At 56.2% G+C, this 57,671-nt stretch carries 55 protein-coding genes and 1 other RNA gene (2 of these 56 only partly in view); 51 read left to right on the forward strand and 5 right to left on the reverse strand.

Translation table 11 applies throughout. The annotated features are described in order from the left end of the window. Both FLT43_RS25960 and rnpB read left to right on the forward strand, forming a co-directional pair. On the forward strand, window positions 1–274 hold the 3' end of the coding sequence (locus FLT43_RS25960) for a Nif3-like dinuclear metal center hexameric protein (protein WP_087442126.1). The gene continues 842 nt to the left of window position 1, outside the view; 274 of the gene's 1,116 nt are visible here — the last part of the coding sequence; the start codon falls outside the window, past its left edge; it ends in the stop codon at window positions 272–274. Between the two features lie 54 nt (window positions 275–328). Further along, window positions 329–734: RNase P RNA component class A (gene rnpB / locus FLT43_RS25965), an RNA gene on the forward strand. Between the two features lie 68 nt (window positions 735–802). Here the strand turns inward: rnpB and FLT43_RS25970 are convergent. Further along, the gene (locus tag FLT43_RS25970) at window positions 803–2,710 is read right to left on the reverse strand and encodes a S8 family peptidase (protein WP_087442127.1); all 1,908 of its coding nucleotides are present in this window, start codon (window positions 2,708–2,710) and stop codon (window positions 803–805) included. Between the two features lie 259 nt (window positions 2,711–2,969). Here FLT43_RS25970 and FLT43_RS25975 point away from each other — a divergent pair, with 259 nt between their 5' ends. From FLT43_RS25975 to FLT43_RS29505, 12 genes are all read left to right on the forward strand, one after another. After that, window positions 2,970–3,470 carry a DUF3907 family protein gene (locus FLT43_RS25975; RefSeq protein WP_087442128.1) on the forward strand — a complete coding sequence of 167 codons (501 nt, stop codon included), beginning with the start codon at window positions 2,970–2,972 and terminating at the stop codon, window positions 3,468–3,470. A gap of 160 nt (window positions 3,471–3,630) precedes the next feature. Then, complete coding sequence (locus tag FLT43_RS25980) at window positions 3,631–3,837, forward strand: DUF1540 domain-containing protein (RefSeq protein ID WP_087442129.1); 207 nt, start codon at window positions 3,631–3,633, stop codon at window positions 3,835–3,837. A gap of 25 nt (window positions 3,838–3,862) precedes the next feature. After that, window positions 3,863–4,207, forward strand: coding sequence for a hypothetical protein (locus FLT43_RS25985; protein ID WP_087442130.1), 345 nt, complete (start codon window positions 3,863–3,865; stop codon window positions 4,205–4,207). A gap of 230 nt (window positions 4,208–4,437) precedes the next feature. Then, window positions 4,438–5,595 (forward strand): cysteine desulfurase family protein, encoded by a 1,158-nt coding sequence (locus FLT43_RS25990; protein ID WP_164776218.1) that lies wholly within the window; start codon window positions 4,438–4,440, stop codon window positions 5,593–5,595. Window positions 5,596–5,619: 24 nt separating this feature from the next. After that, a complete protein-coding gene (gene thiI / locus FLT43_RS25995; RefSeq protein WP_087442132.1) occupies window positions 5,620–6,909 on the forward strand; it encodes a tRNA uracil 4-sulfurtransferase ThiI in 1,290 nt (429 codons plus the stop codon). 95 nt (window positions 6,910–7,004) lie between these two features. Continuing rightward, window positions 7,005–7,673, forward strand: coding sequence for a TerC family protein (locus FLT43_RS26000; RefSeq protein ID WP_087442133.1), 669 nt, complete (start codon window positions 7,005–7,007; stop codon window positions 7,671–7,673). A 213-nt stretch (window positions 7,674–7,886) separates the two neighbouring features. Continuing rightward, on the forward strand, window positions 7,887–8,372 hold the full coding sequence (locus FLT43_RS26005) for a glutamate synthase (RefSeq protein WP_087442134.1): 486 nt from the start codon (window positions 7,887–7,889) through the stop codon (window positions 8,370–8,372). A gap of 153 nt (window positions 8,373–8,525) precedes the next feature. Next, a complete protein-coding gene (typA, locus tag FLT43_RS26010) occupies window positions 8,526–10,367 on the forward strand; it encodes a translational GTPase TypA (protein ID WP_087442135.1) in 1,842 nt (613 codons plus the stop codon). A gap of 37 nt (window positions 10,368–10,404) precedes the next feature. Beyond that, on the forward strand, window positions 10,405–10,695 hold the full coding sequence (locus tag FLT43_RS26015) for a YlaH-like family protein (protein WP_006675609.1): 291 nt from the start codon (window positions 10,405–10,407) through the stop codon (window positions 10,693–10,695). A 60-nt stretch (window positions 10,696–10,755) separates the two neighbouring features. Continuing rightward, window positions 10,756–11,037: a hypothetical protein gene (locus tag FLT43_RS26020; protein ID WP_087442136.1), complete on the forward strand. Its 282-nt coding sequence runs from the start codon at window positions 10,756–10,758 to the stop codon at window positions 11,035–11,037. 23 nt (window positions 11,038–11,060) lie between these two features. After that, complete coding sequence (locus tag FLT43_RS26025) at window positions 11,061–12,176, forward strand: LCP family protein (protein WP_087442137.1); 1,116 nt, start codon at window positions 11,061–11,063, stop codon at window positions 12,174–12,176. An 82-nt stretch (window positions 12,177–12,258) separates the two neighbouring features. Then, on the forward strand, window positions 12,259–12,429 hold the full coding sequence (locus FLT43_RS29505) for a hypothetical protein (RefSeq protein ID WP_164776211.1): 171 nt from the start codon (window positions 12,259–12,261) through the stop codon (window positions 12,427–12,429). Between the two features lie 101 nt (window positions 12,430–12,530). Here the strand turns inward: FLT43_RS29505 and FLT43_RS26030 are convergent, their stop codons facing one another. Beyond that, on the reverse strand, window positions 12,531–13,073 hold the full coding sequence (locus FLT43_RS26030; RefSeq protein WP_087442138.1) for a YhcN/YlaJ family sporulation lipoprotein: 543 nt from the start codon (window positions 13,071–13,073) through the stop codon (window positions 12,531–12,533). A gap of 150 nt (window positions 13,074–13,223) precedes the next feature. Between FLT43_RS26030 and FLT43_RS26035 the strand changes: the two genes are divergently transcribed. Next, on the forward strand, window positions 13,224–14,552 hold the full coding sequence (locus FLT43_RS26035) for a PhoH family protein (protein ID WP_087442139.1): 1,329 nt from the start codon (window positions 13,224–13,226) through the stop codon (window positions 14,550–14,552). Between the two features lie 171 nt (window positions 14,553–14,723). Further along, window positions 14,724–16,142, forward strand: coding sequence for an extracellular solute-binding protein (locus tag FLT43_RS26040; protein WP_087442140.1), 1,419 nt, complete (start codon window positions 14,724–14,726; stop codon window positions 16,140–16,142). A gap of 29 nt (window positions 16,143–16,171) precedes the next feature. Here the strand turns inward: FLT43_RS26040 and FLT43_RS26045 are convergent, their stop codons facing one another. Continuing rightward, window positions 16,172–17,284: a hypothetical protein gene (locus FLT43_RS26045; RefSeq protein ID WP_087442141.1), complete on the reverse strand. Its 1,113-nt coding sequence runs from the start codon at window positions 17,282–17,284 to the stop codon at window positions 16,172–16,174. 224 nt (window positions 17,285–17,508) lie between these two features. On the opposite strand from FLT43_RS26045, the gene FLT43_RS26050 reads away from it, so the two are divergent. Continuing rightward, a complete protein-coding gene (locus FLT43_RS26050; protein WP_087442142.1) occupies window positions 17,509–18,627 on the forward strand; it encodes a class I SAM-dependent methyltransferase in 1,119 nt (372 codons plus the stop codon). Between the two features lie 129 nt (window positions 18,628–18,756). Here FLT43_RS26050 and FLT43_RS26055 read toward each other — a convergent pair whose 3' ends face one another. After that, window positions 18,757–18,993, reverse strand: coding sequence for a DUF2626 domain-containing protein (locus FLT43_RS26055; protein ID WP_040730274.1), 237 nt, complete (start codon window positions 18,991–18,993; stop codon window positions 18,757–18,759). A 339-nt stretch (window positions 18,994–19,332) separates the two neighbouring features. On the opposite strand from FLT43_RS26055, the gene FLT43_RS26060 reads away from it, so the two are divergent. The 34 genes from FLT43_RS26060 (at window position 19,333) to FLT43_RS26225 (ending at window position 57,213) form a co-directional block, all read left to right on the forward strand. Further along, on the forward strand, window positions 19,333–19,977 hold the full coding sequence (locus tag FLT43_RS26060) for an RsfA family transcriptional regulator (RefSeq protein ID WP_087442143.1): 645 nt from the start codon (window positions 19,333–19,335) through the stop codon (window positions 19,975–19,977). 193 nt (window positions 19,978–20,170) lie between these two features. Continuing rightward, window positions 20,171–21,145 (forward strand): ketopantoate reductase family protein, encoded by a 975-nt coding sequence (locus FLT43_RS26065; protein ID WP_087442144.1) that lies wholly within the window; start codon window positions 20,171–20,173, stop codon window positions 21,143–21,145. A 40-nt stretch (window positions 21,146–21,185) separates the two neighbouring features. Beyond that, on the forward strand, window positions 21,186–21,560 hold the full coding sequence (locus FLT43_RS26070; protein WP_087442145.1) for a DUF3397 domain-containing protein: 375 nt from the start codon (window positions 21,186–21,188) through the stop codon (window positions 21,558–21,560). Window positions 21,561–21,654: 94 nt separating this feature from the next. Further along, the gene (gene bshC / locus FLT43_RS26075; RefSeq protein WP_087442146.1) at window positions 21,655–23,283 is read left to right on the forward strand and encodes a bacillithiol biosynthesis cysteine-adding enzyme BshC; all 1,629 of its coding nucleotides are present in this window, start codon (window positions 21,655–21,657) and stop codon (window positions 23,281–23,283) included. Window positions 23,284–23,358: 75 nt separating this feature from the next. After that, window positions 23,359–24,630, forward strand: coding sequence for an adenosylhomocysteinase (locus FLT43_RS26080; RefSeq protein ID WP_087442147.1), 1,272 nt, complete (start codon window positions 23,359–23,361; stop codon window positions 24,628–24,630). 204 nt (window positions 24,631–24,834) lie between these two features. Beyond that, entirely contained in the window at window positions 24,835–26,013 is a 1,179-nt protein-coding gene (locus FLT43_RS26085; protein WP_087442148.1) for a DUF4349 domain-containing protein, read from the forward strand. A 115-nt stretch (window positions 26,014–26,128) separates the two neighbouring features. Continuing rightward, window positions 26,129–26,560: a division/cell wall cluster transcriptional repressor MraZ gene (gene mraZ, locus FLT43_RS26090; RefSeq protein WP_087442149.1), complete on the forward strand. Its 432-nt coding sequence runs from the start codon at window positions 26,129–26,131 to the stop codon at window positions 26,558–26,560. Window positions 26,561–26,776: 216 nt separating this feature from the next. After that, the gene (gene rsmH / locus FLT43_RS26095; RefSeq protein ID WP_087442150.1) at window positions 26,777–27,727 is read left to right on the forward strand and encodes a 16S rRNA (cytosine(1402)-N(4))-methyltransferase RsmH; all 951 of its coding nucleotides are present in this window, start codon (window positions 26,777–26,779) and stop codon (window positions 27,725–27,727) included. Between the two features lie 18 nt (window positions 27,728–27,745). Beyond that, complete coding sequence (gene ftsL / locus FLT43_RS26100; protein WP_087442151.1) at window positions 27,746–28,135, forward strand: cell division protein FtsL; 390 nt, start codon at window positions 27,746–27,748, stop codon at window positions 28,133–28,135. A 7-nt stretch (window positions 28,136–28,142) separates the two neighbouring features. Next, complete coding sequence (locus tag FLT43_RS26105; RefSeq protein WP_244194155.1) at window positions 28,143–30,332, forward strand: penicillin-binding protein; 2,190 nt, start codon at window positions 28,143–28,145, stop codon at window positions 30,330–30,332. A 69-nt stretch (window positions 30,333–30,401) separates the two neighbouring features. After that, a complete protein-coding gene (locus FLT43_RS26110; protein WP_087442152.1) occupies window positions 30,402–32,330 on the forward strand; it encodes a stage V sporulation protein D in 1,929 nt (642 codons plus the stop codon). A gap of 2 nt (window positions 32,331–32,332) precedes the next feature. Beyond that, window positions 32,333–33,829, forward strand: a complete 1,497-nt coding sequence (locus FLT43_RS26115; protein WP_087442153.1) for a UDP-N-acetylmuramoyl-L-alanyl-D-glutamate--2,6-diaminopimelate ligase — start codon at window positions 32,333–32,335, stop codon at window positions 33,827–33,829. Beyond that, window positions 33,826–35,250, forward strand: coding sequence for a UDP-N-acetylmuramoyl-tripeptide--D-alanyl-D-alanine ligase (locus FLT43_RS26120; protein WP_087442154.1), 1,425 nt, complete (start codon window positions 33,826–33,828; stop codon window positions 35,248–35,250). Before FLT43_RS26115 ends, FLT43_RS26120 begins: the two co-directional genes overlap by 4 nt. Before the next feature lie 3 nt (window positions 35,251–35,253). Further along, window positions 35,254–36,216 (forward strand): phospho-N-acetylmuramoyl-pentapeptide-transferase, encoded by a 963-nt coding sequence (gene mraY / locus FLT43_RS26125; RefSeq protein ID WP_087442155.1) that lies wholly within the window; start codon window positions 35,254–35,256, stop codon window positions 36,214–36,216. A 3-nt stretch (window positions 36,217–36,219) separates the two neighbouring features. Beyond that, on the forward strand, window positions 36,220–37,647 hold the full coding sequence (murD, locus tag FLT43_RS26130; RefSeq protein WP_087442156.1) for a UDP-N-acetylmuramoyl-L-alanine--D-glutamate ligase: 1,428 nt from the start codon (window positions 36,220–36,222) through the stop codon (window positions 37,645–37,647). Between the two features lie 47 nt (window positions 37,648–37,694). After that, window positions 37,695–38,792 (forward strand): stage V sporulation protein E, encoded by a 1,098-nt coding sequence (gene spoVE, locus FLT43_RS26135; protein ID WP_087442157.1) that lies wholly within the window; start codon window positions 37,695–37,697, stop codon window positions 38,790–38,792. Between the two features lie 5 nt (window positions 38,793–38,797). After that, window positions 38,798–39,904, forward strand: a complete 1,107-nt coding sequence (gene murG, locus FLT43_RS26140) for an undecaprenyldiphospho-muramoylpentapeptide beta-N-acetylglucosaminyltransferase (RefSeq protein WP_087442158.1) — start codon at window positions 38,798–38,800, stop codon at window positions 39,902–39,904. A gap of 302 nt (window positions 39,905–40,206) precedes the next feature. Beyond that, on the forward strand, window positions 40,207–41,115 hold the full coding sequence (gene murB / locus FLT43_RS26145) for a UDP-N-acetylmuramate dehydrogenase (RefSeq protein WP_087442159.1): 909 nt from the start codon (window positions 40,207–40,209) through the stop codon (window positions 41,113–41,115). Between the two features lie 16 nt (window positions 41,116–41,131). Continuing rightward, a complete protein-coding gene (murA, locus tag FLT43_RS26150; RefSeq protein ID WP_087442160.1) occupies window positions 41,132–42,415 on the forward strand; it encodes a UDP-N-acetylglucosamine 1-carboxyvinyltransferase in 1,284 nt (427 codons plus the stop codon). A 91-nt stretch (window positions 42,416–42,506) separates the two neighbouring features. Then, a complete protein-coding gene (locus tag FLT43_RS26155) occupies window positions 42,507–43,379 on the forward strand; it encodes a cell division protein FtsQ/DivIB (RefSeq protein WP_087442161.1) in 873 nt (290 codons plus the stop codon). Window positions 43,380–43,617: 238 nt separating this feature from the next. After that, a complete protein-coding gene (gene ftsA / locus FLT43_RS26160; RefSeq protein WP_087442162.1) occupies window positions 43,618–44,862 on the forward strand; it encodes a cell division protein FtsA in 1,245 nt (414 codons plus the stop codon). Window positions 44,863–44,915: 53 nt separating this feature from the next. Continuing rightward, the gene (ftsZ, locus tag FLT43_RS26165; protein ID WP_087442163.1) at window positions 44,916–46,034 is read left to right on the forward strand and encodes a cell division protein FtsZ; all 1,119 of its coding nucleotides are present in this window, start codon (window positions 44,916–44,918) and stop codon (window positions 46,032–46,034) included. Window positions 46,035–46,223: 189 nt separating this feature from the next. Next, on the forward strand, window positions 46,224–47,189 hold the full coding sequence (gene spoIIGA, locus FLT43_RS26170) for a sigma-E processing peptidase SpoIIGA (protein ID WP_087442164.1): 966 nt from the start codon (window positions 46,224–46,226) through the stop codon (window positions 47,187–47,189). 114 nt (window positions 47,190–47,303) lie between these two features. Next, complete coding sequence (gene sigE / locus FLT43_RS26175; protein WP_006675641.1) at window positions 47,304–48,026, forward strand: RNA polymerase sporulation sigma factor SigE; 723 nt, start codon at window positions 47,304–47,306, stop codon at window positions 48,024–48,026. Window positions 48,027–48,153: 127 nt separating this feature from the next. Continuing rightward, window positions 48,154–48,936: an RNA polymerase sporulation sigma factor SigG gene (gene sigG, locus FLT43_RS26180; RefSeq protein WP_006675642.1), complete on the forward strand. Its 783-nt coding sequence runs from the start codon at window positions 48,154–48,156 to the stop codon at window positions 48,934–48,936. 138 nt (window positions 48,937–49,074) lie between these two features. After that, the gene (locus tag FLT43_RS26185; RefSeq protein WP_087442165.1) at window positions 49,075–49,365 is read left to right on the forward strand and encodes a YlmC/YmxH family sporulation protein; all 291 of its coding nucleotides are present in this window, start codon (window positions 49,075–49,077) and stop codon (window positions 49,363–49,365) included. A 46-nt stretch (window positions 49,366–49,411) separates the two neighbouring features. Further along, window positions 49,412–50,263: a peptidoglycan editing factor PgeF gene (gene pgeF / locus FLT43_RS26190; protein WP_087442166.1), complete on the forward strand. Its 852-nt coding sequence runs from the start codon at window positions 49,412–49,414 to the stop codon at window positions 50,261–50,263. Window positions 50,264–50,267: 4 nt separating this feature from the next. Beyond that, complete coding sequence (locus FLT43_RS26195) at window positions 50,268–50,954, forward strand: YggS family pyridoxal phosphate-dependent enzyme (RefSeq protein ID WP_087442167.1); 687 nt, start codon at window positions 50,268–50,270, stop codon at window positions 50,952–50,954. Next, window positions 50,954–51,403, forward strand: a complete 450-nt coding sequence (locus FLT43_RS26200) for a cell division protein SepF (protein ID WP_087442219.1) — start codon at window positions 50,954–50,956, stop codon at window positions 51,401–51,403. Before FLT43_RS26195 ends, FLT43_RS26200 begins: the two co-directional genes overlap by 1 nt. A 7-nt stretch (window positions 51,404–51,410) precedes the next feature. After that, entirely contained in the window at window positions 51,411–51,683 is a 273-nt protein-coding gene (locus FLT43_RS26205; RefSeq protein ID WP_087442168.1) for a YggT family protein, read from the forward strand. Window positions 51,684–51,731: 48 nt separating this feature from the next. Further along, entirely contained in the window at window positions 51,732–52,520 is a 789-nt protein-coding gene (locus FLT43_RS26210; protein ID WP_087442169.1) for a YlmH family RNA-binding protein, read from the forward strand. Between the two features lie 95 nt (window positions 52,521–52,615). Then, complete coding sequence (locus FLT43_RS26215; protein WP_087442170.1) at window positions 52,616–53,107, forward strand: DivIVA domain-containing protein; 492 nt, start codon at window positions 52,616–52,618, stop codon at window positions 53,105–53,107. A gap of 448 nt (window positions 53,108–53,555) precedes the next feature. Further along, a complete protein-coding gene (ileS, locus tag FLT43_RS26220) occupies window positions 53,556–56,648 on the forward strand; it encodes an isoleucine--tRNA ligase (protein WP_087442171.1) in 3,093 nt (1,030 codons plus the stop codon). Window positions 56,649–56,817: 169 nt separating this feature from the next. Then, complete coding sequence (locus tag FLT43_RS26225; protein ID WP_087442172.1) at window positions 56,818–57,213, forward strand: DUF5665 domain-containing protein; 396 nt, start codon at window positions 56,818–56,820, stop codon at window positions 57,211–57,213. A gap of 22 nt (window positions 57,214–57,235) precedes the next feature. Here the strand turns inward: FLT43_RS26225 and FLT43_RS26230 are convergent, their stop codons facing one another. Then, a protein-coding gene (locus FLT43_RS26230) for a TraR/DksA C4-type zinc finger protein (protein WP_087442173.1) crosses the window boundary here: on the reverse strand, window positions 57,236–57,671 show its 3' portion. It continues 332 nt past the right edge of the window; 436 of the gene's 768 nt are visible here — the last part of the coding sequence; its start codon lies beyond the right edge, outside the window; the stop codon is at window positions 57,236–57,238.

Raw genomic sequence — 57,671 nt, forward strand, 5'->3', positions numbered from 1 at the left:
GAAGAAGATCGCCGTGCTGGGCGGCTCCGGTTCCCGCTATGTGCGGCATGCGCTCTTCCATGGCGCCGATGTCCTCGTCACGGGCGATATCGACTATCATACGGCCCATGATGCGCAGGCTGCGGGCCTGGCCATCATCGATCCGGGGCATAACGCCGAGAAGATGATGAAGGAGGATGTCGCTTCGCGCCTGCAGCGGGCCGCTGACAAGCAAGGCTTGAAGACGGTCTTTCATGCTTCATCCGTAAATACCGAACCGTTTCAATTTATGTAAAAGTTACTGGTTGAGTTTCTGGCCAGAACCTAGTATACTAACGAATGTTGTCGGAAAGTTTGACAGACAATCGCTGGTGACTTCCGTCACGAGAGGAAAGTCCGGGCTCCATAGGGCAAGGATGCTGGATAACGTCCAGTCAGCGCAAGCTGAAGGATAGTGCCACAGAAATGGACCGCCGATGGCCGTCTTCATGACGGCACAGGCAAGGGTGGAACCGTGGTGTAAGAGACCACGAGGAACGCTGGTGACTTCGTTCCTGGTAAACCCCATCTGGAGCAAGACCTAATGGGACGCACGCCTGTCTGCACAGGCACCTCGGCCCGAGGCGCGTCTGGGTTGGTCGCTTGAGCGGTGCAGCAATGCACAGCCTAGATAGATGATTGTCGCTTAGTAGTGGAAGGGTTGCCCCCGTGATACCACGATGAGTACAGAACCCGGCTTATGGCAAGCTTTCCGAAGCTGCAACTTTCTATGTTATCACATACACGAACACACCCGCAGGGAGATCCTGCGGGTGTTTTACTTTTACATACCGATGAAGCGGGAGATGAAGCGGTTCAGCTTCCGCTCAATGTTCTGCGGGTACAGAGACAGGGAGGAGTTGCCCTGTTCCGCCATGCTCAACGCGCGGGCGACGTCGATTTTGCCATAGCCGAAGTCGATGTCCTTGCCCGGCGTGCCCAGATCCGTAGCGCTCTGGCGCATGATCTCGTACACCTCAGTATTTTTGAGCCCCGGGTTGATCGAACGGATAAGTGCCGCAAGCGCCGTCACATGCGGAGATGCCATGGATGTGCCTGACAAGGCGGCATATTGATTGTTCGGGTAGGTGCTGGCGATTGAGGTGCCGGGCGCCACGACATCGACGTAATTGCCGTAATTGGAATAGGAGGCGCGCTTGTCATCGGCGTCGGTCGCAGAGACCGCGAATACTTCGGGATAAGCGGCCGGGTAGCCAGGGCGCTTCGTATTGTCATTGCCTGTAGCGGCGATGAGAACGACATCGCGCTCGAACGCGTATTTGACGGCATCATGGAGGAATGCCCCATCTACATAGTTGCCGAGGCTCAGGTTGATGACTTTGGCCCCATTATCGGTGGCCCAAATAATCCCTTCCGCGACGGAATAGGTCGTTCCCGAGCCGGTGCTGTCCAGCGCCTTGACCGGTAAAATCGGATTCACCCAGGTCATGCCGGCTACGCCTTCCCGATTGTTCACATTGGCTCCGATAATGCCGGCCACATGGGTGCCATGGCCGACATCGTCCTGGGGCGGAGAACCCGGATCGAACACATTATGGCCGTCCAGCAGCCGGCCCTTCAGATCATGGTGCTTCATGTCGACCCCGGTGTCGACGACCCCGATAATGACATTGTCGGCTCCTTTGCTGATGGACCAGCCCCGGTTCGTCTGAATGCTGGGCAAGTTCCATTGATAGGGCTTGTATAAGATGTCGTTCGGCTCTTCGACGGCCACGCCGGCCGGCTCATTCCCAACCATCGGCAATACGCTTGTAGGGCGAGACTTGCCATTCGTCATGTACAGAAAATGAGGCTCGACATACAGCGGATTGTACTGGGCGAAATATTGGGTCATTTGTTCCGCCGTCATCTGATGGGACCGGAACACATAGGTAGCGCCCAGCTTGTGTTTGCGCGGCTGTTCGCTTCCGGTCTCCCGCGTCATTCGCTGCAACGCATCCGCTGTCGGCTCATCCCGGAACCGCACCACGACTTCGTTCTCATAGTAATGGCTTGTGCCGGCATTGTCTTCCCCATCCTTCACCTTCACATCCCGCATCGAATCCGAATCCACGGATTTGACGCGGAACTTGGACTCGGGCGGATAAGGGACGAGTCGCAAATTTTTCTGCTGAAGCTTGCGCACGGTCTGAACGACATGCTGATTGACGAGGGCCACGATGGCATGGTTCTTGCCGGGGGCCGGTATCCCCATGACGATATGATGCTTGCCTTGGATGGTCAGCTGCGGGGATACGTACGATTGCTGCTTTTTAACGGACGATTCCGCGATTTTCAACTGCTCCATCAGTTTTTGATGGCCAGTCCGGGCCGTATCCTTCGGCAGCTCTCCTTTGACCCAATCCGTCCCCTTGCCGAAATCCATCCATTTCATATAAATGAAATGGGGGTGCGCTTGGATAAATTCCTCGGAGAGCGTACTCATCTGCTTCGGCGTCTGCCCATGCCACTCTTCGAGCGCCGCATCGATATCTCGGCGGGCGTCCATGGTGAACAAGCGCTCCGTAAAGTGCATATCCTGTTGAAGAACCTTATTTTTAATATGAATTTCCTGCATCGCGGCCGTACGTCCGTTCTCAACCGGAGCACGGTTCGTGGACCAGAGTAAGGGAATGGCCAGAATTGCCGTTCCCAGAGCGGCAATGCCTACCCAATGGCGGGGTTTCAACATATGATGTTCCTCCTTGTCCGGGCCGTATCCATCTGCTCCAGAGACACGGAACATTGTCGTCTGCGGAGCGCGGGGTATGGAAGATTTGGCTTTAGCTTGAGACGTTGGGGGCCAAATTATTCGGACGGCAAAAGGAAGCCAAACATTGGTTGCGGACAGTACCTTTTTGCTTTTATTTATGGTAGGATAAAATGGCAAAATGGTATGTGTTTGAAGCGTTCAGGTATGCAATGACGCGATTAAGGGAGGAGCTTTTTCCATGTCAGCATCCACAGTAAGACAGCAATGCGAGTTGGCCCGGGGCCATGTGGCACAAGCAGCAGACAAACTAGAGCAGTTTTTGAACGGGCATACGCTGGCCCAATTGGCAGGCGAGCAGACAGATGATGAAACGTTGGCTTTTTACAAAGGAATACTGGCAGATTTCCGGCACTTGCTCGTTTTTTCCGAAGTCAGTTATGAACGGCTCGGCGTAGCGCTGCGGCGGGCGAATTTCGAGCAGCCGTTTGCGGAGAAAGCGCTGTATGAGCTGTATCATCATTGCGTGCATGCCTTCTTCAATCCGAAGCATGAAGCGTATACCGAGGATGGACGGTATGCGTATACCGGCCGGGAAGCGATACGCTTCCGCATAACCCCCGAGCGCGGGGTGAAGCGCTTGGTTCAGGAATTGTCCCGGCTGTTCGAAGAGCTGCGGGAGGAGCTAAGCTATTACGAAAGCGATTATATGTCAGAGCGGAGAATGCAGCTTACCCAATGAAGGGGCGAAGCTTGGCCGGCGGCCAGCCGCACAAATAACGGAATGATAGTCAATGACGCTTCGGATTGGAACGGAGCGTCTTTTTGTGTTGGAAATGGGTATGGCGGCACGGCATAGGGGCGGCGGCGGCAGGACATCCTGTGTAACGGAGGTGACTGACATGAGTGATAAGCCATTGGTGAATTGCAGTGTATCCAACTGCAAGTTCTGGGGCGACTACCGCTGTCAAGCCAGCGAGATTATGATTGAAATCGATAAGCACGCATCCGCGAATTTGAAGTCGGAATTCGCTGAAGAGTATGGCCGCCACAAAGATACAGCTTCCAAATCATCCGTAACCTGCTGCCAAACGTTTGAACCGAAATAATCAAAGGTACGGGAGGGACAATGGGATGAAAAAAGCGAAAGGCCGCCGCCACATAAAGAACCGCCACCGCGAGTCGATCGCGCGGGATACCGAATTCTCTGCCGAAGCAGGGACCCTTCCTCCTCGGGAGGCGATGAACGTAGACGCCGAGAAGGAACGGGAAGCAGTCGATCATTTTTCCGGAGTAGGCGCTGTCGCCGTAGGGTTTTCTCTTGTATCGGTCTTTATATTTCCCTTTGTGCTTGGCCTGAGCGGCATCGCGCTTGGAGGCCTGTCGTATTTGCAAGGGAGCCGTACCTTGGGAATGATCGCCATACTAGTTGGTATTTTGGCCATCGTGCTTCGCTTGATGATGCTGGCCTCTATGTAAACGCACTCTATTCAGGGCTTGTAACCGCTGCGGCGGGGACAAGCTCTTTATCTTATAGAATGAAAAGTCCGCCGCAAAAAAGATGGTGCGATCAGCAGAAAACGTGTAAAATAACAAGTAATGTCGAAGTTGCAGGGGATCAACAACGGCGGAAGCGGGGGAGCGCTTCCCATGCTGTTTTGATCTTTTTTATTTAAAGGAGGTTTAGCTTGAAAACATCAACGAGGTCAATGCTATATTTTGATCATAGCGCCTCCACGCCTCCGCATCCGGACGTCATTCGGACGATGACAGAAGTGATGGAGCAAATATATGCGAATCCCTCTTCGATTCATGAAATGGGAGGCCAGGCGGAGCAGTTGGTCCGGCGGGCGCGGGAAGTCGTGGCCGGCGCGTTGAACGCGTCTCCGAACGATGTCATTTTCACGTCCGGAGCGACCGAGAGCAACAACCTGGCCATTGTGGGAACGGTTCGGGCTCTTGCCGGAGGCCGTCCGCGGCATATTATTACGTCGGCGATCGAGCATGCCTCTGTCTACGAATGCTTCCGGGAGCTGGAGCAGGAGGGCTTATCCGTCACGTATTTGCCCGTAGATGAGCATGGGCGCATCCGTCCCGAGGAGCTGGAAGCGGCCATACGGCCGGAGACGGCGCTCATTTCGCTGATGCATGTCAATAATGAGACCGGATCGGTTCAGCCTCTTGCCGAGGCAGGCCGCATCGTGCGCGCGCATCCGGGTATCGTGTTCCACGTGGACGGCGTGCAGGGCCTGGGCAAGCTGCCGGTCGATCTGGAAGGATGGGGCGTGCATCTGTACAGCCTCTCCGGGCATAAAATCCGAGGCCCAAAAGGAGTGGGCGCCTTGGTGCGGCGGGGACAAGCTCCGTTGAAGCCGTTGTTCGCCGGAGGAGCGCAGGAGCACCGTCTCCGGCCGGGAACTGTCAATGTGCCTGGCGTGATCGCACTGTCTAAGGCGGTCCGTCTCGCCGTCGAAGAGCAGCAGGCGAATTACGAGCGCTGGTCTGAGCTGCGCGGGCTGCTGATCCGTCGGTTGGAGGAATTGGAGCCGCTTGTGTTGAACAGTCCGCCGCTCCCTCTTGCCGCACCGCATATCGTCAATCTGTCGTTCCCCGGGATGAAGTCCGAAGTGGTCGTGCATGCGCTTGAAGAACTGGGGATTATCCTGTCCACCCAATCGGCATGCTCCTCCAAGCTGCACCAGCCGAGCAGGGTGCTGATGGCGATGACGAATGATACGGCACGCGCCGCCAGCGGGCTTCGCATCAGCATGGGCGCCGAGACCGATGCGGCAAGCATCGAGCGTCTGTCCGACGCATTGGCTGAAGTGACGAAGCGGCTGGCTCCCATGCGGACAAGCCGAAGATAAATAGGGGAAAGGACCGAACCAGCTATGAATTACGATATGATACTTCTCCGATACGGGGAATTGGCCATCAAAGGAAAGAACCGCGGCAGATTTGAAAAAGCCGCCTACCAGCATGTCAAGTTCGTGTTGGCACCATTCCCGCAGGCCAAAATTATCCGGGTATACGGCCGGATGTACGTGGAATTGAACGGAGAGCCTATAGATGAGGTGGTTGGCGCCTTGCGCCGGGTGTTCGGCATCGTGTCGCTCAGCCCGGTGAAGCGGGCTCCTTCGGAGCTGGAACCGATTGTGGAGACGGCGCTGCAGCTCATGGCCGAGATGAATCCGGGGGAGAATACGACCTTCAAGGTCACGGCCCGGAGAGCCTGGAAAGCCTTCCCGCACGGATCGCAGGAAATGAATCATCTAGTCGGCGCCCCGATTCTGCGACAATACCCGCAGCTCACCGTCGATGTCCGCAAGCCCGATATCGAGCTGCATGTAGAGGTGCGCGAAGAAGGGACCTATCTGTTCAACGAGGTTATTCCGGGGGCGGGCGGCTTCCCGCTGGCATCCAACGGGCGGGCCATGCTGCTGCTGTCCGGCGGTATCGACAGCCCTGTTGCCGGGTATCAGGCGCTGCGCAAAGGCTTGGAAATCGAGGCGATTCATTTCCACAGCTATCCGTTCACGAGCGAACGGGCCAAGCAGAAGGTACTGGATCTGGCGCAGGTGCTTGCCAACTATGCCGGGCGGATACGGGTGCACCTCGTCCCGTTCACCGAGATTCAGACCCGGCTGCATCAGGATGCGCCGGACAACTTGATGATTACGCTGATGCGGCGGGCGATGATGCGCATCTCGACCCGGTTGGCCGAACAGCGCAAAGCCGGGGCGCTTATCTCGGGGGACAGTCTCGGGCAAGTGGCGAGCCAGACGCTCGGAAGCATGAATGTCATCGGTCGCGTTACCGATCTGCCGCTGCTGCGCCCGCTTGTCACGATGGACAAAAATGAAATTATCCGGATTGCGGAGCAGATCGGAACGTATGACCTGTCCATTCTGCCGTACGAGGATTGCTGCACCTTGTTCGTGCCGAAATCGCCCTCGACCAATCCGAATCTGCGTGTCGTCGAATATGCCGAGCATTCCATGAAGGACTATGAAGCGCTCCTGGAAGCGGCAGTGGCTCAGACAGAGTCCCTCGTCCTGCGGGCCGGCGGAAATCCTGATACTGCAATAGTCCTGTCCGGACCGGAACGGCAAGATGCATCTGTAACAGAAGTATCCGGCAAGCCGGACGACCAGCCTGCCCGGAAGGATGACTGGTTCTAACCCCTTATACAAGCTATCCCTTACGGTTCACGCACAAAAAAACGTCATAGCCTGTCTCCTCTGCTCATACATGTAGTAGACAGGGGGGACGGACTATGAACTCGATCTGGATGATAGGGGAAATACTGCTGATCAATATCGTGCTGAGCGGTGACAATGCGGTTGTTATCGCCATGGCTTCCCGCCATCTTCCCGGCCATTACCAACGTCAAGCGGTATGGTGGGGCGTAGGGGGCGCCGTGCTTATGCGCTGCGTGCTTACCGTTGTGGCCGTCACACTGCTGCGAATCCCGCTGCTCCAAGCGGCGGGCGGAGCGATGCTCTTCGCCATCGCCGTTCAACTGACCGCCTCGCCCCGGCAAGAGCCGGATGAGATGAAAGAGGCCGGCTCCTTATGGACGGCGATCCGCACCATTCTAATCGCGGATTTCGTAATGAGTCTGGATAACGTGCTGGCGATCGCGGCCATTGCGAAGGGGCGAATGGAGTTTGTAATTATCGGCATTGCGCTCAGTATTCCGCTTATCGTATGGGGCAGCACGATCATCAGCCGCTGGCTGGAACGGCTGCCGCAGCTCATGTATGCGGGAGCGGGAATTCTTGCTTACACCGCTGGTGAGATGATTGCGTCCGATACGCAGATCGTCGCCTGGATAGACCGGTCGGGCCTTCATTTGGAAGGAAGTCTCCCTTGGGTAATGGCCGGACTGGCATTGCTTCTCAGTGTATTTTTTCGCGTCAGGGGCAAGATCGGAACAGAATAACACCCGTATGGTGCGATGATGCGGTATAGGCATACGGCCGCTGCCCTTTTCGGGGAACGGCTGTTTTTTTTGCCATTTGCCGATTTTGCAAATTTTCAGGTGATGGTGGTATTTTTCCGGACTTTCATATACACTAGAAAAGATAAAAATGATGCACTAAATGTCGCACCCTGTCTCTCAAATCGTAACCATGATGCATGGAGGTTTTGTCGAATGGGCAAAAATCAACAAGTGATCGGCATCGTTATCCTCGCTGCAGGCTTATTTATATTGTTGGGCAAATGGGGAGTCTTTGCTTTTATCGGCGGCAACTTGTGGCCGCTCATCATGTTCCTTGTCGGCTTGGGCGCGTACGGCCTCGTCCGGGCGAGAATTGCCCCGCCCATTACGATGGTGCCTGCCGGCATGCTGACCGTCTACGGCGTGCTGTTCATGCTGACGCAGTGGATTAGCGCCAGTCTGTTCGTATGGCTGTGGCCTCTGCTTCTGATTGGGGTCGGGGTAGGGCTGTACGGCTATTATGTGGAAGATCCGCTTCACCCGCGCCAAGCATGGCTCGGCTCGCTAATGTTCGGCGGGGCAGGGATCGGCATTTTTATCCTGATGCTCATGATTACAATCAGCCTCTACATGATTGCGATTGCGCTCATCGTGGTTGGAGCCGCTCTCGTGTTCGGCCGCTTAGGCCGTAGATATTAAGAGGCTTTGCCGCAACATGGAGACACCATTCTGTCCGAGTAGAAACGCCGCCTCATCCCGGCGTTTTTCTTGATGAATTGCCTTGTACGCCTTGCCGCGGACGAGGACGATTCCAATGCATGTCATTCACATCCAGAAGGGAAAGGTTTAAGTATGCAAGATCGAAAAAACATTCGCAATATCGCTATTATCGCCCACGTTGACCATGGCAAGACGACGCTCGTGGATAAGCTTCTCCAGCAGTCCGGCACATACCGCGACAATGAAGTGGTGCAGGAACGCGTCATGGACTCTAACGATCTGGAGCGTGAACGGGGCATTACGATTTTGGCCAAAAACACCGCGATTACGTATAAAGATTACTTGATTAATATCGTGGATACTCCGGGTCACGCCGATTTCGGCGGAGAAGTGGAGCGCATTATGAAAATGGTCGACGGGGTCCTGCTCGTCGTCGATGCCTTCGAAGGCTGCATGCCGCAGACGAAGTTCGTGCTCCGCAAAGCGCTGGAGCATAATCTGACGCCGATCGTTGTCGTCAACAAGATCGATCGCCCGAATGCCCGGCCGCATGAAGTTATTGACGAAGTGCTCGAATTGTTCATCGAGCTCGAGGCGAATGACGAACAGCTCGATTTCCCGGTGGTCTATGCATCTGCTCTGAACGGGACGTCGAGCTTGTCGCCAGAGCAGCAGGACAGCAACATGCAATCGCTATATGACACGATCGTGGATCATATCCCTTCTCCGACGGAGAACCCGGAGGAGCCGCTTCAGTTCCTCGTTACCTTGCTTGACTACAATGAATATATGGGCCGGATTGCGATCGGCCGCGTGAACCGGGGCCGCATCCGCCAAGGCCAGACTGTCGCCGTCATCAACCGCGAAGGCCAGGTGAAGCAGGCGCGGATTGAGAAGCTGTTCGGCTTCCAAGGATTGAAGCGGATCGAGCGCAACGAGGCCGGGGCCGGAGATATCGTGGCCATCGCCGGAATCAAGGACATCAATATCGGTGAGACGCTGGCGGATCCGGCACATCCGGAAGCACTGCCTGTCCTTCATATTGACGAGCCTACGCTGCAGATGACCTTCGTGGTGAACAACAGTCCGTTCGCCGGAAGAGAAGGGAAATGGATTACGTCCCGCAAGCTGCGCGAACGGCTGATGAAGGAGCTGGAGACCGATGTCAGCTTGCGGGTGGAAGATACCGACAGTCCGGAAGCATTTATCGTCTCCGGGCGGGGCGAACTGCATCTGGGCATTCTGATCGAGAATATGCGCCGTGAAGGCTATGAACTCCAAGTATCGAAGCCGGAGGTTATCGTGAAAGTGATCGACGGCAAAAAAATGGAGCCGATCGAACGGCTCGTTATCGACATTCCGGAAGATTGCACGGGTCCGGTTATGGAGAGCTTGGGCACCCGGCGGGCCGAGATGGTCAATATGATCAACCACGGCAACGGCCAGGTTCGCCTGGAATTTCTGATTCCAGCCCGCGGACTGATCGGATACCGCACCAATTTCCTGACGCTGACCCGCGGCTACGGCATTATGAACCATGCCTTCGACCATTACGGCCCATATGTCGGCGGCCAGGTCGGCGGACGCCATCAAGGGGTGCTGGTCTCGACCGAGACGGGTACAAGCACGATGTACGGCATGCTGTCGGTCGAGGATCGCGGCGTGTTGTTCCTTCAGCCGGGTACCGAAGTGTATGAAGGCATGATCGTGGGCGAGCATAACCGCGACAACGACATCGTCGTCAACATCTGCAAAGAGAAGGCCCTGACGAACGTCCGGTCGGCAACGAAGGATGAGACGGTCCGCATGAAGACCCCGCGTCTATTCTCGCTGGAGCAGGCTCTGGAATATTTGAATGATGATGAATACTGCGAGATTACTCCGTCCACGGTGCGCCTTCGCAAAAAAATTCTGAACAAGAGCGAGCGCGAACGTGCAGAAAAAGTGCGCAAAATGTCCGAATCCCATGTATAATGAGATTTGGACAACGTTGGAAAAGGAGTGACCCTCGATGCAAGCGTGGTTGGCATCCCATCCATATATAAGCTACGTGCTTATTTTTGCGTTCATGGTGTACATCTTCAATAAAGTGTTCCGTACGCAGCAGAAGCTGCCTTTGCTCAAAGAAATTTTGGTGTATCTGTTTATGGCGGTCGGGGCGTTCATTCTGCTGATTTTCCAGATCGACAAGCTGCCGATCGTGCAATGTCTGTCCGTGGCTGTTATCTTAATGTTCATGGTGCGCATCCGTTACTTCGTCGAGGAGCGGCGGCGCAAAAAAGAAGCGAATAATCAAGGCTGATTCGAGTTGACCCGCTGCCGGAAGGCAGCGGGCATCTGAACAGAAGGGACGAGAGCGCATATGATGAAGCTGCCGGTTGCGCTGTTCAATTGGCTGCAGATTAAGATCGTGGCAGATGCTCGCCCCGAGGACGGGGCGGCCAAGGAAACGGTTGCATTTTTTGAAGATATTTTGCGCGAAGATCATCGGCTGGGTTCCGTCGCCGCCGAGTGGAACGAGGCGGAAGACAGCTATGTCATTACATATGAGCAGGATGGGGCCGCGCATTCCGAGCGCTTCGAGCGGGATGAAGCGGAACGGCTGTGGAAAGACATTGAAGCGAATCCGAAATACAACGAGTAACATGATGTGGGAGGAAATATGAATTGAATTCATCGACACCATTGCCGCCGAGAAAACAACCGAGCGTAAAAGCCGTTCCGGCACGCAAAGGCATGCCGAAATGGTTAAAGGCCATTCTCATTGCGATTATCATTCTATCTCTCGGCGTCATCAGTTACGCCGGATACATATTGCTGTATGCCAACAAGCAGTTGGATAACATCTCTACGGCGAAGGCCGGAGGAGAGGGAACAAGCACGGTTCAGGCCACGCTGACGCCGAAGAGCGAGCCGTTCTCGTTCGTGCTGCTCGGGCTGGATTACCGGCCGGAGCTTCCGGGGAAGCGGACGGATGTCATCATGGTCGGCGCGATTCATCCCGATACGCAGGAAGCTGTGCTCGTGTCGCTGCCGCGGGATACGTACTTCAATATCCCGGGATACGGACCGGATAAGCTGAATCATTTTTACCCTAACTTCTATGTCATGAAAGAGCGGGGCACCCTGGACAGCGCGACGCCGGAGGACGAGATGCGTGTGATGCTCGGCCAATATTTAGGCATCGATCTTGATTATACGGCCGTCATTAACTTCAAAGGCTTCGTTGACCTGGTCGATGCGGTCGGCGGCGTCGATGTCAATGTCGATCAGGATATGTGCTACGTTGACAAGGAAGACGGCACGCATATTAATTTGAGCAAAGGCTTTCAACATCTGGACGGAAAAAATGCGCTCGACTTCGTCCGTTACCGCAAATCGAACTGGCGATGCAGTCCGCAGACGCCGGGAACGACCGATTTCGATCGCAATAAGCGCCAGAATGCGGTGCTGAAGGAGATTGTCAACAATATGCAGACGCTGGGCGGCCTCACGAAGGCGACGGATGTCATTGACGCCTTGGCGGACAATTTCACGATCGACATGCTGCCGTCCCAGATTCGCAGCGCCCTGACAACGTACATGATGATGGATAAGGATAATATCCATTACATCTCAGTCGACGGAGACTGGAAGAGCCCTTATATTTATCCGTTCGAGGATAAATTGGAAGAAGGCAAGCAGGCGCTTAAGGATGTCCTGGCAGGCAAATCGCTGAAGGAGCCGGCCGTTCCGGAGGATACAACGGAGCCGGCGGAGGCGCCTCCTGCCCCTGCGGCCTAGTTATACAGGTTGGATGCAATTTTTGCCGCATCGATTAATACAATAGAATAACAGGAGCGAACTTGTATAGGAGGTCGAAGCGATGCTGAAGCAGCGAGCCGTCATGCTGAAGGAACCGCAGGACAGAATGCTGAACATGCCCTGCAGCGGCATGCTGCCCCCGACGCTGAGACAGCCTCCAGCTGGCGCGCGCCTATTTGTTGGGGCCGATGCGAGGTCCGGTTTCCACGCCAAAAAGCCTAGTATTTACTAGGCTTTTTGCTGCATTTAGGAACGGTCCCCTCATGTCCTGTCTGGTATGGCAGCAGCCCCGTGCTTGTCTGGCTTCAGGCCGCCCGCCTCTCCGGCTGGCCGTTAACGACCCTTCTGGGAGCGGGTTCCGTCTTTCGGAGCCGGCTCGGGCGCATTTTCCCGAATCTGCTTCACATGGCTCGGAACTTGAGGAACGATGCGCCCGACAATATCGGCAAGCTCGTTCGCGAAGCCGGATATCGGCCGGCCCTGCCGAATGTCGGCGGCCATCTCGCGCAGTCGTGCATTAATATCCATGTCGGCTGTCACAAGGGCATTGGCGCCATATTTATCCTTGCTCAGAGCCTCGGCCACGGAATATTTAATTGTTCCTACCCGGGATCGCTCCGTATCGCCATCGACATCAATGCCGACAATCGCGGTATTTCCGAAGACGACGCAATTCGCGGCTTTGACGCCGTGGACTTTGCCCGCCAGATCGGCAAGATGCTGGCTGACCGCCCCAGCATCTTGAATGTTGTGCTTGCCGTCCTGGATCGGCTGAGCCTGTCCTCCCGCGGAACTTCTTGGTGTAGCTTGCCTGTTCGCATTGCCGCATCCGGCGAGCATCCCTACGATCACGATAGCAACCAGCAATCTATGCATCACGTATCAACCTTTCCTTATTGTTTGACAATAAAAAATGAGACTTCCGATTGAGTATAGTGTGAACGGCCGCGGCATTTTTTATGTAATGTAAAATGAATCGCCACACCCTCCCTCTTGGAACGGTCTGTTCGGCGAAAGGAGAATCCAATGAGCAAAATTTTTGTATTGGATACGAACGTGCTGCTGCATGATCCGAATGCGCTGTTTGCTTTTCAAGATAATGAAGTGATCATTCCTGCCGTTGTGCTCGAAGAAATGGATTCGAAAAAACGCAATGCCGATGAGCTCGGACGCAATGCGCGATCGGTATCCCGGCTGCTGGACGGCTTGCGGGAACACGGTCATCTGCATCATGGCGTCCGTCTCCCCAACGGAGGCACGCTGAAGGTGGAATTGAATCATCGCAGCTTTCTCAAGGTACAGGAAATGTTCGGAGAGGTATCGAACGATAACCGCATACTGGCTGTCGCCTTGAATTACCAATTGGAGCAAAAGCATGCGGAGCATCCAGCGGAAGTCATCCTGGTCAGCAAGGATGTGCTTGTCCGCATTAAGGCGGACGTGCTTGGACTGCATACGGAGGATTATTTGTCCGACCGGACGGTTCAATCGGGAGATGAATTGTACAGCGGCCTGTTCTCCGTTCATGTTCACCCCAGCATTATCGATGAATTCTACTCCTGCCGCGTGCTTCAGCTGAAGCAGCTCGGGCTGCGGCTGCATCCGCATCAATTCGTCATTTTGAAGGACGAGATTGGCACGAGCAAATCCGCCTTGCTCAAGGTAAATGCCGAGGGCACCAAGCTGGAGCCGCTCTATTTGAGCAATGATCCGGTATGGGGGATTACGGCGCGCAACGCCCAGCAGCGGATGGCGCTCGAGCTGCTGCTTAGCGACGACATTCCACTAGTGACGCTGACAGGGAAAGCCGGCACGGGAAAGACGCTGCTGGCGTTGGCCGCCGGGCTGATGAAGGTGGAAGATGAGCGGAAGTACAAGAAGCTGTTGATTGCGCGGCCGGTCGTGCCTATGGGGAAGGATATCGGATATTTGCCCGGGGAGAAGGAGGAGAAGCTGCGGCCGTGGATGCAGCCGATTTACGATAATCTGGAGTTCCTGTTCGATACGAAAAAATCCGGGGACATCGACAAAATCCTGGTCGGCATGAACAACATTCAGGTGGAGGCGTTGACTTACATTCGCGGCCGCTCCATTCCGGGGCAATTCATCATTATTGACGAAGCGCAAAATCTATCCAAGCATGAGGTCAAGACGATTGTCACCCGGGTCGGAGAGGGCAGCAAAATCATCTTGATGGGGGATCCGGCGCAAATTGACCATCCGTACCTCGATTCGGCGAGCAACGGCCTGACTCATCTGGTGGAACGGTTCAAAGCCGAGCGGATCAGCGGCCATGTGACGCTTGAGAAGGGAGAGCGGTCGCGCCTTGCCCAGATTGCGGCAGACTTGCTGTAGAACGGCCGGTCAGACGCAGCCGGCGCGTCACAGATAAGGAATGGCTCGGAGCGAATAGTGCTCCGGGCTTATTATTTTGCCATCATCGGATTCCCGGGTAAGGACAAGGTAGGCCAAGGGTGCTACAATAGATATCAGAAGAAGTGAGGAACGGACGGAAGGGAGAGGGCAATGCCGCAATTCAAAAAAACGCTGGTCACGATTATGATGGTCTTCGTATCCCTGCTGTTGTTGTTCCAGTTCAGCGGCAGCGTGCCGCAGCAGGCGGAGCAGGATACCTCTCCGGAGACCGACGTGAAGCCGTCGCCGGACAACGCGGGCCCCAAGCCGTGGAAGCAATTGAAGGTGGCGGTGCAGCTCCCGCCGATGTCCTTCATCCAGCTTCGGCGCTTGAACCAGATGTTCATGGACGAGACCGGCATCTACGTCGAGCTGATCAACAGCTCCGTTCAGCAGGTAGAGGAAGAGTGGCCGATGGAGATGCAGATGGAACAGAGCGCCGATATTTTGCTGCTCGACAGTGAATCGGTCATCCCGTACGCGCGCAAGGGCTGGATTCTGCCGCTCGATCCTTCAATGAGCGGGGGAGATGCGGTCCCGCCATGGTTAAGCGACCGGGTGCGGTGGAACGGCTATGCCTGGGGCATGCCGGTTCAATTGGATCCTTATGTGCTCGTGTGGAATAAAAATATAGTGAATTCCGCCGGCGGCGCCTCCGCTCTGCCCGGCGATTGGAGCGGGTGGAAGCGCTTGTTCGACGAGAATTCGCCAGCAGTGGCAGAGGAGCCGCCGGCAACGCCGAACAGTCTGCCTTCGTCCGGCATCATTCCGCCGCCGGCTATCTCACCGGAAGCCGGCCAACCGCTTCCGCCGCAATGGTTCGCGTGGCATGCGGACGATGATCGGGCCCTGCTCTCGCTGTTGTGGAGGATCGGATTGCTTCATCCCGAATTTGTGCCTGCACAGGAAGGCCCGGAATGGGGCGGAAGGCAGACGGAGAGCACCGAGGCCGCGGAGGTCCGGTGGAAGCAGACGCTGACGGAGCTGGAGCCGTACTTGTCACATTTTCAAGGTTGGACCGCTGAATCCAGCCACATGGATACATGGGAGAAGCTGAAGACGGGAGAGATCGCCTTCGCGATCGTCCCTTACTCGGAAGCGGCGCTGGAAGCGAGCGCTCCGCTGGCCGTCGAGCCGGCCGGGGAGGCCGGGCCGCCGGCGGGACAGTGGGTGACGAGCCGCAGCTATGTCCTCGCGTCGCATACGGAAGCAGAGCAAGAAGCGAGACGCTGGATCGCCTATATGACCCAGTGGTCTGTCCAGCGGGAATGGTTCGAGACGCTGTCCGTCCTTCCTGTTCATGAGCAGGCTTATCTCTCTCAGAGCAGCGAGCGGCTCCTGCCGGAGCCATTTCGGCCGAAGCAGGAACGGAAGCGGCATATATACAAGGAGGCGGAAGGACTGGAGCAATGGTCCATCGCAGCCAGCCGCTGGATGGCCGGCCAGCTCGCGACGAAGCAGCTGCAGCTGGAATGGATTCAGCATATGAACACCAAGACTGAGAGTAGAAGAACCATCAACAGGGAGTGAATGCCGCTGTTGATGGTTCTTCGCGTTGACTACCATTTCATGGACAGATGCACCGTAATCTGCTTGTCTTCCACGATGACATCGCTGGCTTCGATGAACGATACCAGCCGCTGCGGATAGAAGCCGAGATCGAATTCCTCTTCCAATTGCGAACGGGTCGTATCCGGCAGCTCCAGACCATTGAACATCAGACGGTCGACATGGAACAGCAACCTATTTTCCGGCTCGCTCTCCAGCGTGTAATGACCTTGAACGAAGACGCTCAGTCCGGCGCTCTCTCCTTCGGCAGAGATCGAACCTTCCTGGAAACGGAAGGAGAACTGCTCGAAAATTGGATCCTGCTCGCGCAGAAAGTCATTCAGTTCTTCTTCTTGGATCATAATGGTATACTTAGTACCATCGATTTGCAGATTGCCGCTCTTCTTCACAAATTCCGGCAGCTTCTGCATTGCATCGGCCAGGGCGCGGAAATGGCGGCGCACTTCATACATGCCGATGTTCTGCCAATAGGAGGTGAACTCCTGGATAAGCCGGCTCATCGCTTCCGGATCGCTGCTGTTCGCCAGATTGCTATCGAGCTCCCGCTGCAGGGCATTCACTCTGTCGCGCTGCCGGATAAGCTGTTCCTTGACTTGCGTCAATTCCCGTTCCGTGCGTGCCAACGTATCGCGGAGCCGGTTCAGATTTTTCAACTGCTCGGAATACGTCTCCAATATTTCTTGATCGGTCTTGAATAGGAATTGATAGTAATCGAACAGCAGCCAGATGGCGCGTTCATCGCGGGCGGAGAGCAGAGCCTGAAGCAGCATGTCGCGCTCTCCCATATAATAGGCGCGGAGCACGCGGCCCGCTTGCTCCCGCTTCTGATCGAAGGCAGCCGCCTGCTTGCGCAGGGCGTCTTCCGTCTGGCGGCGTTCCCCGGCCGCGGCCGACTCCTTCGCGGCGATACGCTCGATCTCTTTGTTAAGCTCGGTAACCGACAAGCTCTGCTGGAGCAGCCTGCGCTCCGCTTCGGTCGGTTCCTTGCTCCAGCCTGTATGAACCGTCGGTTCCGCACGAGTGGCACCGGGCACTGCAATGGAGAAGAGAAGTATGAATGCGAGTCCCAACAGCGCATAGCGCGCACGCTGTGCCAGTGACATCGGGTTCCCCCCTTACAAACGGTATGCACAACTCATCGTATGTCTCGTCCAGACGGGTTATGACCTCTTTCCCGGCTCCGGATGCAGGGCAGCGGGAAGGAAGGACTGACACACGGCCGGTCTGCCGCTGTGTGACTCCGCAACGGGCCGCCAGCAGGGCCGGCAGGGTGGCAGTCCCGGACGAGCATGGTTTTACTTCCACACGAATAGAAAGGATGGTTGCCATGTCTCATTATCCTTCTAATTCCATTCTCATTCAACATTTAATTCATCGCATCCGCCATTCCGCCAAGGCAGCGATTCCCTTCTCGGCCTTCATGGAGAGCTGCCTGTACCATCCGGAAGGCGGCTATTACATGTCGGATCGCCCCAAGATCGGCAAGGAGGGCGATTTCTATACGAGCTCGAACGTGGGCAGCGCCATGGGGGAGATGATCGCGGTCTATATTCAGCGCCAGGCTGCAGAGAGAGGCTGGGCGCCGGACACGTTCACGATCGTCGAGTGGGGAGCCGGCAACGGCCGCCTTGCCGGACACATCAACGAGCGCATGCGCCAGGATCGCTGCAGCGGCTACCGGTACGCCATCGTGGAAGCGAGCCCTTATCATGCACAGCTGGCCGAGGAGCGGCTGGGCGGAGAAGACTGTCCCGTCTCCTGGTGGAAGGAGGCCGATTATCGGCGTGAGGCGGGCGTGAGCCGGCTCTTCGTCCTCGCCAACGAGCTGCTGGATGCGTTCCCCGTCGAACGCATCCGCGCAACCAACGGGGATATCGAGCAATGCTTCGTCGCCTGGGAAGAGGCGGAACAGAGCTTCCGTCCTGTCTGGCTTCCGGCTGACCCGGAAGTGCTCCGTTGGCTGAAGCGCTATCGGATTGAGCTGCCGGAAGGCCGCATCTGCGACGCCGGCATCGCCATGAGCAGCTGGCTCGGCACGATGCTGCGGCATGCATCCGCCGCGGAGTTCATCTTCATCGATTATGGCGATGTAACGGAGGAATTGACGGCGGAGCATCGCGTCGACGGGACGCTGATGTGCTATCACCGCCATCGCGCCCATGATAACCCGTGGATACATATCGGCGAGCAGGATATGACGGCCATGGTCGATTTCAGCGTCTGCCAGCAGGCCGCCCTTGAAGCCGGGGCGCTGATCCGCCATTATATGACGCAAAAAGCTTTCCTGCTGGAGCAAGGTCTGCTCCAGGAACTGGTCGATCATGCGCAGCCCGATCCGTTCAGTCCGGAAGCGCGCCGCAACCGGGCGATCCGGCAGCTGCTCCTGAGCGATCAGTTGAGCGAGCGGTTCCGTGTGCTGCTGCTGGCGCGGGACGCTTCCGCGTAGCCGCCTGCGCGGGCGGATGGCAGCGGAGCAGCCTGAACATAAAGAACGGCCGAAGCCCGAAGGCTTCGGCCGTATCTGTTATGTGCTGCTCATCAGCATATCCTGCATCGTCACCTCGGCGTATCCGCCTTAGAACGGCTTGCCCATTACGAATACGGTCCAATAAGAGAAGCCGGTGAAGCATACAAGCATGTACCCCCAGAACAGAAGTATATATGTACGCTCGGACAATTTCAGATATCCCAACAACACAAAAAAGGCAGTCTGCATGAAGAAGAGCAGAGCCATCTCGATCATGTCTCCAGCAAACGCCATTAGACCGATGACTAATGTCCAGAAGCCGAGTACGCGATACATTCGTGCCACGATTCATCCTCCTCTCGTTACGATCGGTCCCACTTTTCTAATGATATTATAGCGTTCGTTGTTGGTAATGTAAACGATTAACCGTGACGAAAAACCAAATAATTTGTTCAGATCTTCATAAATGTGATATAAAGCATGGACACGAGCACGTATGTTTCCTAGGAAAAATGGATATACATTTTAGTATCCGATAGATTCTATGAAATCTAGCATGGGCATAGAGATGGAATAAGCGGTTATTTCAAGCGGCAGTATACTCCGCTCCAATAATCGGATGGCGAACGCGGCGTAGCTGCTTGCGACCGATATGAATGATGGAAGTCGTTAGGAGGTTATTTCATGACAGCAATCAGGCAAGATGCATGGACTGCAGATGATGATTTGATTTTAGCGGAAGTTACACTTCGGCATATCCGGGAAGGAAGTACCCAGTTGGCCGCTTTTGAGGAAGTGGGAGACAAGATCGGGCGGACGTCCGCAGCGTGCGGATTCCGTTGGAACAGCTGCGTCCGCAAAAAGTACGAGGCAGCGATCCAGCTAGCGAAGGCGCAGCGGCAGAAGCGGAATTACTTGAAAAAGCAGCCATTGGGCGCTCAGGTCGCTTCTCTTGCGCTGCAAGAGGGAGAAGACACGGATTTGAAAGGCGAGATGCTGACGGAAGAATCGTTGTCAATGGACATGGTTATCCGCTATTTACGCCAGATGCGCAACAACGTGCAGGAAATGACCCGCCAAATCAAGCATATGGAAAAAGAACTGCATGAAAAGGAAGAATACTGTGTTCGTCTGCAGCGGGAAAATGAGGAGCTCTCCAAGCAAGTCAATGTGGTAGAGACCGACTATCGTACGGTGAACGATGATTATAAAGCGCTCATTCAAATTATGGACCGTGCCCGCCGATTGGCTATCTTGAGCGAGGAAGACGATGATGTGAAGACGCGGTTCCGTATGGATGCCAACGGCAATCTGGAGCGAATCGAATAGGCGCCGGCTTCCGTCCCCGGCACATGCAGGACGGCGCAAGGAAAGCACCTGGCGAGAGAATTCTCTCACTTGGCGCTTTTTTTGTGTTTTTGCTGATTCTTTGATATAACAAGGACACTGATAGTGCGTGTTCAATCATTCATATATAACGAGAACGACCCGATAGAAATTCGGAAGAAGGAGAGAGACGAACATGATTGTCGATATTATCGGAGGAGGCGCGCTCGGCCTTCTGTTCGCGGGGCGGCTGCTGTCCGGCGGGCAGTCCGGGGTCCGGCTATGGACGAGAACGGAGGAGCAGGCGGAGAAGATTCGTACCGAAGGCTTCGAGGTGGTGGAGCTGTCAGGCCAGCGCTCCCATTATGAAGGAGTAGAAGCGTTCCCGCTTCCGTCGGCGCCGGCCCGGATGAGCCGCCATGGCTTGGAAGCCGGGATGGTATGGCTGTTCGTCAAGCAGACGCATATCGGACCTGAGCTGCTCACCGTGCTGGGGAAGATGCCGCGGCAGCCCGGCGCAACCCTGGTCTGCTTCCAGAACGGGGTCGGTCACGCCGAAGCGTTGGCGGAGGTATGGCCTGCCCCGTCGCTCGCGGTCGCTGTTACGACGGAGGCCGCGGCCAGAGAGGGAGCGAACCGGATTCGTCATACCGGTTCCGGAGCAACCTGGATCGGTCCGGCGGCCGCAGAGGAAGACGCGGGGTCTCACGCTTTGAATTTTTCATGTATTTGTGCGAAGAACTTGTTGGAAAAGGCAGGAATTGAGGCGTTTGTGTCGAACAACATCGAAGACATGGTCTATCAAAAGCTGCTCGTCAACGCCGTCATCAATCCGTTGACCGCGCTGCTGCGCGTGAAGAACGGCGAACTGCTCGACGAGCCGGAACGGATAGAGCTGATGCGGGATTTGTTGGCTGAAGCGGCCGGGGTCTATCATGCCGCCGGCATCCCCGTGAATGAAGAGGAAGCATGGAAGCGGATTATGGATGTGTGCCGCCTTACGGCCGGCAACACCTCTTCCATGCTGCAGGATATATTGGCTGGCCGTCCGACGGAATGCGAGGCCATTACGGGCGCGATTATCCGGCTCGGCGCGCGCTATGGGGCCGGCACCCCGCTGCATCAGACAATATACCGCCTGATCCGGGCTGGCGAGCCAAGACACCGCTAGCATCTACTTCTTCGGTCCAAAGGAGTGAGACACACCGCCCATGCATACCATTTTCGTATTTTTATCGGCATTGCCGTTTTTTCCGTTCATTATCGTGTGGGTTGCCGGTTCCTACTGGGTCAGGCCCAAGAAAAAAGCGTTCATGCTGGCCATGGACGTGACGACATTCTTCCTTATCGCTTCGGTTGGGGGCCTCTATAATATGATTACAGGCTCCTCCGCCGGATTCTACTGGATCTGTCTTATGCTGCTCCTTGCCATCGGCTTGCTTGGCGGCCTCCAGCACCGCAAATACGGTAAAATTCACGTTCAGCGGCTGGCGAGGACGATCTGGAGATTGGCCTTCTTCATTCTCAGCATCCTTTATATTATTCTGCTGCTCATCGGCATTATCGCATATGTTGCGAGTGTATAGCCGCCGCGGGAAGCGCGTGCGCCAACAGCGCCTCTTTGACGTACCCAAGCCGCATTGTGTACAATCGAGACGATAGACAGAGGAGGCGGCTTACATGACTTGGCCTATATTGAACATACCTATACAGCAATCATTGGCAACACGATACATAGAACGTGACGATGCGGTTATCGAATCGCTATATGAATATCATCCGGATCGCGATTGGGAGACGCGCGTCCGCTGGGTGGATGAAGCGGCGCATCTGCGGGCGGATCGCATGCGGCTCGTCTCCGTCCTGCGCCGATATAATAAGGCTAGGAACGATCATCCGGCCGTAACGGCATCGTTGGATCGGCTGGAGCGGGACGACGCCCTCGTCGTCGTCGGCGGACAGCAGGGCGGCTTATTTACCGGCCCGCTGCTTGTCGTCTATAAGGCGGTATCGATTATCCGCATGGCCCAGGAGGCGGAGGCGAGACTGGGCCGCCCGGTTATTCCGATCTTCTGGCTCGCGGGAGAGGATCATGACTTCGATGAAGTGAATCATGCGTATTTCCTCACGCCGGAACCTTCTGTCGCCCGGGTCCGGGTGGAGAAGAAGGAGGGAACGCGCGCGCCGGTCACCGGCATTCGACTGGATGAGGAGCAATGGGAAGCGGTATTGAATGAGGTGGACGCCTTGCTTCCGGCTACGGAGTTCAAGCCGGCGCTGATGGAGCGGGTGCGGGAGGCTTCCGCCGGCGCCGCCTCGCTTACCGATGCATGCGCCGTGCTGCTCGGAGGCATGTTCGGCGCATATGGCCTCGTGTTCCTTGATTCGGCCGATCCGGAGCTGCGCCAGGTCGAAGGGCCGATGTTCCGCAGCCTCATCGCTCAGAACGACCGGCTGAGACAGGCCTACGGCGACAGCGAGCGCGAGTTGGCTTCGCGCGGCTTCCCCACTCAGGCGGACCGTGCCGAGAACGGAGCGAATCTGTTCCTGATTCACGAGGGAGAGCGGCATCTGCTGTTCAAGGAAGATGAGTGCTTTACCGACAGGCACCGGACCCTGGTCCGAAGCGCGGATGAATTGATGACCGCCGCGGAATCGGCGCCCCATCTGCTGAGCAACAACGTGCTGACCCGCCCGTTGATGCAGGAATATTTGTTCCCGGTGCTGGCTACCGTGCTCGGTCCCGGCGAGATTGCGTACTGGGCGCAGACGAAGGAAGCTTTCCGCGCGCTCGGCATGCGGATGCCGCTGCTCTGGCCGCGCATGGGCTTCACCTGTCTGGAAGGAACCGTGAACAAGCTGCTTGGGAAATATGAATTGACGGCCGAAGAGATCATCGGGCATTATGAGGAGAGGAAGGAAGCGTGGCTGACGGCTCAGGATGAATTGGGGCTCGATGAACGGTTCGCTTCGCTCCGCGATGATGTCGATGCCCGCTACGAAGAGCTGCTTGCCCGGCTGAACGAAGCGCTCCCCGCGCTCGGCCGCTTGGGGGATACGAACCGGGCGAAGGTGCTGGAGCAGATCGACTTCCTGCATCACCGGGCGAAGGATGCGCTCCAGAAGCAGCATGAATCGGGTCTTCGCCAGTGGGAGCGGATGAGGCTGACGCTTCATCCGCAGGATCGGCCGCAGGAGCGGGTCTACAATATGCTGATGTACGCCTGCCGCTACGGGGAAGGCTGGTTCAAGCCAATGATGGAAGCTCCCGTGCTGTGGAACGGGGAGAACCGCTTGGTTGTGCTGTAACAAGGGTTGCTCCGGGTCATCAGACGCGCATCTGCAGAATACGATAGCTATAACAGGAAGGGAAGGGTGTAGAGGATGAGTCAGACAAAAGCAGCGGATCATAGCATCATCCGCGATATTGCATTGGCCCCAGAAGGGCATTTGAAGATCGATTGGGTGCAAGCCCATATGCCGGTGCTGAACCGGATTCGCAAGCAATTCGAAGCGGAGCAGCCGTTCAAGGGCTTGAAGGTAGCGATCTCGCTCCACCTGGAAGCGAAGACGGCTTACCTGGCCAAGGTCGTGCAGGCCGGCGGCGCGGATGTGACGATTACCGGCAGCAACCCGTTGTCGACGCAAGACGATGTCTGCGCCGCGCTGGTTGAAGACGGGATTACGGTCTATGCGAAGTACAATCCGGAACCGGAAGAGTACAAGCAGCTGCTCCTTCGCACGCTGGAGACGAAGCCGGACTTGATTATCGACGACGGCGGCGATTTGATCTCGATTCTGCACTCGGAGCGCCCGGATTTGCGCGGGCAGGTGCGCGGCGGCGCCGAGGAGACGACGACAGGAATACTGCGCTTGAAGGCGATGGAGAAGGATGGCACGCTCCAATTCCCGATGGTCGCCGTCAATGACGCCTTCTGCAAATACTTGTTCGACAACCGGTACGGCACAGGCCAATCGGTGTGGGACGGCATCAACCGCACAACGAATCTCGTCGTAGCCGGCAAGACGGTCGTCGTCATCGGTTATGGCTGGTGCGGCAAGGGCGTGGCGATGCGGGCGAAAGGCCTTGGCGCGAACGTCATCGTGACAGAGATCGACGCCATTAAGGCCGTCGAAGCGTATATGGACGGATTTACCGTGCTGCCGATGAGCGAAGCGGCTCGCGCAGGCGATATTTTCGTGACGGTTACGGGGAACCGCGATGTCATTCGCGGTGAGCATTACGACGTCATGAAGGATGGCGCGATTTTGTCCAACGCCGGCCATTTCGATGTGGAAGTGAACAAGCCGGAGCTGGAAGCGCGCGCGCAGAACGTGCGCACGGTACGTAAAAATATTGAAGAATACAAGCTGAAGGACGGACGCAGCATTTATCTGTTGGCGGAAGGCCGCCTTGTCAACCTGGCAGCGGGGGACGGGCATCCGGCAGAGATTATGGATATGACGTTTGCCCTGCAGGCATTGTCGTTGAAATATGTGAACGAGCACTACGAGCGCATCGGCAGCAAGGTTGTCAATGTGCCGTACGAACTGGATGAGCAGGTCGCCCGCTTCAAGCTGGAGTCGCTCGGCATTTCGATCGACACGCTGTCGGCTGAACAGCAATCCTATTTGTCCAGCTGGCAAGAACATTAATAGCCGCGTTTACCGGCCGCCCGCTTCTTTGCTTCATTGAAGGCACAGAAGGCGGGCGGTCTTTTTTGCATATCGCTGAATGGATTCCCATCAACGCCTCCTGCAACATTCGATTTCCATATTCCGTTAAGTAAGGTACAGATTGCGGTTGCATCCAGAATTGTTCGGAAGACGACATGCACAATCAAAGGGGGAGTATGGGGTATGTCAGAGAACAGGCTTAGGAAGGGGAAGAACAAAGAAAAGGCGCGCGAGAGCCGAATGAGGCAGCTTGCCCGCTTCGGAGCGCTTCTGCTCGGTATGCTCATGCTCGCGCTCGCGGCCGGCTGCGGAGCAGTCTCGTCCGATCAAGCCTCCGAGGCTGGAGCGGTCATGAACCAATCGGAAGCGGCCATGGATAAGTCGGAGAGCTTGTCGCCTGCCGGAGCCGGGTTCGCCAAGCAGGATAAAGCGAGCCTCGTTCCCGCCGATCGGAAGCTGATCTATGAGGCGGATATCCGCATGGAGGTCAAAAGTTATGAAGCTGCCAAGCAGCGGCTGCAGCAATTGGTGGAACGCTCGAATGGATATGTGCTGCAGTTCTCCGATCAGGAGTCGGAGAGCGAGCGTGGGGGATCCTTCGTTATAAAGGTGCCTGCGGCAGGGTTCACCGCCTTTCTTGATGAGCTGGGAACATGGGAAGCGCTCGATTATCACCGCGAATACTCGGCCAATGACGTGACGGAGGAGTACGTTGATCTGGAAGCGAGGCTGACTGCGCGGCGCGCCATGGAAGCCCGGCTGCTGGCGTTCATGGAGAAGGCGACGAGTGCGGACGATCTGGTCCAGTTCTCCAGCGAGCTCGGGTCCGTGCAGTCGGACATTGAGCAGATTGTCGGGCGCAAGCGGTATCTGGATAACCATGTGGCCATGTCGACCGTCAATATGAGACTGTATCAGCCGGTTAACGCCCCTGTGGTGCAGGGCTTGAAACATGCATTCGGTACCCGGATGGCGAATACGCTCGTTCAAAGTTGGGAGACGCTGGTCCAGTTCGTTCAAGTCCTTATTTTATTTTTGACGGCGCTGCTTCCATTTGCCTGCGCTGCCGCCATCGTCGGTGTTCCGATCTGGCTGCTTGTGAAGCGGAGAAGAGGCCGGAGGCGGCATCCGCAATCGCGCTTCCCCGGACATCCGGGCGAGGTTAAGCAACAACGGCACGCGGGACACGCGGGAGCGGGTGAAGAGCCGGCCGAGGGAGCAGATGGCAGGCCAGAAGCGGGCGAAGGTCCCGCTGCGGAAGCCATGGTGCCGGCATCGGCTGTCGTTCCGGCGGAAGCGGAGGAAAAGGGACGAGCGGCTGGAGCAAGAAGTACTGAACCCGATAGCCAGGACAAAAAGTAATAAGAAATAAAAATCCTGCTCACAAGCAGGATTTTTTATATTTACGGCGAAGTATTCTTTTGGTGTGGGGGAAAGTGGGGCATCGTGGTGGATTTAGGGGGAGGAGTGGTGGCAGGTGTTCATGGGTGAATATCAACATAGCATCGATGACAAAGGCCGCCTGATCATTCCCGCCAAGCTGCGTGACTCCTTGGGCTCTACCTTCATACTAACGCGTGGCCTGGATCAATGTCTGTTCGTCTACCCGATGGAAGAATGGGGCCTGCTCGAACAGAAATTGAAGGCACTGCCCTTGATGAAGGCGGACGCGCGGGCATTTACCCGCTTTTTCTTCTCCGGCGCTACCGAATGCGAGTGGGACAAGCAGGGCCGGATCAACATTCCCGCCCATCTGCGGCAGCATGCCAAGCTGGACAAGGAATGCATGATTATCGGCGTGCAGAGCCGGGTGGAGATTTGGAGCAAGGACGCTTGGGAACACTATGTACAGCAGTCCGCGTCCACCTTTGAAGAAATGGCTGAGACTTTGGTTGACTTTGATTTTTAAGAGAATGTTCAAAAAGAATTCTGCTGATGATTACGAAGCGATTCAGGAAGCAACTCGGCATCGAATCTTGCACTCACTCTTGAAAGTCGTATGCTTCAGCAAGTATGTTTCCTGTAGAAAACCGGCTTTTTTGAACCTCCATTTCTAGGGGTAGCGAACCGTGACAAGAGGACAGACAACATAGACGGGAACAGGAAGAACTAGGAGGAATAACATGTGTTTCACCATATAACTGTGTTGAAAGAGGAGGCTGTGAACGGGCTGAATGTGCGCCCTGACGGCATCTATGTTGATTGCACCCTGGGAGGGGCAGGACACAGCTCCGCCATTGCATCCATGCTGTCCGCGGACGGCCGGCTTATCGCGCTCGATCAGGACGATTGGGCTTTGGAGAATGCTGCGAATGTGCTGGCTCCCTGCCTTGATCGGGTGACGATGATCAAGACGAATTTCCGTCATATCGAAGACGCGCTGCGACAGGCGGAAGCGCCGCTTGTGGATAGCGTTCCTCAGGTGGACGGCATCCTGTTCGACCTCGGGGTATCGTCGCCGCAGCTTGATGAAGGTGAGCGGGGCTTCAGCTATCAGCATGACGCGCCGCTGGACATGCGTATGGATCGGGGCACTTCGCTGACGGCTCGCGAGATTGTGAATGAGTGGCCAGAAGAGGAGATTGCCCGGATCCTGTTCGAATATGGGGAGGAGAAATTTTCACGCCGCATCGCCCGCCGCATCGCGGAAGCGAGAGCGGATCATCCGATCGAGACGACCGGAGAGCTGGCCGATCTGGTGAAGGCCGGGATTCCGGCGGCAACCCGAAGGACCGGAGGCCATCCGGCCAAGCGCAGCTTCCAGGCGCTCCGCATCGCCGTCAACGACGAGTTGGGCGCGTTCGAGCAGGCGCTCCATCAAGCAATCCGTTGCTTGAAGCCGGGCGGAAGGGTCGCTGTCATTACCTTCCATTCCTTGGAGGATCGGATATGCAAGCAGACATTCAACCAATATATGAATCGCTGCACCTGTCCGCCGGATCTGCCGATGTGCGCCTGCGGCAAGCAGGATATATTGACGTTGCCGAAGCGCAAGCCGATTGTGCCGAGCGCGGAAGAGTTGGAGCGCAATCCGCGTTCTCGATCCGCGAGATTACGGGTTGCCGAGAAATTGTAATGAGGGGGAGAGCAGAAGATGGCTTATACTCGCGGTAATTTGGCCGTCCGGCCAGAGAGACAGCAGCAGCCGAGGCCCAAGGTTCGCCAGACAACTAAGACCGTCGTCCGCAAGAACACATTGCCGACGAGGGAGAAGCTGTTGTATCTGCTGACCATTCTATTGTGCACGGCCGTTGCGCTCGTTCTTATCGGGCGATATGCCCAGATCTATGACACGAACCGCCAGATCCAGAATTTGAAGCGGGAGACAGTATCGCTCCAGGATCAGACCTCCGTGTTGAGAGTGGAGGTCGAGAAGCTGTCGGACTGGAAGAGGGTTGAAGAGATCGCGCGGAAGAACGGGCTTGTCTTTCCCGAGACGCCGCTAGAGATTCAAGTATACAAACAAGCCATAGGCAAGGATTGAACGAGGGATGAAGATGGTCAAACGAATCAAGTTGCGCACGTTGACAATAGGGGGCTTATTCACCCTCTTTTTTATTGTCATCGTGACCCGTCTGTTTTGGTATCAAGTGTGGAATCAAGATTTCTGGATGGAGCTGGCCAAAAACTCGTGGTCTACGCAGAAGACGCTCTCTCCGGCGCGCGGAACGATCTATGATCAGAACGGGGAAGTGCTCGTCATGAATGCCCCTGCGTATACGGTCGCTGTCAATCCGAGTCTGATTCAGGAACTGAAAACGCTCGATAAATTGGTCGAGCAGGATATTGATGTGGAGCGGCTTATCGTCCAGGAGCTGCACAAGGTGCTGGGCAAGCCGGAGAACGAGCTCTATGACATTGTCCGCAAAAAAAGTACGGAGACCGGAAAGTATTTGATTCATCGTGAGGTGCGGAACGAGGGCTGGAAGATCGAAGAGGAGACCGCGCAGAAGCTGCGCGACTTCACGGACTCGCTCAAAGAAAAGACGAAACAACAGGATATCGGCCTGTACCTGATGCCGGAGGTCAAGCGGTTCTACGCCAAAAACAACCTGGCTGCCCACGTCCTCGGTTATACCGACAAAACCGGAAAACCGGTCGGCGGCATCGAGGAATTGTATGATGAGCAATTGGCCGGTATAGTCGGGTCTATCCAGTATGAGAAGGATCGAATGGGCAACAAGCTCCCGAAGGCGTCAGAGATTTACACACCCGCTCAGGACGGGGACAATATGTATTTGACGATCGATCGCACGATCCAGCAATATATCGAGGAAGAGATCCGGAAAGTGTATAATGAATACTCCCCGCATACGATTACGGTTATCGCCGCGGATCCGAAGACCGGCGACATTTTGGGCCTGGCGAACATGCCGACGTTCAATCCGAATTCGTATTGGGATTTCGACAATGAGCGCGCCTTCTTCAACCCGGCGGTGCAGGGCGGTTATGAGCCGGGGTCGACATTTAAGATCGTGACGCTCGCGGCGGCCGTTCAGGAAGGGCTGTTCGATCCAGAGGCCTATTTCCAATCGGGGAAAATTTATGCGGGCGGCCTTCCTATTCATGACGTCAATACGACGTGGGGCACGATCACGTATCTGGAAGGTTTGAAGCGTTCCAGTAACGTCGCCTTCGTCAAGCTCGGCTTCGAGATGCTGAAGGAGGAGCGGTTCAAGTCCTATATCGACAAATTCGGCTTCGGGCAAAAGACGGGCATCGAGATTCCGTGGGAATACGAGGGCTTCGTTCAGTTCACTTATCCCGCGGACGTCGCGGCGGCTTCGTACGGCCACGGCCAGATCAAAGTTACGCCGATTCAACAGCTCATGGCCGCATCGGCCGTGGCAAACGGCGGCAAGCTGATGAAGCCGCATATCGTGAAGAAGATCGAGGACCCGGTGACCGGCGAAGTGACCGAGCGGGAGCCGGAAGTGGTACGGCAAGTGATCGATCCAAATATTGCCAAGCAGGTCAGCGAATATTTGGAGCAGGTTGTCGCCGATCAGGAGATCGGGACCGGCCGGAACGCGTATATCGAAGGCTACCGGGTCGCAGGCAAGACGGGAACCGCACTCAAGCCGATTAATGGGGAGTACGACTCCACGCGCGCGGTCGTGTCCTTCCTCGGGTTTGCCCCGGTGGAGGATCCCCGCATCGCAGTCATCGTCGTCGTCGACGATCCGCAGAAATATTGGGAGGGCGGCGGCTTCGTCTCGCCGATTATTTTCAAAAACATCGTCTCCAAATCGCTGCGCTATATGGGCGTGCCGACATCCCATGAGATGAAGCCGGGTGAACCGGGCAAATCCGAAGGCCCGATCCGGCTGGTCAAGGCGCCGAATATTCAAGGGCTGAAGCCGCATGAAGCGAAGAAGCGGCTGGCGGAGCAGGGCATCGTCTTCCAGACGGTCGGCGCAGGCAAGGAAGTGAAGCGCCAATTCCCGGCGCCGGGCGAATATTTGGGCTCCGGCCAGCGGATCTATCTGCTGACCGATGAGCCGGAAAATCTGAAAATGCCGGATATGAAAGGCAAATCGCTGCGCGATGTCATGGAAATTGCCTCGCTGCTGGGCATCGAGGTGCGGATCGAGGGAGAAGGCTACGTGACCGAGCAGAAAGCCTCGACAGACAACGGCAAGCGCATCGTCGACATAAAATTGGAGCCAAGAAGGCCATAGCTTGTTCTATCCCCTGGTTGTCCCGAATAGGTTGGTTATGAACCCAAGTGGGACAAAGGAGGGGTTACCGTGAAATTATCCAGTGTCACGGTCCGCAAGCGGCTGTTCATCGGCATCGGACTCGTGTCTCTCGGCTTTCTTGCGCTCGTCGTTCGTCTTGCCTATGTCCAGCTGTGGGAGGGCGGGGAAATTACGGCCAAGGCGGAGGAATTATGGCGCAGAGACATCCCGGTTACGGCCAAGCGCGGGGAAGTGCTCGATCGGAACGGGGTGCGTCTCGCCTATAACGTTACCTCCCCGACGATTATGGCCGTCCCTGCCCAGATTCAGGATGCCGCAGCGACGGCTGCCCGGCTGGCGCCGGTGCTGCAGATGAAAACGGAAGATGTCGAACGGATGATTAAGGTACGCAGGTCTATCGTCCATATTAAGCCGGGGGGCCGCAAAATATCGCTCGAAACGGCGCAGCAGGTGCGGGAAATGAACTTGCCCGGCATTGTCGTGGCAGAGGATAATAAAAGATATTATCCATTCGGAGATCTGGCCTCCCATATTCTCGGCTTCACCGGGATCGACAACCAAGGGCTGACGGGCATCGAGCAGAAGTACAATGACGCGCTCAGCGGGCTGCAGGGAAGCGTCTCTTACCTGTCCGACGCGAAGGGCCGACAGATGCCGAACTCCTCGGAGACGTACGCCCCGCCGCGAGATGGATTAAATTTGCAATTGACGATTGACAAGCAAATACAGACAATAATGGAGCGGGAACTTGATCAGGCGATGCTCGAATTGAAGCCGAAGCATATCATCTCGATTGCGATGGATCCGAACAACGGCGAGATATTGGCGATGGCGAGCCGCCCGAATTATGAACCGGGGAGGTACAAGGAGTATTCCTCGGAGGTGTACAACCGCAACCTGCCGATCTGGATGACGTACGAGCCGGGCTCTACCTTCAAGATTATTACGCTCGCCGCGGCGCTTCAGGAAGGCAAGGTCGATTTGTACAACGAGCATTTTTTTGATCCCGGGAGCATCGAGGTCGGGGGCGCCCGGCTCCGCTGCTGGAAGAGAGGCGGTCACGGCAGCCAGACCTTCCTCCAGGTGGTCGGCAATTCGTGCAACCCCGGCTTTGTCACGCTGGGACAGCGGTTAGGCAAGGAGACGCTGTTTGAGTACATACGGAATTTTGGCTTCGGGCAAAAATCGGGCATCGACTTGAGCGGGGAAGCGACGGGAATTCTGTTCAAGCTGAACCGGGTCGGTCCGGTCGAATTGGCGACGACCTCGTTCGGACAGGGTGTCTCGGTTACGCCGATCCAGCAGATTGCCGCCGTCTCGGCGACGATCAACGGAGGCAAGCTGTACCGTCCTCATGTGGCGAAGTCGTTCGAGCATCCCGAGACGGGGATGATCATCGATGAAGTCGAGCCGCAGCTGGTCCGGCAGGTCATCTCGCCGGAGACGTCGGCGAAGGTGCGGGACGCGCTGGAGCATGTCGTCGCCCAAGGCTCGGGACGCAACGCGTTCATCGACGGCTACCGGGTCGGAGGAAAAACGGGCACAGCGCAAAAGGTTGTGAACGGACGTTATTCGCCGAATGAGCATATCGTGTCTTTTGTCGGGTTCGCTCCGGCGGACGATCCGAAGATCGTCATCTACACGGCGGTGGACAATCCGCAAGGGATTCAGTTCGGCGGGCTGATTGCCGCTCCTATCGTGAAGAGAATCATGGAGGACGCGCTCCATTACATGGGAGTGGAACCGCGTCAGAAACAAGTCCCCCGCGAATATAGATACCATGAGACGCCGATTGTGGCGGTTCCCAATCTGGTCGGCAAGACGCTGACCGATATTTACGAAGACATGAACATGAATTTTCAACTGGCCAAATCCGGCACGGGCAACACGGTCATACACCAGGCGCCCAAGCCGGGAACCCGTGTGGAGCGGGGAGCGACCATCCGCATCTACATGGGTACAGAGACGGAGGAATAACTATGCAGGAAATGCGATTGTCCGAAGCATGCAAGCGAATGCTGAATGTGAGATATACAGGAGACGAGGCTACGGCGGTAACCGGATTGGCGGTGGATTCGCGCCATGTCCGGCCGGGCGATCTGTTCTTCTGCATCTCGGGCACGGCGGATGACGGTCACCGTTATGCGGAGCAAGCCGTGGAAAAGGGGGCAGCCGCGCTTGTCGTGGAGCGGGAACTGCCGCTTCCGGTTCCCCAGCTCATCGTTCGTAATGCCCGTCATGCGCTTGCGGTGCTGGCTGATGCCTTCTACCGTTCGCCGAGCCGGGACTTGAAGCTGATCGGCGTGACGGGAACGAACGGCAAGACGACAACAACTTATCTGATAGAGCGGATATTGACGGACGCCGGCCGCAAAAGCGGCGTGATCGGCACGATCGAGATGCGCTATGACGGGCGCAAGCTGCCGATGTCGGGCACGACGCCGAACGCGCTTGAGCTGCAGCGTTCGCTGCGGGATATGGCCGACTGCGGCGTGGAGGCCGTCGCGATGGAGGTCTCTTCTCATGCGCTCGATCAAGGCCGCGTGGATGGCTGCCGCTTCCGGACAGCCGTATTCACGAACCTGACCCAGGATCATCTCGATTACCATGAGACGATGGAATCGTACCGCGACGCCAAGGGCTTGCTGTTCTCCCGGCTCGGGAACACGTTCTCCGAGCAAGAGGCAGAGCGTTCCTATGCCGTGCTGAACGCGGACGATCCGGCAGCGGCGCATTTCGCCAAGATGACCACGGCAGAGACGCTGACGTATGGCTTATCGGCGTCTGCCGATATTCGGGCGGAGGACATCCGCATGAACGGCAAGGGAACGAGCTTCCGCGTCCATACGTTCCACGGCTCGGCCGACGTGCAGCTTCGCATGGTCGGCAAGTTCAATGTCTGCAACGCGCTCGCCGCCATCGCGGTCGGGCTGATCGAAGGCATCGCGCTGGAAGACATTTGCGCCAGCCTCGAAGCGTTGCCGGGCGTTGCCGGCCGTGTCGAGGCGGTGGAGGCCGGGCAGCCGTATACGGTCATCGTCGATTATGCCCATACTCCGGACGGCCTCGAGAATGTGCTTCAGAGCGTTAAGGAATTCGCGCAAGGCCGCATCATCTCTGTCTTCGGCTGCGGCGGAGACCGCGATCGGACGAAGCGGCCGATTATGGGCCAGATATCGGCCCGTTATGCCGACTACTCTATCATTACGTCCGATAATCCGCGCACCGAGAATCCCGAGCGGATTCTAGAAGACATCGAACGGGGGCTGACAGAGATTGAGGTGGGCCGGGACCGTTATGAATGCATCGTTGACCGAAGAGCTGCCATTGCGAAGGCTATTGATATGGCAAGCCCGCACGATGTAGTATTGATTGCGGGGAAAGGGCATGAGACGTATCAAATTATCGGCCGCGAAACCTTGGATTTCGATGACCGCCTAGTAGCAAATGAAGCGATAAGGGGAAAAGTGCAGTGATAGAGACAACCTTGGAACATATAGCGGAGCTGTGCGGCGGAACATTGGCCGATCCGTCTGCAGGCCAGACGAAGGTGCGCGGCGTATTTACCGATTCCCGCTCCGTCTTGCCAGGAGGACTGTTCGTTCCCCTCGCCGGTGAACGATTCGACGGCCACGCCTATGTAGAGGAGACGCTGCGGGCCGGGGCGGCCGGATCGCTCTGGCAGGCGGATCGGGCGCTTCCCGGCGCTTCCGCGCCGCTTATTGTCGTGGAGGACACTTACACGGCGCTGCAGCGGCTGGCTGCCGCTTATCTCGCGGAAGGCCAGGTCAAGGTGGTCGCCGTTACCGGGAGCAACGGCAAGACGACGACGAAGGATCTGGTTGCATCCGTCTTGTCGCAACGATATCGGGTACATAAGACCGATGGGAACTTCAACAATCATATCGGGCTTCCGCTGACGGTGCTCGCGATGCCGCCGGAGACGGAGATTGCCGTGCTCGAGATGGGCATGAGCGGCCGGGGAGAGATCGAGCTGCTCTCGAAGCTGGCGAGACCGGATGTGGCCATTATCACCAATATCGGGGATGCCCATCTGCTTCAGCTCGGCAGCAGGGAGGAGATCGCCCGGGCGAAGCTGGAGATTACGGCCGGATTATGCGACGGCGGCCTGCTCGTATGCCACGGAGACGAACCGCTTGTCGATCTGGCGCTGTCCGAACGGGAGCCGGGGGAATGCATTCGCTTGCTGCGCTTCGGTCTGGGCGAACGATGCGAGCTGCGGCTGTCGCGTATAAACGGCGATGACACCGGCATGGCATTCGCAGTACCTTCCGTCAGCGGACAAGGCGAGTCTGTCTTCCATATCCCGCTCCTGGGGCAGCATAATGTAATGAACGCCATGGCTGCTCTGGCGGTTGGGCGCCGCTTCGGCCTGACGGACGAACAGATTGCCGCAGGCCTGGCCGGGGCGAGCATCAGCGGCATGCGCTTCGAGCGGCATGTCACGCCGGAAGGCTGGATCGTGCTGAATGACGCCTACAATGCGAGCCCGACCTCGATGAGGGCGGCCTTGTCCGTGCTGGCCGACATGAAGGGCGGGCGGCGCATCGCCGTGCTGGCCGACATGCTGGAGCTGGGACCGCAGGAAGCGGCGCTCCATTTCGAGATTGGAGCTGAGCTTACGTTGGATAAGGTCGATGTGGTGCTTACGTACGGTGAACTGGGCCAGCATATCGCCGACGGGGCCCGCCGGTCGCTGCCGGCCGAGTCCGTGCACTCGTTCCAAGATAAAATGGCTTTGAAAGCCTATCTGAAGCAAGAAGTGAAACCCGGCGATATCGTGCTCGTCAAAGCATCCCGGGGAATGAAACTTGAAGAAGTTGTAAATGACTGGATCCGTAACACGGATTCGTCTGTGGGGCTACGGGAGGTGTAGGGATTGGACTTCAAATTGATGTTAATGACAATGGGCGTATCTTTCATCTTGGCTGTCATCCTCGGTCCGCTAACCATTCCGCTGCTTCGCAGGCTCAAGTTCGGACAGCAGGTCCGCGATGACGGCCCGCAAGGCCATTTGAAAAAAGCAGGTACACCTACGATGGGCGGCGCCATTATTTTGCTCGCCTTTACACTTTCTTTTCTGAAATTTTCAGTAACAGACATTGATTTTTATGTACTGCTCATCGCGACGCTCGGCTTCGGACTGATCGGATTTCTTGACGATTATATCAAAATCGTGTTCAAGCGTTCGCTCGGCCTGACCGCAAGACAAAAGCTGATCGGGCAGCTCGCGTGCTCTGCCGTGATCTGCGTGCTGCTGTGGCAGTCGAATCACAGCACCGTGCTGGCGGTTCCGGGCACGTCCTGGGGCTTTGATCTGGGCTGGTTCTATTATCCGTTCATCATTTTGATGATGCTGGCGATTAGCAATGCAGTCAATTTCACGGACGGTCTGGATGGCCTGCTATCCGGCACAAGCGCGATCGCGCTGGCAGCCTTCGCGCTCATCGCGATGCAGCTGTCCGAGATCGCGGCCGCGGTATGCGCGGCAGCCATGATCGGCGCCGTGCTCGGCTTCCTCGTCTTCAATGCGCATCCGGCCAAGGTGTTCATGGGCGATACCGGTTCGCTCGGCATCGGGGGCGCCATCGGGGCGATTGCGATTTTGACGAAAACGGAGCTGCTGTTCCTCGTCATCGGCGGCATATTTGTCATCGAGATGCTGTCCGTCGTCATTCAAGTCGTCTCCTTCAAGACGCGGGGCAAGCGCGTATTCAAAATGAGTCCGATTCATCATCATTTCGAGTTGTCCGGCTGGTCGGAATGGCGTGTCGTCATCACCTTCTGGCTCGCGGGCATCGTGCTCGCGGGACTTGGATTATGGATCAACAAGGGGTTGTAGCAGATGGAACATCCAGATATGTACCAAGGTAAGCGCGTCGTCGTTCTCGGCCTGGCCAAGAGCGGCGTTGGTGTGGCTAAGACGTTTCATGAACGCGGCGCCCTCGTCACCGTCAATGATAAGAAAGAACGCGACAAATGCCCTGAAGCTTCGGAGCTGGAAGCTTTGGGCATTTGTGTTGTGTGCGGCCATCACCCGGACGATCTGCTGGACGCCAGCGTTCAACTGGTCGTCAAAAATCCGGGCATTCCGTATTCGGCGCCGCCTGTGCGCCAGGCGCTTGCGCTCGGCATTGAGGTTGTGACCGAGGTGGAGGTCGCTTATCATCTCAGTTCGGCGCCAATCATCGGCATCACGGGCAGCAACGGGAAGACGACCACGACGACCTGGGTCGGCAATATGCTCGAAGCGGCCGGTCTTCATCCGATCGTCGCCGGCAATATCGGCACGCCGCTATGTCAGGCTGCCGGGGAAGCTGGTGCGGACAACGTGCTGGTTGCGGAGCTGAGCAGCTTCCAGCTCAAGGGGACATCCGCCTTCCGTCCGCGTGTCGCCAGCTTGCTGAACATGTCGGAGACCCATTTGGATTACCATGGGACGATGGAGGATTATGTCCAGTCCAAGGCCCGCTTGTTCCGCAATATGGCGAATGGAGATGTCGCCGTGCTCAATGCGGACGACGCGACCTGCCGTGCGCTCGCTCCGGACATTGGCGCCCGGATCTGGTGGGTGTCGTCCACGCGGCGCGTCGAATGCGGCGTATACGTCGAGCCCCCTTACGCAGAATCGTCCGGCGGCGGGGAGGAGGAAGAACGCCAATTGGTGTATGCGGATGAGGCGGGGCAATTGCATCCGATTATCGGCGTGCGGGAGATCGGCGTGTCCGGGCGATACAATGTGGACAACGCCTTGGCGGCCGTTGCCATATCGATTGCGGCGGGTGCCGAACCTGCGGCGCTGGCGGAGCCGCTCCGATCGTTCCGGGGCGTGGAGCATCGCCTCGAATACGTGGGCGAGGTGAACGGGGCATCGTACTATAACAACTCCAAGGCGACGAACACGAAGGCTACGCTGATGGCGCTGGAGGCGTTCCAAGCGCCGGTCGTCCTGATTGCCGGCGGCCTGGATCGCGGGCTTGAGTTCCTGGAGCTGGTTCCGGTTCTGAAGGAGCGGGCCACTGCTGTCGTCACGATGGGCGAGACGAGGGAGATTCTGGCGGCTATCGCCGCCAAGGCGGGTTTAACGAACGTGGCGGTCGTCGACAATGTAGATAATGCAACGGAAGCCGTCTCGGAAGCGGTGCGTCTGGCGGCCGGCTATGCCCAGCCGGGAGATGTCGTGCTGCTGTCGCCGGCTTGCGCGAGCTGGGATATGTTCCCTTCCTATGAAGAGCGCGGACGAATGTTTAAGGCGGCGGTGCATAGTCTTTAAGTAGGGGGGTGTTCAAGCCCCTACATTGTCCAACGAGGTGTACCGCAATGGTCAAAGCACGGACCGCTCCCGATTTGTGGCTTATCGGATCCATTCTCTCTTTGCTGGCGATAGGAATTGTCATGGTGTATAGTGCCGGCGCCATCATCGCCTTTCACGATTACGGCGACTCGTATTATTTCGTCAAGCGGCAGCTGCTGTTCGCCGTACTTGGACTGGCTGCCATGTTCGTAACGATGAACACCGATTACCGGATATGGTCCCGGTATGCGAAGGTTGGATTGCTGATCTGCTTCGGGTTGCTTATCATCGTTCTTATCCCGGGCATCGGAGATGTCCGGGGCGGGGCGCGCAGTTGGCTCGGCATCGGATCGTTCGGCATCCAGCCTTCGGAGTTCATGAAATTGGGCATGATTATCTTTTTGGCCAAAACGCTGTCGGACGAGCAGACAAGAATCGAGCGGTTCATGACCGGGCTGCTCCCGCCGCTCGGAGTGATGGCAACGGCGTTCGGGCTCATTATGCTTCAACCGGATCTGGGGACAGGCACGGTCATGATGGGCGCTTCGCTGCTGCTCATCTTCACGGGAGGGGCGCAGATTAAGCATCTGGCCTCGCTTGCCCTCGTCGGGGTGGCCGGGTTCGTCGGCCTGATTCTGGCGGCACCTTATCGTTTGCAGCGCATAACCGCCTTTCTCGATCCGTGGCAGGACCCGCTCGGTGCGGGTTATCAGTCGATCCAGTCGCTGTATGCGATTGGCCCGGGCGGATTGGTGGGCCTCGGCTTGGGGGCGAGCCGTCAGAAATACAATTATGTGCCAGAGCCGCAGACCGATTTTATCTTTTCCATATTGGCGGAAGAGCTTGGTTTCATTGGCGGCGTCACCGTATTAATGCTATTCTTAATTCTAGTATGGCGCGGCATGCGGGCGGCCATGACGGCCCCTGACACGTTCGGCAGTCTGCTGGCCGCCGGCATCGTCGGCATCGTAGCCGTGCAGGTTCTTATCAATATTGGCGTCGTCATCGGCTTGATGCCGGTGACAGGCATTACGCTGCCGTTAATCAGCTATGGCGGCTCTTCCTTGACATTGATGCTGACTTCACTAGGCATCTTGTTGAACATATCACGTTATGCGAGGTGAACGAGATGCGCGTCGTGCTCAGCGGCGGCGGCACGGGTGGACATATTTATCCGGCTGTCGCCATCGCGAGGGAATGCGAGAAACGCTATCCCGACTGCACTTTTTTATATATTGGAACCGATAAAGGCCTGGAGAGCCGGCTTGTTCCTGAGGAAGGCCTCCCTTTTGCCTCCATTGAAATTACCGGATTTCGCCGCAAGATCTCGTTTGACAACGTCAAAACAGTCATGCGCTTCCTGAAGGGCGTGAGCAAGGCGAAGGCGATGCTGACCGAATTCAAACCGGATGTCGTCATCGGAACCGGAGGGTATGTATGCGGGCCGGTCGTCTATGCGGCAGCCAAGCTAGGCATCCCGACGGTCGTCCATGAACAGAATGTCATTCCTGGACTGACCAACAAGTTCCTTAGCCGTTATGTCAGCTCGGTGGCGGTCAGCTTCGAGCAATCGGCCGGCTATTTCAAGAAGGCGAAGCAGGTCGTCTACACGGGCAATCCGCGGGCGACCGCGGTCGCGCAAGCGAACCGGGAACGGGGCTTCGCCTCGCTCGGCCTGCCAATGGACAGCCGCGTCGTGCTTATCGTTGGCGGCAGCCGCGGCGCACAGGCGGTGAATCAGGCGATGATTGGCATGGTCCCGCTGCTGAAGCAGCTGCCGGACGTTCATTTCGTCTATGTTACCGGTCAGCATTATTATGAGCATACGCGGGCAGCCGTCCTCAAATCGAGCGAGTCCGTCCGCAATCATCTGCATGTGCTTCCCTATATCGGCAATATGCCGGAGGTGCTGGCCGCGACGACGCTTGCGGTAAGCCGGGCGGGGGCCTCCTCGCTGGCAGAGCTGACATCGCTTGGCATCCCGTCGGTGCTGATCCCGTCGCCCAATGTGACGAACAACCATCAGGAGGCCAATGCGCGATCGCTGGCGGACGCCGGGGCGGCCATCATGATGCTGGAGCGGGAGCTCAGCTCGACGGCGCTCTTCGATACGATCAAGCGGTTGATGAACGATGAGAAGGCGTGCAGCCGAATGTCGGCACGAGCCAAAGCGTTCGGCCAACCGGATGCCGCGGAGCGCGTCGCAATTGAATTGGAACGATTGACGGGCAAGTGAACCTTGCCCGATTCTTGCGTCTCGGACCAGGTGCCGGGAGGGCAGAGCTGTCGCTGCGCACAGGTGAGCCATCATGTTAGAGGGCTGCGGCGAGCAAGACTTGTCGCGGGCTGTCCGGCGCGAGCGGGACGGCCCGTATGGCCGAAGCGGCGCGCCCTTTCCATCTGGGCACCTGTCACACAACGTGTTACGGCTACATAAGATACCCTATACATCGTGACAGCCAGTGCCGCATGCCGGACACGGATGTTGCATCGTCTATCGCGGATGACAGGATGAGTTGGGTTAAGGAGGTTCATCATATGCTGCAGCAATTTATAACCCGTTATTCGGAATTGAACTTGGGCAAGTACAAGGTAAATGAGCCGCTTGCACCGTATACGACCTGGAAGATCGGAGGTCCGGCGGATGTGCTCGTCGAGCCTGCCGGCAAAGAGCAGGTCGTTCAGACTGTCCGGCTGCTGCATGACATGCAATTGCCATGGATGGCGTTGGGGCGCGGCTCCAATATGCTCGTATCCGACAAAGGGGTGCGAGGCGTTGTCATTCATACCGGGCAGGCGCTTGATTATGTCCGGCAGGAAGACAATCTGGTGCATGCCGGAGCCGGGCTTTCCTTCATCAAGCTGTCCGTGCTCACCGGCAATATGGGGTTGTCGGGACTGGAATACGCGGGCGGCATTCCCGGTACGGTCGGTGGAGCCGTCTATATGAATGCCGGCGCGCACGGGTCTGACGTGTCACGAATATTTGAATCTGCTGAGATTGTACTGGAGACAGGGGAATTGGTGCGATACAGAACGGAAGATATGAAGTTCGCGTACCGTCATACCGTGCTGCACGAGATCAGGGGCATCGTACTGGAGGCGACGTTCCGGCTGGAGCACGGAGACCGGCATGAGATTAAAACCTTGAACGCAGCCAATAAGGAACGGCGTCTGCGGACGCAGCCGCTGCAAGCCGCATGCGCGGGGAGCGTGTTCCGCAACCCGCCAGGAGACTTCTCGGCCCGGCTCGTGGAAGAGGCCGGACTGAAGGGATTCCGAATCGGCGGAGCTGAAGTATCCACGTTACACGCCAATTTCATTGTAAACACCGGGCAAGCAACAGCGTCAGACGTGCTCACCCTGATGGAGCGCATCCAACAAACGATAAAAGACCGATATGGTGTCGAGTTGGTGCCGGAAGTGTTGGTGGTGGGTGAGCGGTAATCACGGAGGTGATACATTGGACAAATTGGTGATTGAGGGTGGGAAGCCTTTATCGGGGACCATTCGTATCCATGGAGCCAAAAATGCCGCTTTACCGATTTTAGCAGCCGCGATCCTGGCCGACGGTGTCGTCAAGCTCGATAATGTTCCGCAATTACTCGACATTGAAGTAATGCTGCACATTTTGCGCCGCTTGGGCTGTCGGGCCGTTCAAGACGGTTATACGGTCACATTGGATGCAGCCGGTACTCATTCGGTCCATGTGCCGGAAGATTTGATGCGACAGATGCGCTCATCCATTTTTTTGATGGGGCCGCTGCTTGCGCGTTTTAAGGAAGTTCATATTTATCAGCCTGGCGGTTGCGCCATCGGCGAACGCAAGATCGATTTGCATTTACGGGGTCTGCAAGCGCTTGGAGCGGAAGTGGAGCAATGCGGCCACCGCGTCACATGCCGCGCGGAGCGGCTCGTCGGAACGGACGTCCATCTTGATTTCCCGAGCGTGGGGGCGACGGAGAATGTAATGATGGCCGCCGTGCTGGCGGAAGGCACGACCGTCATCACGAATGCCGCCCGGGAGCCGGAAATAACCGACCTGCAGAACTTCTTGAATCAGATGGGGGCGAATGTTACCGGAGCCGGCAGCGGAACAATCGTGATTGAAGGCGTCACCAGTCTGTACGGCTGCCAATATTCGATCATCCCTGACCGGATCGTAGCCGGCACGCTGATGATTGCGGCTGCCGCGACAAGGGGAGCGGTGACGCTGACCAATGCGCATTCTGGACATTTGACCGCATTGATTCACATTCTTCGCCGTGCCGGTGTTCAGATCGCTACGAGTGATGGTATAATCAATGTAACTAGCTTCGGCAGGGTGAAGGCCGTAGACCGGATCGTCACATCGCCATATCCGGCATTCCCGACCGATCTGCAATCGCAGCTGATGGTGTTGATGGCGCTTGCCGACGGGGTAAGCGTGCTGAAGGAGACGATCTTCGAGGGCCGCTTCAAGCATGTGGATGAATTGTCCCGCATGGGTGCCGATATCCGCGTCGATTTGAGCACGGCGTTCGTTCGCGGCGTGTCTATGCTATACGGCACGACAGTGGAGGCTACCGACCTCCGCGCGGGAGCCGCCCTCGTTATCGCGGGATTGGCCGCTCAGGGACGAACGGTTATCGAGAATGTTCATCATATTGATCGCGGCTATGACCGGATTGAGCATATATTCAGCCGACTTGGCGCGAACATCGAGCGGTTCGCTGCGGTACCTAGGCTTGACCTTGCGAATGGATAGAGCTACAGCGAGTCCCCTCCCTAACAAGGAGGGGATTGTGGGTGTTACGGCGAACTAACATTTAAGGAGAAAGAATGGAGGGGGTGAGCGGTTGCATTTACGTAGTATTCCCCCGCTTCCAGGGAAGCCGCCGAAGAAGAAGCGCGCAGCTGCGAAGCTGATTTGGCTGCTGTCCATTCTATGCATCGTGCTGCTGGTCGTGCTGTTCTTCCGTTCCCCGATAAGCAAGGTTACGGAAGTGCGCTGGATCGGAGAGCATTTCGTGACGAAGGACGAACTGGGCGAAGTCAGCGGACTGAAGCCCGGCGAGCCGTTCTTCGGTACGAGGGAAGCAACGATTAGCACGCGAATTCAAGACAAGTTCCCTTTTGTCAAATCGGTGAAGTTGGTCAAGCAGTTCCCTGGCGTGGTTGAAGTATATGTTCATGAATATGCCGCCGTCGCCTTCGAATTGAGCGCGGACGGACAGGTTCTGGCCTGTCTGGAGAACGGCACCGTCGTGAAGCCGAGCACGCAGCTGAAGACCGTGCTGGAGAAGCCTGTGCTGACCAAATGGGACGGACAAGCCGGGGTGAGAGCGCAGTTGAGCCAACAGCTTGCCAAGATTCCGAAGGGGCTGCTGGCCGACATTTCCGAGATTAGCTTCTTCCCGTCTCCCTCGTACCCGGACCGAATTAAGATGTATACGCGTTCCGGATTCGAAGTTGTGACGACGGTATCGGCGCTGCCCGACAAGATCACGTATTTAAGCGGCGTCGTCGAGACGCAGGAGCCCGGCCGGATAACCATGCTCAAGGCCGACTCGTATATTCCGTATTCCAGTCTTCCGGATGAGCCTGACGAAATCGGCGCAGAAGAGGAACAAACAAGTACAAATGAGCAAGATAAGGAAAATAATGAGAATAACATGCAAGATGAACAAGAACAACAAAATGTGGATGAAGAAAAAAACTCTACTCAATAAACGGAATAAATGCTAGAATAAAGTTTATGGTATTTCCTGAACTCCCCTTCTTTTTGATCTGCATTTTTCAGATTATAGAAGACAAGACAGACCGGAAGCGGCACATGACAAATGGAAGGATTTTGTCTTTAAAAAAAGTGTAGAAAAAAGAGGGAATGACCAAGCCTTTGTTGAATACATAGAGAGTGTCCGGGGATACAAACATACCAATTGACTGGGAAGTAGGAGGTGCCACGGGTTGAGCAGCAATGACATCATTGTGAGTTTGGACATCGGTACATCCAAAGTGCGTGCTATCATTGGAGAAATTAACAACGGAACGCTGCAAATCATCGGCGTTGGATCTGCTGATTCAGAAGGTATTCGCAAAGGTGCGATTGTAGATATTGATCAGACTGTGCAATCCATTCGTAATGCTGTGGAGCATGCGGAACGCATGGTCGGTATAGAGATTACGGAAGTGTACGTTGGCATATCGGGCAATCATATCGGACTCCAGTCCAGTCATGGCGTCGTCGCGGTCTCGAACGAGGATAGAGAGATTGGTGAAGAAGACATCGACCGGGTCCTGAAGGCGGCCGAAGTCATTGCGCTCCCGCCGGAGCGGGAGATTATCGACGTCGTTGCGAAGCAATATGTGGTTGACGGTCTGGAGGACATCCATGATCCGCGCGGCATGATCGGAGTCCGCCTCGAGGCGGATGCGACGATTATTACAGGGGCGAAGACCGCGATACATAATTTGACCCGATGCGTCGAGAGAGCGGGGCTGCATGTCAAGGAACTGGTCCTGATGTCTCTGGCCGGCGGACATCTGGCACTGTCCAAAGATGAGAAGCTTATGGGTTCGGTATTGGTCGATGTAGGTGCCGGCGCCACGACGATTGCCGTGTTCCGCGACGGGACGCTAGCAGCTACTTCGACCTTGCCCATCGGGGGCGACTTCGTCACGAACGACATCGCTTACGGCTTGCGGACGATGTCCGATCAGGCGGAGAAGGTCAAGCTCAAGTTCGGCTGCGCCTGGGTGGACGATGCGTTGGAGGACCAAGTGTTCAAAGTCGTCCGCATCGGCAGCAACGTGGAGAAGGAGTTCGATCAAGTATTCCTCGCGAATATCATTGAACCTCGCGTTCAAGAGATTTTTCACCTTGTGAAGAATGAAGTGAAGCGTCTAGGTTTCACAGAGCTTCCTGGCGGGTACATTCTTTCGGGAGGTACCGTCTCTATGGCTGGTGTGTTGAATGCCGCACAGGCAGAGCTGCAGACATCGGTTCGGATTGCGGTACCTGATTATATTGGAGTGCGCGATCCAGGATTCGTAAGTGGTGTTGGGGTATTGCATCATGTCATGCGCTCCGTCCGACCACGCAGTGCAGGTGGCACCAAGAAAGCAGCCGCACGAAAGCCGGCTCCGGCAGAATCATCGAACAAGCCTGGTTTTATCGAACGGTTAAAAAATATGTTTAGCGAATTTATTTAAAGTTTGTTTGACTTCATGCCATCCATGCACAATGAAGGGGAGATGGAGAGCTCATGTTGGAATTTGAATTCGAGATGGAAGCATTAGCCCAGATTAAGGTCATCGGTGTCGGCGGCGGCGGAAGCAATGCTGTCAACCGCATGATCGATAACGGTGTCAAGGGCGTTGAATTTATTACGGTAAATACGGATGCGCAGGCGCTTCACTTCGCGAAATCCGAGCACAAGCTGCAGATCGGCGACAAGCTGACGCGCGGCCTCGGGGCAGGCGCGAATCCCGAAGTGGGGAAGAAGGCGGCCGAAGAGTCCCGTGAACTGATTATGAACACCCTTAAGGGGGCTGACATGGTATTTGTCACCGCCGGCATGGGTGGAGGAACGGGAACCGGTGCGGCTCCAGTCATCGCCGAGATCGCGAAGGAATGCGGGGCACTGACGGTAGGGGTCGTTACGAGGCCATTTACGTTCGAAGGCCGCAAGCGTCTGACGCAGGCGGAGATGGGCATTGAAGCCTTGAAGGAGAAGGTGGATACGCTTATCGTCATCCCGAATGATCGCCTCTTGGAAATTGTGGACAAGAAGACGCCGATGCTGGAAGCGTTCCGGGCGGCAGACAACGTGCTGCGGCAGGCAGTTCAAGGCATTTCCGACTTGATTGCCGTGCCAGGGCTGATCAACCTCGACTTCGCGGACGTGAAGACGATTATGACCGAACGGGGTTCGGCCTTGATGGGAATCGGCATTGCCAACGGGGAGAGCCGGGCGGCGGAGGCTGCGCGCAAGGCGATTATGAGCCCACTGCTCGAGACGTCGATCGATGGCGCACGCGGTGTCATCATGAACATTACGGGCGGAGCGAATTTGTCGCTCTACGAGGTCAATGAAGCGGCCGAGATTGTGACCGCGGCCTCGGATCCGGAAGTAAATATGATCTTCGGTGCAATTATCGATGAGAACATGAATGATGACATTAAGGTGACTGTCATTGCGACAGGATTCGAGCATAAGCCGGCTCCGATGATTCCAGGGCGCCGCCCTGCGACCAGCGAGACGAGCGGAGAATCCCGCGCTCAATCGCCGCTTCGTCCGTTCGGCAATACGCAATCCGGCGGAGATCAGCTGGACATCCCAACGTTCCTGCGGAACCGTCCGCGCAACAACAATAACGAATGATGATAGACGCAAGACGTCTGCCTATCGAGGCAGGCGTCTTTTTACATGCTTGTCCACCATCAAGGTTCGCTGCTCCTCGACAAAAAAAGTAACAATCCCCCACCCACCTTTAGACAGACTTCGGATAGCCCACTCTATATACTTATCCTTATCTCACGATAGATTGGCGGTACAAAAGGAGGGAGCGCCGTGACCGTCATCTATGCCGATCTCGTATTCGGGCTGAATCTAGCACTGGATTGGACGCTGCTGACGATGACTGCCTGGATGCGCGGACTCTCATATTCCCGCTGGAAAGTAGCGGCCGGAGCGGGACTTGGAACGCTCTATGCCCTGGTGTTGTTTATTCCGGCTTTTCCGCTGCTGTACACCTATGCGGGAAAGATACTGATATCCATATTTATGCTGCTCATTGCATTTGGATTTCGCAATCCCGGATATTTTTTTAAAAATATCGCCGTTTTTTACTTCTCGGCCTTCGTGCTCGCCGGCGGCGCCATCGGTATTCAGTATATGCTGCAGGATGCCAGGCTATGGTCGCTTGCTCATCGCACCTCGGAATGGCTCTCCGCTAACGGCAACCGGATGCAGGCGGGCATGGGGCTGGTCATTGCGGCGCTCCCCGCCTCGTACGGGCTGTTCCGCCTCGTCTGGAAATGGAGCAAGCGGCAGCAGCAAGTGGCGCGGCAGTTGGTTACGGTGGATATTCGCATCGGTGACATACGCCGCCAAGTAAGCGGATTGGTCGATACGGGCAATCATCTGAATGATCCGTTGAGCGGAGCGCCGGTGATGGTGACGGAAGCCCGGATATGGGAGGGCTGGCTGCCAGCGGACTGGCTGCAGCAGCTTGGCACCTCACAATCGCTCGACATGCTGGAATCGGTTAGCGGCGTCATCGATGTATCGAAGCTCCGGCTGCTGCCCTATCGCGGCGTCAATCAAGGTATGCAATGGATGATTGGCTTCAAACCGGATGAGATACGGATTACGACAGAGACGGGGACGCTGCTCTGCGATCGGGCGATTATCGGGCTCGACGGGGGCGTTCTGTCACGGGACGGCGCCTTCCAGGCGATTGTCCATCCGGATATGCTGGAGAACGGCCAGCAGATGCCGTCCGAGCCGGTTCCGACGGCCCATCGGGCATCTTGACGCTCAAGCTTGGAACTATGCCGGCGCAATGCGCCTCTATCGAATTCCCGGCAAGAAGGAGAACCTGTGCGGCGACTGCGTTCGGTGATTACCACGTACATAGGAGGAGTAGCCATGCGCTTGAAATGGAAATTGATCATGCAGCTCTATTATTACCGACTGTTGTTCTTATTGGGATTGAAGCGCGACGAAATCTATTATATTGGCGGCAGCGAAGCGCTGCCTCCCCCGCTGACAAGGGAAGAGGAGGAGTACCTGCTCTCGAAGCTGAGCAGCGGGGAAGCCGCCGTGAGAGCGATGCTGATCGAGCGCAATCTGCGGCTTGTCGTCTACATTGCCCGCAAATTCGAGAATACAGGCATTCACATTGAGGATCTTGTCTCGATTGGGGCAATCGGGCTGATCAAAGCCGTCAACACGTTCGATCCCGAGAAGAAAATCAAGCTGGCCACGTATGCGTCGCGCTGCATCGAGAATGAGATATTAATGTATTTGCGCCGCAACAGCAAGACGAGAACCGAAGTGTCCTTCGATGAGCCGCTGAACATAGACTGGGACGGCAATGAGCTGCTGCTAAGCGATGTGCTCGGCACCGAGAACGATACAATATATAAAAATATCGAGGAGCAGGTCGACCGCAAGCTGCTTCACAAGGCACTTGACAAGCTGAGCGAGCGGGAGCGGCTTATTATGGAGCTGCGGTTCGGCTTGTCCGACGGAGAGGAGAAAACGCAAAAGGATGTGGCCGATCTGCTCGGCATTTCCCAGTCATATATTTCCCGATTGGAGAAGCGAATAATAAAGCGCTTGCGCAAGGAATTCAATAAAATGGTGTGACCGCAATTTTGCTTGATCCATAGCGAGTTTGCGCTTATCCTCCGCTTAGAGGGAGATGGAGAAGGAATAAAATTGCACCCCGGGGAGATAATGTACATTAATGTTTCACCCTGGGAGGTAGTCACGAATGACCCGAAACAAAGTCGAAATTTGCGGTGTCGATACATCGAAGTTGCCCGTCCTCACGAACGCCGAAATGAGAGAATTGTTCGTGGCTCTGCAGGAGCGGAATGAACGTTCCGCACGAGAGAAGCTAGTCAACGGTAACTTGCGTCTTGTCCTTAGCGTTATTCAGCGCTTCAACAATCGCGGCGAATTCGTCGATGATTTGTTCCAAGTCGGATGCATTGGCCTAATGAAGGCCATCGATAACTTCGATCTGGGGCAGAACGTTAAATTTTCCACCTATGCGGTACCGATGATTATCGGCGAGATCCGAAGATATTTGCGGGACAACAACCCGATCCGCGTATCCCGCAGCTTGCGGGACATTGCCTACAAGGCGCTGCAGGTTCGTGATTCCTTGACCAATCAAAATTCGCGGGAGCCTACGATTATTGAAATCTCGGAAGCATTAAACGTTCCTAAGGAGGATGTCGTCTTCGCATTGGATGCGATACAGGATCCGGTTTCTCTCTTTGAACCAATTTATCATGACGGCGGCGATCCGATATACGTCATGGATCAGATAAGCGATGATAAAAATAAGGACGTATCCTGGATCGAGGAAATTGTGCTCCGGGAAGCGATGCGGAAGTTGAACGAGAGAGAGAAAATGATTTTATCGATGCGTTTTTTTGAAGGGAAAACCCAGATGGAGGTAGCGGATGAAATCGGCATATCTCAAGCGCAGGTATCCCGGTTGGAGAAATCAGCTATCAATCAAATGCAAAAGCATGTGCGAACGTAATTCGGTTACGACCATTGTGCAGCCGTCCGCCTCGAAGCGGCGGCTTTTTTTGTGCCGAAAAGCAGGAAGAGGACATTTTGGAGGCTTCGGACATATAACTATATTATGATCCAAAATAAATGCATAGTGGGGATCCCGATGAAAATATCCGATTTTCAAACGAAAGATGTTATCAATATTGTAGACGGCAAAAAATTAGGGCAAGTTAGTGATGTCGAGCTGGATTTGAAGCAAGGGCGCATCGAGGCGATCGTCGTGCCCAACTACAGCAAGTTCCTCGGTTTCTTCGGCGGGGGCACCGAGCTGGTCATTCCGTGGCGGAACATTGTTAAAATCGGCGCCGATGTCGTGCTCGTCAAGATGGAGGAGGCGAAGGCCTCTGCTCGGGCGGAGGAATACGAGACGACGGTTCTGCTTCCGAGACCGTAGGCTTCCGGCTGGAGTTTGTGGTACACTGGAGGTTGAGGTGAAGGGTATGGAACCTTTTGTACGACGTCAAGGCAATAAGCCGGATGAACCGGGTGTGCTCGAACTGGCCGGCTGGATGGCCGGTACGCCTGGGCTGGCGGCCGGGTTCACGACCCGGATTGGCGGGGTGAGCCAGGGGTGCTTCGATTCACTCAACTGCGCCCTTCATGTGCACGATGCGGAGGAGGATGTCATCGCGAACCGGCGGCGAGTCGCCGGGGTTGCCGGTATTCCGTTCGAGAACTGGGTATGCGGAGAGCAGGTTCACGGCAATCGCGTACACGCAGTTACGGAGGAAGACCGGGGCCGGGGCTGGTTCGGCCGGGCCACTGCGATTCAAGATGCGGACGCGCTCGTGACCGATGCAGAAGGGGTGATGCTGGCCTCCTTTTACGCCGATTGCGTGCCGCTTATTTTTCTCGATCCGGTGAAGCGGGTCGTGGCGGTGGCGCATGCGGGCTGGAAGGGGACGGTAACCCGGATTGGCCCGGAGACGGTACATATGATGCAAAAGCGCTATCTCAGTTCGATCGAGCATATAAGAGCGGCCATCGGACCTTCGATCGGTCCGTGCTGCTATGAGGTGGACAACCGGGTGCTGGAGCAGGTCCGGGCAGTGTGGAACGAAGAGGAAGGCGAGGAGGAGCGCGCTGTCATTCGATCTTCCCGGCCGGGACATGCATGGCTCGATTTGAGGGAATTGAATCGACAATTGTTGAAACAAGCAGGAATTTTGCCAACAAATATCGAATGTACTAATTTGTGCACCGGCTGCGATACCGGCATGTTTTTTTCCCACCGCAAGGAAGGGGGAGCAACCGGCCGCATGATGAGCTTTATTGGTTGGAAGAAGGGATGACGACATGACGCTGCAGCAGAGAATCGAAGCTGTAGAACGACGGATACAGGAAGCATGCGCCCGAGCGGGGCGCAATCGGGAGGACGTCCGGACGATCGCCGTGACGAAGTATGTGTCGCTGGATCGGACGGGAGAGGCGATCGCGGCCGGCTTGAAGCACGTCGGGGAGAACCGCTGGCAGGACGCGGAAGCGAAGTGGATGCGGTACGGTGAGCAGGCGGCCTGGCATTTTATCGGAACGCTGCAGTCGAACAAGGCGAAGGAAGTTGTCGGCAAGTTCGCATACATCCATTCGCTGGACCGCCTCTCCTTGGCCAAGGCGATAGAGAAGCGTGCTGCCGAATTGGATCAGGTCGTCCGCTGCTTCATTCAGGTTAATATATCAGGAGAAGCTTCGAAGCAAGGATTGCCGCCGCAGGAAGTCGCGCCTTTCCTCGAAGAGTTGAAGGCATTCCCGCGCATTCAGCCGATTGGGCTGATGACGATGGCGCCGTATGAAGCGGAACCGGAGGAGACGAGACCGGTCTTTCGCGGTCTGCGCCAATTGCGGGATGAATTGAACGAGACGCGGGCCGAACCGCTTGCCCATCTGTCGATGGGCATGTCGAACGACTTCGAGATCGCCATTGAGGAAGGGGCGACATGGATTCGGCTTGGCTCCATTCTGGTAGGGAAAGAGAGGGAAGAATGATGGGCGTTATGAACCGTTTCATGAGTTTTCTCGGATTGCAGGAAGAGGAAGAAGTCATCGAACGAGAGCAGATCACCCAGGCGGATGACCAGGAGCTGGAAGCGCCTGCCTTCGATCAGCGCAAGGGCGCGAGAGGATCCAACATCGTGAGTATCCATTCGCAGAAGGCTTCCAAGGTCGTCTTGTACGAGCCGCGATCCTATGATGAAGCGCAGGAGATCGCCGATCATTTGCGTTCCCGGCGGTCTGTCATCATTAATCTTCAGCGCGTCCGCAATGATCAGGCGCTGCGGATCATTGATTTCCTGAGCGGAACGGTGTATGCGCTGAGCGGCAACATTTCCAAGCTCGGAAGCAATATTTTCATCTGCACTCCGGACAATATCGAGATTCAAGGTTCGATAACGGAGATGTTTGCGGAGGATTTCGAATATACACAAACGAGGTGACCTGCTGTTGCTGGAGTATACGATTATTCAGTATTTGGGCTATCTATATGAAATCTATACGTGGCTCATCATTATTTATGTGTTGATGTCCTGGCTCCCGAATGTCCGTGAGAGCTTTATCGGCGAAATTTTAGGCAAGATTGTCGAGCCGTATTTGGGTCTGTTCCGGCGCATTATCCCGCCGATTGGCGGCATGCTCGATATTTCCCCGATCATCGCCCTGTTTGCGCTCCGCTTCGTGTACATGGGACTGGTAGCCGTTGTGCAGTACCTGTTCTAGATTCGCGATTCGCACGGTACAGAAGAACGGCAAAAGGCGGAATCAGGAATGAAGGATAACGAGAAGCTGTATGTCCACTTCCATCCCGACGAGCGGGAGTTCGTCGATCGCGCGTGGGAGTGGGTACGGCGCGCGTCCGAAGGACATGAGGTGAAGCGGACGGACTTTTTGGATCCGAGGCAGGCTTATATTACAGCGACCCTGGTCAACCGGAGTCGGGATGTTCAGCTCCGGCTGGACGGCGGTTCCGGGCAGGCAGAGCGTAAGCGGGCCTTGATCGCGCCCGATTATGTATATGCCGAAGGGGAAGATATGGGAATCTCCGTACTCCAGATCACCTCACCTGACCGCAAGTGGGACGAGCTGGAGCATGGTGATTTTCTTGGCGCGCTCCTTGGCTTGGGCATCAAGCGGGAGAAGATTGGGGATATTCATGTCTCCCCCGATCGCTGTCATGTGCTGGTAACGGAGGAGATGGCGCCGTTCGTAAATACGCATCTGCGCCAGGTTCACCGGGTGAGCGTCCTGACGGACATCCTTCCTCTGTCCGAATTGCAAGCGGCGGACGCGGAGATGAAGACAGCGAAGCTGAGCGTCGCTTCCTTGCGTCTTGACGGAATTGCTAGCGACGTGTTCCGCTTGAGCCGCACGAAGATCATGGCGCCTATCAAGGCGGGCCGCTGCAAGGTCAATTGGAAGGTGGAACTGAATCCTTCCGCCCCGCTTGAAGCGGGGGACGTCGTCTCCTTGCAGGGCTTCGGGCGGTTCAAGGTGATCGATGTGGAAGGGTTGACGAAGAAGGGCCGCTATTGGGTTACGGTCGGGACGTTCACCTGATGATCTTGCGGCACGTTTGTGCAGGAATTTTGACAGGGGTTGTCGAATTGCATATGAGTCGCTGCAAGGCTTGTAATTATTAGGAGGTGCACAGCATGCCATTGACACCGCTCGATATACATAATAAGGAATTTAGCCGCAAGCTGCGCGGTTACGATGAAGATGAAGTGAATGAATTTCTAGATCAGATTATTAAAGATTTCGAAGCGCTTATCCGGGAGAATAAAGAGCTGCAGAACCATGCGCTCAATCTGCAGGAGAAGCTGGACCACTTCGCCAACCTGGAGGAGACGCTTAGCAAGACGATTATTGTCGCCCAGGAAGCGGCCGATGAAGTGAAGAACAATGCCAAGAAGGAAGCTCAGCTTATCCTGAAGGAAGCGGAGAAGAATGCCGACCGGATCATCAACGATTCGCTGGCCAAATCGCGTAAGGTAGCGATCGAGATCGAGGAACTGAAGAAGCAGGCGTCCATCTACCGCACACGCTTCCGCACGCTGGTCGAGGCACAGCTGGAGCTGCTGAGCCAGGACGGCTGGGACGGACTGGAGCGCGCGGAACGGACCGAAGTGAAGGAGCTCTATTGAGCGTCCGGCCGGATCGTTTGACATTTCGCGCAAAACGCGATATAACTATGTATTATTCCATACGTTGTATGATAGATACGGCCCGGATCGAATCCCGGCCGCATTGTATATCGCATATTCAATGACGGGAACGCGCCGTCACGACTGTTGTTCACCAGAGAATCGGGATAGGTGGGAACCGATGAACACAACGTGACCGGACATCATCCCGGAGAAGGCAAGCCGAATTCCCGGCGGTGCGCGGCATCGCGGCGGAGGTAAGCTTGTCCGGCAGCCGGCCGTTATCCGGGAGCGCCAGCAGATTGCTGCGCGCACAGAGTGCCATTCCGCCCGATTATGACGGCGGTGATGGAACAAGGGTGGTAACGCGAGAGACCTCGTCCCTTTTGGGATGGGGTTTTTTTATGTTCTATGAGGTATGTATTTGGATGAGAAAGGAAGAGTAACCGTGAAAAAAGTGGATGTGAAAGAGCGGGCCCGCGAGCGGGAGCGGCGGGTCTTGCAGAGATGGAATGAACTGAATACGTTCCAGAAATCGATCGATCAGCGCGAAGGCAAGCCGAACTATGTGTTCTATGAAGGACCTCCGACGGCGAACGGGGCTCCGCATATCGGGCATGTGCTGGGCCGGGTTATCAAGGACTTCATCGGCCGCTACAAGACGATGTCCGGTTACCGCGTTCTCCGCAAGGCTGGCTGGGATACCCACGGATTGCCCGTCGAGTTGGGCGTAGAGAAGCAGCTGGGCATCTCCGGCAAGCAGGAGATCGAGAAGTACGGGGTCGAGGAATTCGTCAAAAAATGCAAGGCCAGCGTCTTCGAGTATGAAAAGCAATGGCGGGAGCTGACGGAAGCGATCGGCTATTGGACCAATCTGGACGATCCGTATATTACGCTGGACAATCGCTATATCGAAAGCGTATGGCATATTTTGTCCACGATTCACAACAAAGGCTTGCTGTACCGCGGCCACCGCGTTAGCCCGTACTGCCCGTGCTGCCAGACGACCCTCAGCTCGCATGAGGTAGCGCAAGGATATGAGACGGTCAAGGATCTGTCCGCCACCGTCAAGTTCAAGCTGAAGGACAGCGGGGAGTACGTGCTGGCCTGGACAACGACGCCATGGACCCTGCCCGCTCATGCGGCGCTGGCGATGAACCCGGACATGGATTATGTGCGGGTGCAGCAGGATGACGGCGTCTATATCGTGGCCAAAAACCTCGTCGATGACGTGATGCAGGGCGAGTACACGATTCTGTCGGAGCATAAAGGCGCTGAATTTATCGGAAAGACCTATGATGCGCCATTCAGCTACATCAAGCCGGAGAACGGCCTTCTGATCGTCGCGGCCGGGTTCGTCACGGATGCGAGCGGAACCGGGATCGTCCATATGGCGCCGGCGCACGGGGAAGACGACTACAAGAGCTGCCGCGACAACGGCATCAGCTTCGTCAGCGTCGTGGATACTCATGGGCGCTATACGCCGGAAGTAACCGACTTCGCAGGCCGCTTCGTCAAAGATTGCGATATTGACATCGTCAAGGCGCTGTCCGAGCAGAAGACGCTCTACAGCAAGGAAAAATACGAGCACAGCTATCCGTTCTGCTGGCGCTGCAAATCACCGCTGCTCTATTATGCGACCGAATCCTGGTTCATTAAGACGACAGCGGTTAAAGATCAATTAATTGAAAACAACAGCAAGGTAGACTGGTATCCATCTCACATTCGCGAAGGCCGCTTCGGCAACTTCCTTGAAGATCTTGTCGACTGGAATATCAGCCGGAACCGCTATTGGGGAACGCCGCTCAACGTATGGGTATGCTCCTCCTGTAAGGATGAATATTCGCCTGGCAGCCGTGAAGAGCTGATCGCGCGCGCGGTCGGGCCTGTATCGGAGGATATCGAGCTTCATAAGCCGTATGTCGACGAAGTGAAGCTGCGCTGCCCGCACTGCGAGCATGGCGTGATGGAGCGTACGCCGGAAGTCATCGACGTATGGTTCGACAGCGGCTCCATGCCGTTCGCCCAGTTCTATCACCCATTCGGCAATGAACAGGCATTCAACGAGCAGTATCCGGCCGATATGATCTGCGAAGGGATCGACCAGACGCGCGGCTGGTTCTTCAGCCTGCTGGCCGTATCGACGCTGTACAAAGGCAAGGCGCCATACAAGGCGGTGATTGCAACGGGTCATATTTTGGATGAGAACGGACAAAAAATGTCCAAATCGAAAGGCAATGTCATCGATCCGTGGGAAATTATTAACGAGTACGGCACCGATGCATTCCGTTGGGCGCTCCTGTCGGACAGCGCGCCATGGAACTCGAAGCGCTTCTCGAAGCAGATTGTCGCGGAAGCGAAGTCCAAGGTCATCGACACGCTCGTGAACACTCATGCCTTCTATGTGCTCTATGCCAACATCGATCAGTATGATGCGCAAGCTTATGAAGAGCGCGTATCCGCCAACAAGCTGGACCGATGGATTCTGTCCCGTCTCCACACGCTTATCGGGTCGGTGACGAAGGGGCTGGAGGCGAATGACTTCCTGAATCCGGCCAAAGCGATCGAAGCTTACGTGGACGAACTGAGCAACTGGTACATCCGCCGTTCCCGGGACCGTTTCTGGGGCAGCGGCATGACAGATGACAAGCTGTCTGCTTACCAGACGCTGCGCAAGGTGCTCCTGACCTTGGCGAAGCTGGTTGCGCCTTATGCGCCGATGGTGGCGGACGATATTTACACCAATCTGGGCGGCGAACGCGAGAGCGTGCACCTGGACGACTATCCGCAAGCGGACGGGGCCCTTATTGATACGGAACTGGAGCAAGATATGGAGACGGCCCGCCAGATCGTAGAGCTGGCCCGCAATGTCCGCAACGAGACCGGAATCAAGACGAGACAGCCTCTCTCTGAGCTGATCATTTCCCTTGACCGGCCGTTCCATCTGGCCGATTATGAGGCGGTCATCCAAGACGAGATCAATGTGAAGCAGATTCGTCTGGAGACGAGCGACAGCGGATTTGTCGACTTCGTCCTGAAGCTCAATCTGAAGGTGGCGGGCAAGAAGTACGGCAAAAACGTCGGCCCGATGCAGAACGCTTTGAAATCGATGTCCGCAGAAGAGACGCGGCGCATTGTCGAGCAGGGAGAGTGGACATTCACGGCAGCGGATGGCGAAGAATTGACCGTCACACGCGATGAACTGCTCGTGGAGAAGCAGGCGAAGGCCGGATTTGCCTCGGCTTCGGGCTACCAGATGACGGTGGCGCTCAACACCGAAATTACGCCGGAGCTGGAGCAAGAGGGCTGGGTGCGTGAAGTCGTCCGCGGCATTCAGGATACGCGGAAGAAGTTGGATCTCCCGATCGAGAAGCGGGTCGATCTCGTCATTGCCGCCGACGCGGAGCTTACCGCGGCCATTCAGGCGTTCGATGCAACGCTGCGCGATAATGTGCTGGTCGCTTCGGTTACTTTCGGCGAAGTCGAAGGCATGGATACGATCGAGGTCGGTTCGAAGACGATCCGGGTGCGGATGACGTAATGCTCTTGGGCGATCGAATCTGTGCGGAATGAGCAGCCTGACTCGTGGCAACAATAAGACAGGCGCTTGATTCCGGAATGTGGGATGGAAGAAGAGCGTGGACCTTGCGGAGAACCGGAAGGTCACGCTCTTTTTTGCCATTCGGCTTGTACGAGGAGGCGTAATTCGCATGAGCAAACAAGAGGAGAAGGACAAGCGGGACATCCGAACCGGGAAGGAAGAAATTTGTACGGAAATTCCGGCTGACGTACCCCAAAATGAGTGGGAAGAACGGCAAATGATGAAGACGATTCATGATTATACGGTCAGTCTGGCGCAAAAAATGGAGAAATCCCGCCTTGATGAATATACGGCATTGCTTTTCAATCCCCGCAGGCTGATCTGGGTCAATGTGATGGGCGGTATCGCTCGGGGAGTCGGTATCGCCATCGGAGTCACGTTGTTCACTGCACTGATTGCCTATATTTTACAGCTTCTCGGCGCTTTGAACTTGCCGATTATCGGCGACTTCATTGCGGATCTGGTCCGCATCGTGCAGCGCCAGCTGGATACGAAGATGTATTGAACCGGTCGATGGCGGCGGTACTTTAATGATAAGCGTCGCCGGCATCGTTGGAGCCGTCTGGCGAATAGGCTGTCTCGTCCGGCTCGAGCAGCGGCTCTCCTTCCCCGCTGTCCATATAATGCCGATAACGCCGATTGCGAACGATGTACACATCGCTTCCGGTCATATCCGTGGCGACGAAGCTCTCGAATGATTCGACGAAGCCGTCGACATCGTCGGACGCTTCAATGTACATATTGTCATAGTCATCAATATTGCCGTCCTCCTGCATCGCCGGAGTATTCGACGTGCCCCACGATTCGACAATTTGCCAGGCATCTTCCCCGTCGAAGCCGTTCTGGGTGTCCAGTTCGTCCAGACTGGTGCGCCCGAAGGGAGGCATCAGGAATTGCTCCTCCACCGGCCGGCGATCCGACACTTCGCGCTGCGGCTCATGCTCGATGCAGTACATCGTAAAA

It is taken from the genome of Paenibacillus thiaminolyticus (assembly GCF_007066085.1).
GTDB lineage: Bacteria > Bacillota > Bacilli > Paenibacillales > Paenibacillaceae > Paenibacillus_B > Paenibacillus_B thiaminolyticus.

Coding starts and splice junctions, on each gene's coding strand:
- FLT43_RS25970 (WP_087442127.1), bottom strand. CDS start 2,710: ATGTTGAAACCCCGCCATTGGGTAGGCATTGCCGCTCTGGGAACGGCA.
- FLT43_RS25975 (WP_087442128.1), top strand. CDS start 2,970: ATGTCAGCATCCACAGTAAGACAGCAATGCGAGTTGGCCCGGGGCCAT.
- FLT43_RS25980 (WP_087442129.1), top strand. CDS start 3,631: ATGAGTGATAAGCCATTGGTGAATTGCAGTGTATCCAACTGCAAGTTC.
- FLT43_RS25985 (WP_087442130.1), top strand. CDS start 3,863: ATGAAAAAAGCGAAAGGCCGCCGCCACATAAAGAACCGCCACCGCGAG.
- FLT43_RS25990 (WP_164776218.1), top strand. CDS start 4,438: ATGCTATATTTTGATCATAGCGCCTCCACGCCTCCGCATCCGGACGTC.
- thiI (WP_087442132.1), top strand. CDS start 5,620: ATGAATTACGATATGATACTTCTCCGATACGGGGAATTGGCCATCAAA.
- FLT43_RS26000 (WP_087442133.1), top strand. CDS start 7,005: ATGAACTCGATCTGGATGATAGGGGAAATACTGCTGATCAATATCGTG.
- FLT43_RS26005 (WP_087442134.1), top strand. CDS start 7,887: ATGGGCAAAAATCAACAAGTGATCGGCATCGTTATCCTCGCTGCAGGC.
- typA (WP_087442135.1), top strand. CDS start 8,526: ATGCAAGATCGAAAAAACATTCGCAATATCGCTATTATCGCCCACGTT.
- FLT43_RS26015 (WP_006675609.1), top strand. CDS start 10,405: ATGCAAGCGTGGTTGGCATCCCATCCATATATAAGCTACGTGCTTATT.
- FLT43_RS26020 (WP_087442136.1), top strand. CDS start 10,756: ATGATGAAGCTGCCGGTTGCGCTGTTCAATTGGCTGCAGATTAAGATC.
- FLT43_RS29505 (WP_164776211.1), top strand. CDS start 12,259: ATGCTGAAGCAGCGAGCCGTCATGCTGAAGGAACCGCAGGACAGAATG.
- FLT43_RS26030 (WP_087442138.1), bottom strand. CDS start 13,073: ATGCATAGATTGCTGGTTGCTATCGTGATCGTAGGGATGCTCGCCGGA.
- FLT43_RS26035 (WP_087442139.1), top strand. CDS start 13,224: ATGAGCAAAATTTTTGTATTGGATACGAACGTGCTGCTGCATGATCCG.
- FLT43_RS26040 (WP_087442140.1), top strand. CDS start 14,724: ATGCCGCAATTCAAAAAAACGCTGGTCACGATTATGATGGTCTTCGTA.
- FLT43_RS26045 (WP_087442141.1), bottom strand. CDS start 17,284: ATGTCACTGGCACAGCGTGCGCGCTATGCGCTGTTGGGACTCGCATTC.
- FLT43_RS26050 (WP_087442142.1), top strand. CDS start 17,509: ATGTCTCATTATCCTTCTAATTCCATTCTCATTCAACATTTAATTCAT.
- FLT43_RS26060 (WP_087442143.1), top strand. CDS start 19,333: ATGACAGCAATCAGGCAAGATGCATGGACTGCAGATGATGATTTGATT.
- FLT43_RS26065 (WP_087442144.1), top strand. CDS start 20,171: ATGATTGTCGATATTATCGGAGGAGGCGCGCTCGGCCTTCTGTTCGCG.
- FLT43_RS26070 (WP_087442145.1), top strand. CDS start 21,186: ATGCATACCATTTTCGTATTTTTATCGGCATTGCCGTTTTTTCCGTTC.
- bshC (WP_087442146.1), top strand. CDS start 21,655: ATGACTTGGCCTATATTGAACATACCTATACAGCAATCATTGGCAACA.
- FLT43_RS26080 (WP_087442147.1), top strand. CDS start 23,359: ATGAGTCAGACAAAAGCAGCGGATCATAGCATCATCCGCGATATTGCA.
- FLT43_RS26085 (WP_087442148.1), top strand. CDS start 24,835: ATGTCAGAGAACAGGCTTAGGAAGGGGAAGAACAAAGAAAAGGCGCGC.
- ftsL (WP_087442151.1), top strand. CDS start 27,746: ATGGCTTATACTCGCGGTAATTTGGCCGTCCGGCCAGAGAGACAGCAG.
- FLT43_RS26105 (WP_244194155.1), top strand. CDS start 28,143: ATGAAGATGGTCAAACGAATCAAGTTGCGCACGTTGACAATAGGGGGC.
- FLT43_RS26115 (WP_087442153.1), top strand. CDS start 32,333: ATGCAGGAAATGCGATTGTCCGAAGCATGCAAGCGAATGCTGAATGTG.
- murD (WP_087442156.1), top strand. CDS start 36,220: ATGGAACATCCAGATATGTACCAAGGTAAGCGCGTCGTCGTTCTCGGC.
- spoVE (WP_087442157.1), top strand. CDS start 37,695: ATGGTCAAAGCACGGACCGCTCCCGATTTGTGGCTTATCGGATCCATT.
- murG (WP_087442158.1), top strand. CDS start 38,798: ATGCGCGTCGTGCTCAGCGGCGGCGGCACGGGTGGACATATTTATCCG.
- murB (WP_087442159.1), top strand. CDS start 40,207: ATGCTGCAGCAATTTATAACCCGTTATTCGGAATTGAACTTGGGCAAG.
- ftsZ (WP_087442163.1), top strand. CDS start 44,916: ATGTTGGAATTTGAATTCGAGATGGAAGCATTAGCCCAGATTAAGGTC.
- sigE (WP_006675641.1), top strand. CDS start 47,304: ATGCGCTTGAAATGGAAATTGATCATGCAGCTCTATTATTACCGACTG.
- sigG (WP_006675642.1), top strand. CDS start 48,154: ATGACCCGAAACAAAGTCGAAATTTGCGGTGTCGATACATCGAAGTTG.
- FLT43_RS26185 (WP_087442165.1), top strand. CDS start 49,075: ATGAAAATATCCGATTTTCAAACGAAAGATGTTATCAATATTGTAGAC.
- pgeF (WP_087442166.1), top strand. CDS start 49,412: ATGGAACCTTTTGTACGACGTCAAGGCAATAAGCCGGATGAACCGGGT.
- FLT43_RS26195 (WP_087442167.1), top strand. CDS start 50,268: ATGACGCTGCAGCAGAGAATCGAAGCTGTAGAACGACGGATACAGGAA.
- FLT43_RS26200 (WP_087442219.1), top strand. CDS start 50,954: ATGGGCGTTATGAACCGTTTCATGAGTTTTCTCGGATTGCAGGAAGAG.
- FLT43_RS26210 (WP_087442169.1), top strand. CDS start 51,732: ATGAAGGATAACGAGAAGCTGTATGTCCACTTCCATCCCGACGAGCGG.
- FLT43_RS26215 (WP_087442170.1), top strand. CDS start 52,616: ATGCCATTGACACCGCTCGATATACATAATAAGGAATTTAGCCGCAAG.
- FLT43_RS26225 (WP_087442172.1), top strand. CDS start 56,818: ATGAGCAAACAAGAGGAGAAGGACAAGCGGGACATCCGAACCGGGAAG.